The organism is Paenibacillus sp. FSL H8-0261 (assembly GCF_045040645.1).
Classification (GTDB): Bacteria; Bacillota; Bacilli; order Paenibacillales; family Paenibacillaceae; genus Paenibacillus_AQ.
The window spans coordinates 1,441,787-1,499,457 of record NZ_CP150297.1 but is presented as its reverse complement, the minus strand read 5'-3'; the positions used below and the strand labels follow the sequence as shown (position 1 = coordinate 1,499,457).

56 protein-coding genes, 1 pseudogene and 1 other annotated feature (2 of these 58 running past the window's edge) are annotated in these 57,671 nt (G+C 43.9%); of the genes and pseudogenes, 23 read left to right on the top strand and 34 right to left on the bottom strand.

Annotation, left to right across the window (positions count from 1 at the left end; all coding sequences use genetic code 11):
• From MHI27_RS06625 to ilvB, 5 genes are all read right to left on the bottom strand, one after another.
• On the bottom strand, window positions 1-2,909 hold the 5' portion of the coding sequence (locus MHI27_RS06625) for a collagen binding domain-containing protein (protein ID WP_405175870.1). Its footprint begins 901 nt before the window's first position; 2,909 of the gene's 3,810 nt are visible here — the first part of the coding sequence; it begins with the start codon at window positions 2,907-2,909; the stop codon falls past the left edge of the window.
• 250 nt (window positions 2,910-3,159) lie between these two features.
• Window positions 3,160-4,701, bottom strand: a complete 1,542-nt coding sequence (locus MHI27_RS06620; RefSeq protein ID WP_042125095.1) for a 2-isopropylmalate synthase — start codon at window positions 4,699-4,701, stop codon at window positions 3,160-3,162.
• A 102-nt stretch (window positions 4,702-4,803) separates the two neighbouring features.
• The gene (gene ilvC, locus MHI27_RS06615; RefSeq protein WP_036679485.1) at window positions 4,804-5,796 is read right to left on the bottom strand and encodes a ketol-acid reductoisomerase; all 993 of its coding nucleotides are present in this window, start codon (window positions 5,794-5,796) and stop codon (window positions 4,804-4,806) included.
• A 179-nt stretch (window positions 5,797-5,975) separates the two neighbouring features.
• Window positions 5,976-6,464: an acetolactate synthase small subunit gene (ilvN, locus tag MHI27_RS06610; RefSeq protein WP_170880323.1), complete on the bottom strand. Its 489-nt coding sequence runs from the start codon at window positions 6,462-6,464 to the stop codon at window positions 5,976-5,978.
• Entirely contained in the window at window positions 6,461-8,203 is a 1,743-nt protein-coding gene (gene ilvB / locus MHI27_RS06605; RefSeq protein WP_042125091.1) for a biosynthetic-type acetolactate synthase large subunit, read from the bottom strand. The genes ilvN and ilvB overlap by 4 nt, the downstream gene beginning before the upstream one ends.
• A gap of 590 nt (window positions 8,204-8,793) precedes the next feature.
• On the opposite strand from ilvB, the gene MHI27_RS06600 reads away from it, so the two are divergent.
• Window positions 8,794-9,240 (top strand): N-acetyltransferase, encoded by a 447-nt coding sequence (locus tag MHI27_RS06600; protein ID WP_042125089.1) that lies wholly within the window; start codon window positions 8,794-8,796, stop codon window positions 9,238-9,240.
• 22 nt (window positions 9,241-9,262) lie between these two features.
• Here the strand turns inward: MHI27_RS06600 and MHI27_RS06595 are convergent, their stop codons facing one another.
• From MHI27_RS06595 to MHI27_RS06575, 5 genes are all read right to left on the bottom strand, one after another.
• The gene (locus tag MHI27_RS06595; RefSeq protein ID WP_042125087.1) at window positions 9,263-9,616 is read right to left on the bottom strand and encodes a hypothetical protein; all 354 of its coding nucleotides are present in this window, start codon (window positions 9,614-9,616) and stop codon (window positions 9,263-9,265) included.
• Between the two features lie 201 nt (window positions 9,617-9,817).
• Complete coding sequence (locus MHI27_RS06590) at window positions 9,818-10,774, bottom strand: ABC transporter permease (RefSeq protein WP_042125085.1); 957 nt, start codon at window positions 10,772-10,774, stop codon at window positions 9,818-9,820.
• Window positions 10,775-11,848: an ABC transporter permease gene (locus MHI27_RS06585; RefSeq protein ID WP_042125082.1), complete on the bottom strand. Its 1,074-nt coding sequence runs from the start codon at window positions 11,846-11,848 to the stop codon at window positions 10,775-10,777.
• Entirely contained in the window at window positions 11,841-13,379 is a 1,539-nt protein-coding gene (locus MHI27_RS06580; RefSeq protein ID WP_042125080.1) for an ABC transporter ATP-binding protein, read from the bottom strand. Before MHI27_RS06580 ends, MHI27_RS06585 begins: the two co-directional genes overlap by 8 nt.
• Window positions 13,380-13,558: 179 nt before the next feature.
• A complete protein-coding gene (locus tag MHI27_RS06575; protein WP_405175869.1) occupies window positions 13,559-14,614 on the bottom strand; it encodes a BMP family protein in 1,056 nt (351 codons plus the stop codon).
• A 307-nt stretch (window positions 14,615-14,921) separates the two neighbouring features.
• Between MHI27_RS06575 and MHI27_RS06570 the strand changes: the two genes are divergently transcribed.
• A complete protein-coding gene (locus tag MHI27_RS06570) occupies window positions 14,922-15,464 on the top strand; it encodes an acyl-CoA thioesterase (protein ID WP_042185711.1) in 543 nt (180 codons plus the stop codon).
• A 139-nt stretch (window positions 15,465-15,603) separates the two neighbouring features.
• On the opposite strand, the gene rplT is transcribed toward MHI27_RS06570, so the two are convergent.
• The 4 genes from rplT to MHI27_RS06550 form a co-directional block, all read right to left on the bottom strand.
• Window positions 15,604-15,963, bottom strand: a complete 360-nt coding sequence (gene rplT, locus MHI27_RS06565) for a 50S ribosomal protein L20 (protein ID WP_042125073.1) — start codon at window positions 15,961-15,963, stop codon at window positions 15,604-15,606.
• Between the two features lie 31 nt (window positions 15,964-15,994).
• Window positions 15,995-16,195 carry a 50S ribosomal protein L35 gene (rpmI, locus tag MHI27_RS06560; RefSeq protein ID WP_036679507.1) on the bottom strand — a complete coding sequence of 67 codons (201 nt, stop codon included), beginning with the start codon at window positions 16,193-16,195 and terminating at the stop codon, window positions 15,995-15,997.
• A gap of 60 nt (window positions 16,196-16,255) precedes the next feature.
• The gene (infC, locus tag MHI27_RS06555; protein ID WP_036679510.1) at window positions 16,256-16,753 is read right to left on the bottom strand and encodes a translation initiation factor IF-3; all 498 of its coding nucleotides are present in this window, start codon (window positions 16,751-16,753) and stop codon (window positions 16,256-16,258) included.
• Between the two features lie 56 nt (window positions 16,754-16,809).
• Window positions 16,810-16,954 (bottom strand) — a sequence feature (ribosomal protein L20 leader region).
• Between the two features lie 78 nt (window positions 16,955-17,032).
• Window positions 17,033-18,271, bottom strand: coding sequence for a glycosyltransferase family 2 protein (locus MHI27_RS06550; protein WP_042185708.1), 1,239 nt, complete (start codon window positions 18,269-18,271; stop codon window positions 17,033-17,035).
• A 404-nt stretch (window positions 18,272-18,675) separates the two neighbouring features.
• Here MHI27_RS06550 and MHI27_RS06545 point away from each other — a divergent pair, with 404 nt between their 5' ends.
• On the top strand, window positions 18,676-19,203 hold the full coding sequence (locus tag MHI27_RS06545; RefSeq protein WP_042185706.1) for a phosphatase PAP2 family protein: 528 nt from the start codon (window positions 18,676-18,678) through the stop codon (window positions 19,201-19,203).
• 49 nt (window positions 19,204-19,252) lie between these two features.
• Window positions 19,253-20,368: an MGDG synthase family glycosyltransferase gene (locus MHI27_RS06540; RefSeq protein WP_405175868.1), complete on the top strand. Its 1,116-nt coding sequence runs from the start codon at window positions 19,253-19,255 to the stop codon at window positions 20,366-20,368.
• Between the two features lie 84 nt (window positions 20,369-20,452).
• Here the strand turns inward: MHI27_RS06540 and trmB are convergent, their stop codons facing one another.
• Together trmB and MHI27_RS06530 are read right to left on the bottom strand one after the other, a co-directional pair.
• The gene (gene trmB, locus MHI27_RS06535; RefSeq protein WP_036679523.1) at window positions 20,453-21,169 is read right to left on the bottom strand and encodes a tRNA (guanosine(46)-N7)-methyltransferase TrmB; all 717 of its coding nucleotides are present in this window, start codon (window positions 21,167-21,169) and stop codon (window positions 20,453-20,455) included.
• A gap of 196 nt (window positions 21,170-21,365) precedes the next feature.
• Complete coding sequence (locus tag MHI27_RS06530) at window positions 21,366-21,551, bottom strand: hypothetical protein (protein WP_042125061.1); 186 nt, start codon at window positions 21,549-21,551, stop codon at window positions 21,366-21,368.
• Between the two features lie 323 nt (window positions 21,552-21,874).
• Here MHI27_RS06530 and MHI27_RS06525 point away from each other — a divergent pair, with 323 nt between their 5' ends.
• From MHI27_RS06525 to MHI27_RS06510, 4 genes are read left to right on the top strand one after another with little or no spacing between them, the layout of a single operon-like run.
• The gene (locus MHI27_RS06525) at window positions 21,875-22,831 is read left to right on the top strand and encodes a TIGR01212 family radical SAM protein (RefSeq protein WP_076286344.1); all 957 of its coding nucleotides are present in this window, start codon (window positions 21,875-21,877) and stop codon (window positions 22,829-22,831) included.
• Window positions 22,831-23,439 (top strand): class I SAM-dependent methyltransferase, encoded by a 609-nt coding sequence (locus tag MHI27_RS06520; RefSeq protein ID WP_405175867.1) that lies wholly within the window; start codon window positions 22,831-22,833, stop codon window positions 23,437-23,439. Before MHI27_RS06525 ends, MHI27_RS06520 begins: the two co-directional genes overlap by 1 nt.
• 39 nt (window positions 23,440-23,478) lie before the next feature.
• On the top strand, window positions 23,479-24,447 hold the full coding sequence (locus MHI27_RS06515) for a type I phosphomannose isomerase catalytic subunit (RefSeq protein ID WP_042185697.1): 969 nt from the start codon (window positions 23,479-23,481) through the stop codon (window positions 24,445-24,447).
• 27 nt (window positions 24,448-24,474) lie between these two features.
• Window positions 24,475-25,425, top strand: a complete 951-nt coding sequence (locus tag MHI27_RS06510; RefSeq protein WP_341049681.1) for an alpha/beta hydrolase — start codon at window positions 24,475-24,477, stop codon at window positions 25,423-25,425.
• A 312-nt stretch (window positions 25,426-25,737) separates the two neighbouring features.
• Here the strand turns inward: MHI27_RS06510 and MHI27_RS06505 are convergent, their stop codons facing one another.
• Window positions 25,738-27,645 carry a B12-binding domain-containing radical SAM protein gene (locus tag MHI27_RS06505; protein ID WP_405176698.1) on the bottom strand — a complete coding sequence of 636 codons (1,908 nt, stop codon included), beginning with the start codon at window positions 27,643-27,645 and terminating at the stop codon, window positions 25,738-25,740.
• Between the two features lie 16 nt (window positions 27,646-27,661).
• On the bottom strand, window positions 27,662-29,497 hold the full coding sequence (gene recQ / locus MHI27_RS06500; RefSeq protein ID WP_405175866.1) for a DNA helicase RecQ: 1,836 nt from the start codon (window positions 29,495-29,497) through the stop codon (window positions 27,662-27,664).
• Window positions 29,498-29,667: 170 nt separating this feature from the next.
• On the opposite strand from recQ, the gene MHI27_RS06495 reads away from it, so the two are divergent.
• The 10 genes from MHI27_RS06495 to MHI27_RS06450 all read left to right on the top strand — a co-directional run bounded on the left by MHI27_RS06495 (window position 29,668) and on the right by MHI27_RS06450 (window position 38,804).
• Complete coding sequence (locus MHI27_RS06495) at window positions 29,668-31,281, top strand: spore germination protein (protein ID WP_405175865.1); 1,614 nt, start codon at window positions 29,668-29,670, stop codon at window positions 31,279-31,281.
• Complete coding sequence (locus MHI27_RS06490) at window positions 31,274-32,377, top strand: endospore germination permease (RefSeq protein WP_405175864.1); 1,104 nt, start codon at window positions 31,274-31,276, stop codon at window positions 32,375-32,377. The genes MHI27_RS06495 and MHI27_RS06490 overlap by 8 nt, the downstream gene beginning before the upstream one ends.
• A complete protein-coding gene (locus tag MHI27_RS06485; protein WP_405175863.1) occupies window positions 32,370-33,593 on the top strand; it encodes a Ger(x)C family spore germination protein in 1,224 nt (407 codons plus the stop codon). Before MHI27_RS06490 ends, MHI27_RS06485 begins: the two co-directional genes overlap by 8 nt.
• Before the next feature lie 24 nt (window positions 33,594-33,617).
• The gene (locus tag MHI27_RS06480) at window positions 33,618-33,806 is read left to right on the top strand and encodes a CLC_0170 family protein (RefSeq protein WP_076119977.1); all 189 of its coding nucleotides are present in this window, start codon (window positions 33,618-33,620) and stop codon (window positions 33,804-33,806) included.
• Between the two features lie 93 nt (window positions 33,807-33,899).
• On the top strand, window positions 33,900-34,892 hold the full coding sequence (locus tag MHI27_RS06475) for an RluA family pseudouridine synthase (RefSeq protein WP_042185686.1): 993 nt from the start codon (window positions 33,900-33,902) through the stop codon (window positions 34,890-34,892).
• Between the two features lie 103 nt (window positions 34,893-34,995).
• A complete protein-coding gene (locus tag MHI27_RS06470; protein ID WP_405175862.1) occupies window positions 34,996-35,415 on the top strand; it encodes a GNAT family N-acetyltransferase in 420 nt (139 codons plus the stop codon).
• A 97-nt stretch (window positions 35,416-35,512) separates the two neighbouring features.
• Complete coding sequence (locus MHI27_RS06465) at window positions 35,513-36,034, top strand: hypothetical protein (protein WP_076284127.1); 522 nt, start codon at window positions 35,513-35,515, stop codon at window positions 36,032-36,034.
• Between the two features lie 47 nt (window positions 36,035-36,081).
• A complete protein-coding gene (locus MHI27_RS06460; RefSeq protein ID WP_405175861.1) occupies window positions 36,082-36,477 on the top strand; it encodes a hypothetical protein in 396 nt (131 codons plus the stop codon).
• Window positions 36,478-36,497: 20 nt separating this feature from the next.
• Window positions 36,498-37,067, top strand: coding sequence for a TetR-like C-terminal domain-containing protein (locus MHI27_RS06455; RefSeq protein ID WP_042125036.1), 570 nt, complete (start codon window positions 36,498-36,500; stop codon window positions 37,065-37,067).
• Between the two features lie 156 nt (window positions 37,068-37,223).
• Window positions 37,224-38,804: an oleate hydratase gene (locus MHI27_RS06450; protein WP_405175860.1), complete on the top strand. Its 1,581-nt coding sequence runs from the start codon at window positions 37,224-37,226 to the stop codon at window positions 38,802-38,804.
• A 141-nt stretch (window positions 38,805-38,945) separates the two neighbouring features.
• Here MHI27_RS06450 and MHI27_RS06445 read toward each other — a convergent pair whose 3' ends face one another.
• Entirely contained in the window at window positions 38,946-39,668 is a 723-nt protein-coding gene (locus MHI27_RS06445) for a DsbA family oxidoreductase (RefSeq protein ID WP_076284124.1), read from the bottom strand.
• A gap of 273 nt (window positions 39,669-39,941) precedes the next feature.
• Here MHI27_RS06445 and MHI27_RS06440 point away from each other — a divergent pair, with 273 nt between their 5' ends.
• From MHI27_RS06440 to MHI27_RS06430, 3 genes are all read left to right on the top strand, one after another.
• A complete protein-coding gene (locus tag MHI27_RS06440; protein WP_405175859.1) occupies window positions 39,942-40,874 on the top strand; it encodes a glycosyltransferase family 2 protein in 933 nt (310 codons plus the stop codon).
• Window positions 40,875-41,054: 180 nt separating this feature from the next.
• A complete protein-coding gene (locus MHI27_RS06435) occupies window positions 41,055-42,161 on the top strand; it encodes an FAD:protein FMN transferase (RefSeq protein WP_076284122.1) in 1,107 nt (368 codons plus the stop codon).
• 77 nt (window positions 42,162-42,238) lie between these two features.
• Window positions 42,239-43,090, top strand: a complete 852-nt coding sequence (locus MHI27_RS06430) for an RCC1 domain-containing protein (RefSeq protein ID WP_405175858.1) — start codon at window positions 42,239-42,241, stop codon at window positions 43,088-43,090.
• Between the two features lie 72 nt (window positions 43,091-43,162).
• Here MHI27_RS06430 and MHI27_RS06425 read toward each other — a convergent pair whose 3' ends face one another.
• The 10 genes from MHI27_RS06425 to MHI27_RS06380 form a co-directional block, all read right to left on the bottom strand.
• The gene (locus tag MHI27_RS06425) at window positions 43,163-43,873 is read right to left on the bottom strand and encodes an HAD family hydrolase (RefSeq protein ID WP_405175857.1); all 711 of its coding nucleotides are present in this window, start codon (window positions 43,871-43,873) and stop codon (window positions 43,163-43,165) included.
• A 36-nt stretch (window positions 43,874-43,909) separates the two neighbouring features.
• The gene (locus MHI27_RS06420; protein WP_405175856.1) at window positions 43,910-44,374 is read right to left on the bottom strand and encodes a GNAT family N-acetyltransferase; all 465 of its coding nucleotides are present in this window, start codon (window positions 44,372-44,374) and stop codon (window positions 43,910-43,912) included.
• Window positions 44,375-44,474: 100 nt separating this feature from the next.
• Window positions 44,475-44,981 (bottom strand): metallophosphoesterase, encoded by a 507-nt coding sequence (locus MHI27_RS06415; RefSeq protein WP_042185664.1) that lies wholly within the window; start codon window positions 44,979-44,981, stop codon window positions 44,475-44,477.
• 126 nt (window positions 44,982-45,107) lie between these two features.
• Window positions 45,108-46,301: an anti-sigma factor gene (locus MHI27_RS06410; protein WP_405175855.1), complete on the bottom strand. Its 1,194-nt coding sequence runs from the start codon at window positions 46,299-46,301 to the stop codon at window positions 45,108-45,110.
• The gene (locus tag MHI27_RS06405; RefSeq protein ID WP_042185661.1) at window positions 46,294-46,797 is read right to left on the bottom strand and encodes a sigma-70 family RNA polymerase sigma factor; all 504 of its coding nucleotides are present in this window, start codon (window positions 46,795-46,797) and stop codon (window positions 46,294-46,296) included. Before MHI27_RS06405 ends, MHI27_RS06410 begins: the two co-directional genes overlap by 8 nt.
• A gap of 197 nt (window positions 46,798-46,994) precedes the next feature.
• Complete coding sequence (locus MHI27_RS06400; protein ID WP_269321807.1) at window positions 46,995-47,987, bottom strand: siderophore ABC transporter substrate-binding protein; 993 nt, start codon at window positions 47,985-47,987, stop codon at window positions 46,995-46,997.
• A 122-nt stretch (window positions 47,988-48,109) separates the two neighbouring features.
• On the bottom strand, window positions 48,110-48,865 hold the full coding sequence (locus MHI27_RS06395) for an ABC transporter ATP-binding protein (protein WP_042185659.1): 756 nt from the start codon (window positions 48,863-48,865) through the stop codon (window positions 48,110-48,112).
• Window positions 48,859-49,803, bottom strand: a complete 945-nt coding sequence (locus MHI27_RS06390; RefSeq protein ID WP_405175854.1) for an iron chelate uptake ABC transporter family permease subunit — start codon at window positions 49,801-49,803, stop codon at window positions 48,859-48,861. Before MHI27_RS06390 ends, MHI27_RS06395 begins: the two co-directional genes overlap by 7 nt.
• Before the next feature lie 2 nt (window positions 49,804-49,805).
• Window positions 49,806-50,753 carry an ABC transporter permease gene (locus MHI27_RS06385; RefSeq protein ID WP_042125010.1) on the bottom strand — a complete coding sequence of 316 codons (948 nt, stop codon included), beginning with the start codon at window positions 50,751-50,753 and terminating at the stop codon, window positions 49,806-49,808.
• A 232-nt stretch (window positions 50,754-50,985) separates the two neighbouring features.
• Entirely contained in the window at window positions 50,986-51,228 is a 243-nt protein-coding gene (locus tag MHI27_RS06380; RefSeq protein WP_143759304.1) for a YqkE family protein, read from the bottom strand.
• A gap of 109 nt (window positions 51,229-51,337) precedes the next feature.
• On the opposite strand from MHI27_RS06380, the gene MHI27_RS06375 reads away from it, so the two are divergent.
• The gene (locus MHI27_RS06375) at window positions 51,338-51,682 is read left to right on the top strand and encodes a helix-turn-helix domain-containing protein (RefSeq protein WP_042185654.1); all 345 of its coding nucleotides are present in this window, start codon (window positions 51,338-51,340) and stop codon (window positions 51,680-51,682) included.
• Window positions 51,683-51,700: 18 nt separating this feature from the next.
• On the opposite strand, the gene MHI27_RS06370 is transcribed toward MHI27_RS06375, so the two are convergent.
• Together MHI27_RS06370 and MHI27_RS06365 are read right to left on the bottom strand one after the other, a co-directional pair.
• Complete coding sequence (locus tag MHI27_RS06370) at window positions 51,701-52,204, bottom strand: GNAT family N-acetyltransferase (protein WP_076284114.1); 504 nt, start codon at window positions 52,202-52,204, stop codon at window positions 51,701-51,703.
• Window positions 52,188-53,072: an SDR family oxidoreductase gene (locus tag MHI27_RS06365; protein ID WP_283910637.1), complete on the bottom strand. Its 885-nt coding sequence runs from the start codon at window positions 53,070-53,072 to the stop codon at window positions 52,188-52,190. The genes MHI27_RS06370 and MHI27_RS06365 overlap by 17 nt, the downstream gene beginning before the upstream one ends.
• 292 nt (window positions 53,073-53,364) lie before the next feature.
• Between MHI27_RS06365 and MHI27_RS06360 the strand changes: the two genes are divergently transcribed.
• Window positions 53,365-54,459: a Xaa-Pro peptidase family protein gene (locus MHI27_RS06360; RefSeq protein ID WP_076284112.1), complete on the top strand. Its 1,095-nt coding sequence runs from the start codon at window positions 53,365-53,367 to the stop codon at window positions 54,457-54,459.
• Window positions 54,460-55,333: 874 nt separating this feature from the next.
• Here MHI27_RS06360 and MHI27_RS06355 read toward each other — a convergent pair.
• The 3 genes and pseudogenes from MHI27_RS06355 to MHI27_RS06345 form a co-directional block, all read right to left on the bottom strand.
• The gene (locus MHI27_RS06355; protein WP_405175853.1) at window positions 55,334-57,007 is read right to left on the bottom strand and encodes a DUF6138 family protein; all 1,674 of its coding nucleotides are present in this window, start codon (window positions 57,005-57,007) and stop codon (window positions 55,334-55,336) included.
• Between the two features lie 26 nt (window positions 57,008-57,033).
• A pseudogene (locus tag MHI27_RS06350) lies at window positions 57,034-57,327 on the bottom strand (DNA alkylation repair protein); the annotation flags it as partial.
• 41 nt (window positions 57,328-57,368) lie between these two features.
• Window positions 57,369-57,671: the final stretch of an ATP-binding protein gene (locus MHI27_RS06345; RefSeq protein ID WP_405176697.1), read on the bottom strand. The gene runs 2,823 nt beyond the window's last position; the window shows 303 of its 3,126 coding nt (coding positions 2,824-3,126); its start codon lies off the right edge, out of view; it ends in the stop codon at window positions 57,369-57,371.

The window sequence follows — 57,671 nt, the reverse complement described above, 5'->3', positions numbered from 1 at the left end:
CTAAATAAAACCTCTTCCGATCCAGACACGCGATATAAATTGAAGATAGCTCCTTCAAGAACTTTACTATTATCTGCTGCATCTACTTTCTTGACAGCTAATTCTTTTCTAGTCCCTTGTCCAATTCCACTGGAATCCGAAAATACTACAGTTACACTTGATTCTTTGGATTGGGTTTCCGTTTGGGATCCATTACCACTAAATTTAACAGAGTTACTAATTTTCCCACCATTTTTCGCCTCTAAAATTATAGAGTCATACTTCAAAATAAAAGGTTTCTCAATCGTTTTATTGAACTTCAATTTAAATTGCTCTGCACCTGTCTTGTCATCCTTTGTAAATTCAAGCGTATAATCCTTGTCCGCTCCTTGAATGAGTGCTGGACCAGATTCATTGACTGTGCCATCCTTTAAAATTGTTGTCGGCAGCAACCGGAATGACTCCGGCAAGAACATTTGATTAGCGTCCGGATTATCAATGATTTGTGCATCTTCTACAAGAGATTGGTTATAGTTGATCTTTAAAGTCCAATTTAGTTTTGTCTCATTTTTAGGGTCCTGTACTCCTGACTTGGTAACATATTGATCATTTTTACCACCGTTTGGAATGCTAACTTCACTTTTCAAATCTTTTGATACAGGCACACCATTGTCAGACAGCTTAGCTGTATTGTAAATCGTTCCATTCTCGACCACTTGATCCTTTAAGCTGGTGCTGAATTTAATCAAATAAGGCTTAGCAATTTTTTCATTAAAGCTTATTTTCAACAATTTAGTCGTTTTATTGTAATCTACAGAATATAGTTTGGGATTAGAGCTGGCAGTAACAGTGACTTCTTTTCCAACTTTAGGGTTACCACTGCTTTCTATCGAAAGTTCATAAACCTTTATAGATCCCTCTATCAACTGCTGTTTATCTTCTAAGGTATCAACAAGCACAGCTTTATCAAGCTCTTTGCTATTGTAGTTAATCCCTATTTCCCAAGAAATCTCTTTGGTTTGAGCGTCATAGGAACCGTTTTTGTAGCCATTATTCTTTGCTTTTGAATCAGGATAGAATGTATCCTCAACCGTGATGGTTTTCGTTTCTGTAGGATTGGACGGGTCATTCCATACAACAGAAGCTCTATTCAAAAATTTCACTTCGTTCTTAACCCAATCATATACAGTCCCGTTACTATTCTTCAACCAATCATTATTGAAATACGTTTTGTAAGTAATTGTATAAGTCTTATCTATTGATGAGTTGAATTTCACGGTAAAACCTTCTGTAGGTTTTGAATCATCAAGAGTATACATAGAAGAGTCCACTAGTTTACCGCTATCATCTTTGATAACAAACCCAACATCAGTAAATTTCAAACCTCTGTTAGGGAAGGTATCCGTAATCACTACATTATTCATTACTTTTTTATCACTATTAATTTTTATTGTCCAGCTTATAGTTTTATCAGCGTAATTAGCCTGTCCAACCTTCTTGGAGATAATATCTTGATTAAGTGTCCCGCTCGCAGGCTTGTCATTAGTAACACCATTAACTATAGTAGTAACAGTATTTGAAACCTTTGTTGCTTCTTCGATGCGATCTTTCGCCCGGGTCTGATACTCGATCTTGTAAGCATTCGAAATATTATTATTAAATGATAATTCGAAATTTTTCAGCCCTGCTTTCGGAGTTAAAGTATTCTCAGATACTGTGTAGTCAGTTACTAAAACTTTATCAGGATTATCTTTAGACTTAGTGAAATCTAATTTATATACCTTCAGAGAGCCAGGTACAAACTGTTGAGAGTCCGTATAATAATCGAACAATTTGGCATCTGCTTTAGAGATCGATTTTTCACCATAATTGTACTCAATCGCCCAATAAGTGTCCTGTGTCACGGAATTATAACTGAGAAAAGATTTCTTCAATAATGCTCCATGATTAAGAGATACACTTGCATTATCTGAAAAAGGTCCTGTATTATTCCCCTTGAAAGTTGCCGTGTTTACAAAAGTGGTTTTAGTATCATCAATAACATCCGTAACGTATTCAATACGGTATGCTTCCGTAATAGGTGTATTAATATCAGGGGTAATAAACTTTACCTCTAGGGTGTTCCCCACTAGAGTTGCAGAATATTGACTATTGTTTAAAGGAGCACCCGGAGATACAGTACCGTTTAACGCTACATTAAGCTTACTGACCTTGATATCACTTATATCAGTTAAAGCTAAACCCGTAGGGATTACATCAGTTACAGCAGCTCCATATACACTATCCATAACTTTGTTCACATCAACAGTCCATTTAATCTGTTTGGCATTATAATTTCCTTGATTAGTGCCTACCGCAACTCCATCTTTGTCAATAGTAGAACTAACCTCAGGTTTAAATTGGACTGTAAACTCCTGCTCTGCACCACCATTTATCGGAAACTTAATCGTATAGGGTATAGTATCCGTAAACTTTGTTGTGTCAAATCGAGTCTCCACTTCAATTGCACCTTTGACATCGAAATATTCTCCGACTTCACCGGTGAATGTTAAGGTAACTTTGTTAGGACTCCCTTTTATAATGTCGTAATGCCCCAGTTCTTGCCCTTCAATCATAATCTTTTTATTCAAAAAGTCTTTCTCGAGCACAAACCCTTCTGGTAGTTCAAATGTAAAAGTATCACCTGCAACGTAATCACTTCCATCTGGAACCGCCCAGTTATAGTTCAACTTCACTGTGGAGCTCAGCTTGTAAACAGAATCTGTGACCTGTACCCCATTCTCATATACAGACATCGTCACACTTGTAATGATATTAGCACTGTTCTCAATCGCCTTTGCTTTGACCTGAGAATCGAAGCCAAAAGCATTGAAAAACTGCGTACTAAGAAGTATTACTACCATCCATAAACCAATTTTCTTTTTCCACATAAAACGAAAGTCCTCCTTCTTCCTATAAAAGTACTTACTCGACTATTTCTAAGTTGTTTGTTCTCCAAATACTTCAATAATCTCCCTTCGATTGTAATTTGCCGACATGAACAATTTCTGAACAGATCTGAAATTTCGCCAGAATTGGCTCAATTAGCAAATTTTTTGAATAACAAAAAAGCCCTTACAGTGAGTTCACTGTCAGGGCTTCCTCTAAGTATTAGTAAATTTCTGCACAATATAATTTCACTTATATACTTGCGTGGTCACGTTTGGTGTAAGTTTTACGCTTCTCTAGAAGCTTGTTAAGCGCATCAATATAAGCACGGGCACTCGCTTCCAGAATATCGGTGCTAAGTCCACGGCCCTGTGCAGCAACTTCACCCTGCGACAGTACTACATGAACCTCGCCCTGTGCATCTTTACCACGGGAGACGGATTTAATGGAATAGTCCCCAAGGGTAACTTCCTCACCCGTGGCTTTATCAATAGCATTGTAGATGGCATCTACCGAACCATTGCCTTCTGCCTCTGCTACAATAGGCTCCGCTTCCGGACCATCGATAATCACCTTGGCGGTTGGAACAGCTTTATTGCCGTAAGTTACGTAAATCGTCTGAAGTCTGAATACTTCTGGCGTATCAATTAGTTTCTCTTCAATCAATGCCAAAATATCTTCATCCGACACTTCTTTTTTCTTATCCGCCAAGTCCTTAAACCTTGAAAAAGCTGTATTAAGCTCTTCTTCAGATAAATCATACCCTAGATCACTTAACTTATCGCGGAAAGCATGGCGTCCAGAGTGCTTACCAAGTACCAGTTTGCTCTCTTTAAGTCCAATGGTCTCCGGTGTCATGATCTCATAAGTGGTTTTCTCTTTCAGCATTCCGTCCTGGTGAATACCCGATTCATGAGCAAATGCATTAGCTCCTACAATCGCCTTATTCCCTGGGACTACCATACCTGTCAACTTGCTGACCAAGCGACTTGTGCGAGAAATCTCAGACAAAGTTAAGGAAGTTTTTGCGCCAAAGAATTCAGCGCGTGTCTCCAGCGCCAATGCCACTTCTTCAATCGCTGTGTTCCCGGCACGTTCACCGATACCGTTGATCGTTCCTTCGATCTGATCTGCACCATTCTGAATCGCGGCTAACGTATTGGCCGTAGCCATGCCAAGGTCGTTATGACAATGAGCACTAAGCTGTACGCGTTCAATATCAGGCACATTTTCTTTTAGATATTTAAAGATAGCTCCGTACTCAGAAGGATTCAAATAACCTACAGTATCCGGGATATTAACAACATTAGCCCCTTCCCGGATAGCCATGCCGACCATTTCAGCCATGAAATCATACTCCGTACGGCCCGCGTCTTCTAATGAAAACTCGAGCTTAGGAAAATATTTCTTAGCGTATCGGATAGCAGACTGTGCAGTTTCCAACACCTGAGCCTTATCCATCCGTAGCTTATGCTGGCGGTGAATAGGAGATGTAGCTAGAAAAATATGAATACAAGGGTCCTGCGCTCCCTGTAGTGCTTCTTTTACAGCATCAATATCTGTCTCTCTAGAACGAGAAAGGCCGATTACCGTGACGTTCTTCACAGCTCTTGCCACCGCATTAACAGAAGCTAGATCACCTGGAGAAGCTGCAGGAAAACCCGCTTCCATGCGATCAATTCCCAGCTTCTCTAACTGGTAAGCGATCTCCACTTTCTCACGCGTGTTGAGGTTCACACCTGGTGACTGCTCTCCATCTCGCAGTGTCGTATCGAACACATAAATTTTCCGCATGCTAAGCACCTCCCAAAAATTGTGCTGAAACTCTCAAATGCGGCTCGCAAAGTCACGGCCGCATTTGAAGGTAATACTATTTAATCATAAGTATGATTATGATTATTTCTTAATCCAGTGCATCATTTCACGCAATTGGCTCCCTACAACTTCTACTGGGTGAGCAGCTTCGTTGCGGCGAGTAGCGGTAAGGAAAGCACGTCCGGATTGGTTCTCAAGGATAAAGTCACGAGCGAATTTACCTTCTTGAATATCTGTCAGAACAGCTTTCATAGCTTTTTTAGTATCTTCAGTTACAATGCGTGGTCCAGTTACATAGTCACCGTACTCAGCAGTGTTACTGATGGAATCGCGCATGCTGGACAATCCGCCTTCGTATACCATGTCAACGATCAGTTTCAATTCGTGCAGACATTCGAAGTAAGCCATTTCAGGAGCATAGCCTGCTTCTGTCAAAGTTTCGAATCCAGCTTTGATCAGTGCGGATACACCACCACAAAGTACTGCTTGTTCGCCGAACAAGTCGGTTTCGGTTTCTTCGCGGAAAGAAGTTTCGATAACTCCTGCACGTGTACAACCAATACCTTTTGCATAAGCAAGACCGATTTCTTTCGCTTTACCTGTTGCATCTTGTTCGATAGCAATCAAGCCAGGAACGCCAAAGCCTTCAACATAAGTACGACGAACCATGTGACCTGGAGATTTTGGTGCTACGAGCAGCACGTCCGCATCTTTAGGAGCAACGATTTGTCCGAAGTGTACGTTAAAGCCGTGGGAGAACATCAAAGCTGCGCCTTTTTTGAGGTTTGGTTCCACTTCATTTTTATATACGGATGCTTGAGTTTCATCTGGCATTAAGATTTGCACAACATCTGCACGGGATACTGCTTCAGCTACTGGCAATACTTCAAAACCGTCATTTTTCGCAGTTTCAAAAGATTTACCTTCACGAAGACCGATGACAACTTGAAGACCACTGTCACGTAGGTTTTGTGCTTGGGCATGTCCTTGGCTACCGTACCCGATTACCGCAATTGTCTTTCCTTTTAATACACTAAGTTCTGCATCCTGTTCATAGTACGTTGTAACTGCCATTGTCAATATCCTCCTTTAATTTGAGACCCATCATAAAGAGCGGGTGCTTCAAGAGAACTGGATTCGTCGATTAGATCAAGCTGCTCCTCAAGCTCCCGCTCTTTAGCGGGAATGTCATTCATATCATATCAGATTAATGCAATCAAGCAGTAATCCGTTAAAGTCGCAAAATAAACTATTTAAGAGTTGCCACGTACCATAGCCGTAACACCTGTGCGAGACAGCTCTCTGATTCCATAAGGCTTCAATAGCTCGATCATCGCGTCAATCTTTTGTGTCTCCCCAACTACCTGCACCAGTATAGTGGTGCTGCCGATATCGACAACTGAAGCACGGAAAGTCTCAACTACACCCAAAATTTCCGGACGCTCACTTGGATCAGCATTCACTTTAATCAGAGCCAGCTCGCGTGCAACCATTGGCTTAGCTCCAAGATCAACAACTTTGATAACATCAATTAGCTTATAGAGCTGCTTCTCGATTTGTTCAAGGGTATGCTGGTCGCCAAGAGTAACGATAACCATCCGGGATAATCCAACCTCTTCGGACTGGCCGACTGTAATACTCTCAATATTAAATCCACGGCGACCGAACAAGCCTGACACCCGCTGAAGCACACCTGGCTGGTCATTTACAAGTACAGAAATCGTATGTCTTGTCACTGTTATTCATCCCCCATCAGCATATGATCGATGGTTGAACCTTGAGTTACCATCGGGTAGACATTCTCGTCTTTTGGAACAACGAATTCTACCAATACTGGACCCGGTGTTTCCAGAGCTTTCTGCCATGCATCACGTGCTTCTTCCTTATTCGTCGCCCGTAGACCTTTTACACCATAGGCCTCAGCCAGCTTAACGAAATCCGGACTACCTGCAAGGTCTGTATAGCTATAACGTTTGTCATAGATAAGATTCTGCCATTGGCGAACCATTCCAAGCACTTGATTATTAATAACAACGATTTTGACAGGTATGTTGTTAATCGCACAAATCGCCAGCTCTTGGGAACACATTTGCATACCGCCATCCCCGTTAATCGATACTACCAACCGTTCAGGATGTGCCATTTGCGCACCGATAGCTGATGGGAATCCGAAGCCCATCGTTCCAAGACCACCTGAAGTAATCCATGAACGCGGATGATTGAACTTGTAATATTGTGCTGCCCACATTTGATGCTGGCCAACGTCCGTAGTAACAATCGCTTCACCATTAGTGGTGTCGTTAATCATTTCAATAACCCATTGTGGTTTAAGCTCTGTCTCCGAATCTTTATACCGAAGTGGCTGATCAAGCTTCGACTGCGCGATATGCGTTCTCCAAGCATCAGCCTTAGATGCACGGCCAACCTCAGGAATCAGCATTTCCAGTACAGTTTTTACATCTCCAACGATCGGAATATCAGGCGATACATTTTTTCCGATTTCTGCAGGATCGATATCGATATGCACGATCTTGGCTTTTGGCGCGAAGCCGTCCAGCCTACCCGTAACACGGTCATCGAAGCGGGCACCGATATTAATGAGCAAATCGCATTGCTGAATCGCATTGTTTGCGGTATATGTGCCATGCATACCTGGCATTCCCATCCAAAGCTCTTCAGCACTTGGGAAGGCTCCAAGTCCCAGCAAGGTTGTAGTTATTGGAATCTCTGTCCGTTTCACGAATTCGAACATAGCCTCATGTGCTCCGGAGTAGATAACTCCACCACCTGCAATGATAATCGGACGTTCAGCAACCTCAATCGCACGAACCAGTTTATCAAGCTGCAGTTTGTTTGGAACTGTACAAGGGTTGTAGCCACGAAGATTTACGGTCTTCACTGGTGTGAACAACGTCTTTGCTGCCGACACATCTTTCGGTATATCGATCAATACTGGACCTTTACGACCGGTATTCGCCACATGGAAAGCTTCATGTATTACGCGAGGGAGATCCTCAACATCTCTTACAAAGTAGCTGTGTTTAGTGATTGGCATCGTGATTCCAGTAATGTCTGCTTCCTGGAAAGCATCTGTACCGATCAGGCTTGAGAAAACGTTACCTGTGATTACGACCAATGGAGTGGAGTCCATATATGCTGTAGCAATACCTGTTACAAGGTTTGTTGCGCCAGGACCCGAGGTTGCGATACACACCCCTGGTTTGCCACTTGCTCTAGCGTAACCGTCAGCTGCATGAATCGCTCCTTGCTCATGACGTGTTAACACGTGATTGAAATCCGTAAAACCGTACAATGCATCATAAATGTACAATACAGCTCCACCTGGATATCCGAATACTGTGTCTACACCCTCCAATACAAGGCTGCGGAGTAGTATTTCCGAACCGGTAATAACTTCCGGCTCCATCCATTTTTCTTTTAGCTGCTCTGTAGACCGTAATTCCGGTATTTGCGCGCTCATCAGTATTCCTCCTCCGATATTTAACATTCATTATGCAAATGACGGACCGTCCTCTATACATCAGCAAATAGTTATTTATAAAACAAAAAAACCTTCCGCCTCCCACGCACAGTATTAGCGCGTGAGGGACGAAAGGTTGATCTTCCGTGGTACCACCCATGTTTGCATTACATCTCGCGATGCAACGCCTTATCAGGTATACAAAAATCCATCGATGTAGGCAAGGGCCCTAATCTCTGTAACCTGAAGTCCGTAACGCGGACTAAACGATTCCCCCTAATAATTCCACCACTCTAACCAGTGGACCTTTCAGGGAAACAGCTCCGAGGTGAGCTCGTATATAAGGGATTTCGGTGGAGGTTGCAGCAAATCCTCACACTCTCTGAGCAAAAGAGCCCTTAAAACTTCGTCCTCATCATTGCCGATACATGTATGTTCGTTAAAATGTTTAGACACATTATATGATTCCTATCACGGATAGTCAATACCCTTATTTTTAAAATCGTCACAACTCCTGCTTCTACGCTCTCGGAACGCCTGCCCCTCTCTCAACATATGATGTACGACAATGCGTGGAAAGGGGACGCTCTATGATTCGTTATCGTCGACCGAAGCAGGATGACGTTGTTATTTTTGATTTAATCGAGCGACAGCTCGTTCCATTATCTCATCTGCCACAAACTGAAATCACTAAAATCAAAAAGGATTTACCCCGTCGCCTAGGACACGGAATCACCCTTGTCACCTGTCCCGACTATGAAAGCGATCCAAACGGGTTTGTCCATTTCTTGCTGCATGGTGATTTACTCTACATCGATATGCTAGCCATTGCACCAGATGCTCGGCGAAAACACTTGGGAAATATGCTTATGGATCGGGCAGAAAGATTTGCACTTTCTCGCGGTTGCCATCGTTCTAAGGTATCCGTCGATCTAGGGAATGCAGCAGCGCTAGCCTTTTATCGAAAATTGGGCTACAGCGTAGCCCGTTATCAATCGCTAAGTTTTTGTTACGAGCTTGAGAAACGATTCTCCTAGCCAAAGCAGCACTTATCGGAACTCAAAAGAATCCAAAAGGTGAATATGGTGTGCCTCCGTACCCATAACCTCCATAAGGAGTTCCATATCCGTAACCGCCACCATAAGGTGTAGCTCCACCATAGCCTCCTCCATAGCCACCGCCATAACCTCCACCATAAGCATAAGGGGCAGTACCAATGGCGAGCAAATCAAACAACACTAATGGAATGATTGCTTTAGTTTGTACTTTTTTACCACTTACACGTTGTAAAATAAGACGATTTCCTGATACACGAAGCAGCTTTCCTGTAACCTGTGTGCCATCTTTTTTCACAGCGATGATCTGTTTACCTATGAGCCTCATAACCTGCTTTTTCGTAACTGGCTTAGTCATAATATCCCCTCCAAAAAGTTTTGCATGCCTCTGATTCCCACCATCTTCAAAACAGTTTATTCGCACAAAAGTACCTTCGCCTGTACACTTGCCCTTTACCTCTTAATGTTTATCCATATCGATCCTAACAAAAAAAGCCGTATCTCCGGAAAAGTCCGGAAATACGGCTTGATAATGATATAAGCAAAAAATCGAAAAGATCTAGCGTTTACCAGGATCGTAAGGCTGACCTAATGCCTTAGGAGCAGCGGAACGACCTACAGCACCTACCAATACAATGATCGTTAATACGTAAGGAATCATAAAGATAAACTCTTGTGGAATGTCCTTTGACCATTCAAACAATTGTACGTAGTTACGGATCGCTTGAGAGAATCCGAAGAATACAGCAGCGCCAAAGGCACCAAGCGGATTCCACTTACCAAAGATCATCGCTGCAATAGCGATAAAACCTTGACCTGAAATCGTATTATGTCCAAAGGTTCCAGTTGTAGTTAGAGTGATTGTAGCACCACCGATACCAGCCAGCAATCCACTCAGCATTACGCCGATATATCTCATCCGCTTCACCTTGACCCCTAAGGTGTCTGCAGCACTAGGATGTTCACCTACTGCGCGTAAACGCAGTCCAAATGGCGTTTTAAACAAAACGAAATAAATAACAATAACCAGCACAATGGCCAGATAAGTGGTCGGATAGGAATTAAATATCCCTTCACCGATCACCGGGATTTTGGAGAGTCCAGGAATTGAAACCTTGTTAAACCCATCGATTAGTGGAGTTTCAGCAGATCCATCAAACAGCAGCTTTACCATGTAGAGCGTACTGCCTGCGGCTAAAAAGTTAATAACCGTACCACTGATCGTCTGATCCGATTTAAAGGTAATAGCTGCAACTGCATGAATTAGTGAACCAATTACCCCGACGGCCATAGCACATAGTACGCCAATCCAAGGAGCCCATTCACCCATCCCAGCATCTTGAGCATAATAACCGCCCACTGCTGCGGCAAAAGCACCAAACATCATCAAACCTTCAAGTCCAATATTTACGACACCGGAGCGTTCAGAGAAGATGCCGCCAAGTGAGGCAAAAATAAGCGCTGTGGAAAAAACAAGCGTTGTATTAAGCAGTTGACCTAACGTCTGCAGATCCATCTATAACACCTTCTCTTTCTTGCGCTTGAAGTAAAAGGGCTTAAGCACCCAGCGCACAATCCCTTGTGCCGCAATAAAGAATATGATTGAACCTATAACGATACGAATAAGCTCTGGAGGAACATCTGCAGCAAAACTCATTCCTGCAGAACCATAAGTCAACGTACCATAGAGAATCGCAGCAAGAACAACACCAAGTGGATGTGTTAAACCAAGTAGAGCCACTGCGATACCATCAAAACCATATCCTGGTGATGCCGCGAACACAGATTGATAATGGAATACACCCAGTACCTCCCCTGCTCCGGCCAACCCTGCAAATACTCCACTTATGAACATTGCTTTTACAACGTTACGGCCAACATTCATACCTGCGTACTCGGCAGCATGAGGATTGTAACCAACAGCACGCATTTCATATCCTTGCTTAGTCTTCCATAAGTAGACATAGAAGAATACTGCTGCAGCAAGGGCAATAGCTGTTCCCCAGTGCAGACGTGCATTGTCAAATAACGAATTCAAGAACGTCATAGAAAGTGAAGCTGGAATATCCTCGGAACGATTCTGTCCCGGGAGTAAAAGAAATGCTCTTACAATATAATTCGACAAGTACAGAGCAACCCAGTTTAACATGATCGTGGTAATAACTTCATTAATCCCACGTTTGGCCTTCAAGTAGCCGGCGATACCAGCCCACAGACCTCCACATAACCCTGCTATAATAACAGCAAGCGGAACCAATATGAATCCTGGCAAGGCTGCAAATTTAATGCCCACCACGGTCGCAGCTGTCATACCAATCATCACTTGTCCGTCTGCCCCGATATTAAACATCCCTGAACGGAATGCAAAGGCTACGGCTAAACCAGTGAGCATTAATGGCGTCATTTCGCGCACGGCTTCACCAAAGTTGTACAAGTTACCAAATACACGTGAGAACAGTGCGGAGTAAGCAGTTATCGGATCATAACCACCCATAAGCATAACTATTGCTCCCACAAGAAAACCAAGTACGATGGCGACAAGAGGAACGATATAGCTGTCAGTTGTGAAGATTTTTTTGAACTTATTCAACTGCCTTACCTCCCCGCTTCAAGCTGCCTGCCATCATAAGACCCAGTTCCTGGTCATTCGTATCCTGCGGGAACACTTCACCGACAATTTTGCCTTCATAGATAACAGCAATTCTGTCTGATACATTCATAATCTCGTCCAATTCAAACGAAATGAGCAATACAGCTTTTCCTTGGTCACGCTGTGCGATAAGCTGCTTTTGAACAAACTCGATAGCCCCAACATCTAGACCGCGTGTTGGTTGTGCTGCAATAAGTAATGTCGGATCTTTATCTATTTCCCGAGCAATAATCGCTTTCTGTTGATTTCCGCCGGATAGAGAACGTGCTTTGGTCTGAATTGAAGGTGTACGCACATCAAATTGCTCCACAAGACCTTCAGCATATTTATCAATGACATCATTTTGCATAAAGCCATTTTTGTTATATGGACTCTTATAGTAAGTTTCCAGAACCATGTTCTCACTTACTGAGAAATCAAGCACCAAACCATGCTTATGACGGTCCTCTGGAATATGAGACACATTCATCTCCGTAATCTTACGCGGGGATAAATTAGCTATTTCGTTCCCGGACACCTGAATAGAACCAGAATCAATTTTACGCAGACCTGTAATGGCCTGAATCAGTTCACTCTGTCCATTGCCATCTACACCAGCTATTCCGAGAATTTCTCCGGCTTTCACATCAAAGCTAAGACCGTCCAGCACCGAGACACCGTCTTTACTCTTGCTGTTCACATCCTTCAGCTCGAGTACAGTTTTGCCAACCTCAGGAGCCTTCTTATCTACCTTGAAGGTTACGCCACGTCCAACCATCTTCTCAGCTAGTTCATTCGGATTAGTCTCTGCGGTATTTACGGTATCGATTACTTTTCCGCGTCTAATAATGGTGACCCGATCAGATATTTGCATAATTTCTTTTAGCTTATGCGTAATCAGGATAATAGATTTTCCCTCTGCAACAAGCCGCTTCATAATCGCCATCAATTCCGTAATTTCTTGAGGCGTAAGTACTGCAGTCGGCTCATCAAATATGAGAATATCCGCTCCGCGGTACAGGGTCTTCATAATTTCTACCCTTTGCTGCATACCTACAGAAATGTCATGAATAACGGCATTTGGATTCACTTGCAGGCCATATTGCTCCGATAGCTTCCGAACCTGTTCCGCAGCGGATTTATAGTCAATTTTAAGACCTTTCTTCGGCTCCATCCCAAGAACAATATTCTCGGTAACCGTAAAAGGTTCCACGAGCTTGAAATGCTGATGCACCATACCAATACCAAGCTCAATCGCTTTATTGGGATTATCAATTATAACCGGTTTCCCGTCGATTTCAATACTACCTTCGTCCGGTTGATACAATCCAAACACGATATTCATTAGGGTTGATTTACCTGCACCATTCTCACCGAGCAATGCAAGAATCTCACCCTTTTTTAAGGTCAAGCTAATGGAATCGTTAGCAACAATACCAGGAAATCGTTTTGTGATTTGCTTCAACTCTACGACAGGAGCCGCAGCACTCATGGAATCACCCTCATCACAGAATATATAACTACCATGCAGACACGGATGTACCGCCCTTTTCAAGACGGTATAACTGTGTCCAACTTATCATAACCAGTGCTTTAACAAGGAATAAGGCCAGCACATAACCGGCCTTATTCTTTGTTGCTTATTGTAATCCGACAAATAAAAGGGAGATCTTACTCGGTAGGAACTGTAATTGTTCCATCAATGATTTGTTTTTTGTAATCTTCAACTTTAGCCAAGATCTCTTCAGAAACGTTAACTTTAGATGTATCAGAGATACCTACACCATTGTCTTTCAAACCAAGAACAGTTGTAGTACCACCTTTGAAAGTACCATCGATTACTTCTTTGGAAACCTTCTTCACAGCTTCGTCAACGCGTTTGATCATGGAAGTCAAAGTTACGTCCGTACCAAATTCAATGGATTGGTCTTTGTCTACACCGATAACCCAAACTTTTGCACCGCCAGCTTTGTTACGGGATTTAGCTTCGTTAAATACGCCATTTCCTGTTGCACCAGCAGCAGGGAAGATGATGTCATTACCATCGTTATATAATGTAGCGGCAAGAGATTTACCAGTATCTGGTTTGTCATATGCACCTGCATAAGTAATTGTAACTTTAGCGTCAGGCTTAACTGCTAATACACCAGCTTTAAAGCCTACTTCAAAACGTTTGATTACTGGGCTTTCCATACCGCCGATAAAAGCTACCTTGTTAGTTTTTGTAGTCAAACCAGCAACCACACCAACCAAGAAGGAACCTTCGTTCTCAGAGAAAGTAACGGATGCTACGTTAGGAGCATCTACAACGCTATCAATAATTGCCAAGTTAGCATTTGCGTTCTCACCAGCAACCTTTTTAATTGCGTCGCCAAGATCAAAACCAATACCCCAAGTCAAGTTGTAGCCATCTTTAACGAATTGGTTAAGGTTTGGCTCATAGTCAGCGTTTGATTTACTTTGCAAATATTTAACGGAAGAACCTGTTTCTTTTTCAAGAGCTTGTAATGCTTCCCATGCGGATTGGTTAAACGATTTATCGTTTACGCCTCCGATGTCAGTAACCATACCAAATTTGAAATCAGATTTTGCGGCATTTGTTCCGCCATTTGTTCCTGCATTAGTCTCGCCATTTGCAGCATTCTTAGCGTTGTTGTTTCCGCAACCGGCCAATACTACTGTGAATGCCAGCAACATTACAAGAGATAGCTTGAAAACGTTTTTCATTGAATGTGATCCCCCTTAAAATATTGGATGTCATCTGTGTTCTACTTGGACATTCCATAGATCAAATTATAACTGCAATAAAATCTAAAATCCAGTCCATAAATGACCTCAGGTCAATAAATATTTGTACTTTTTCGTAAGTAACCGCTTTCCATGACACGACATGTTATCATCATGTTTGAATGATGTTAGAAAACCTTATTTTACTTTGTATAGTATTCCAACACATTACAAATATTATTGCACACTTATGTGTTTTCTATTATTATGATTGCTTAGTATTTGCACTGAAAGGAAGTTATCAGATATGACCGATGAAAAAAATCCACAAACGATGCCGGCTTTTAAATATTGCCGTGAATCCCGTGTCTTCAAAACCGGACGCGTTTTCCCTAATGATGTTAATAATCACAAAACATTGTTTGGCGGTAAGCTTATGAGCGGCATTGATGAAGTAGCCTCCATCTCAGCTATGCGCCATTGCCGTGCTAATGTCGTTACAGCCTCTACAGACTCTGTTGACTTCTTGAGGCCCATCCGACCTACAGACTCCGTATGCTTCGAATCCTTCGTTTCTTGGACCGGACGTACAAGCATAGAGGTATTCGTAAAGATCATTTCAGAAAACTTATATACGGGTGAGCGCGCCGTCGCTGCCACTTCATTCCTTACCTTTGTTGCAGTTGGGGAGGATGGTACTCCCACTCCAGTTCCTGCCATAATCCCAGAGACCGATGAAGAGAAATTGATCAGCGAATCAGCTAATGAACGTTCTGAGCTACGTAAAGTAAGAAGAACCATCAGTAAAAAGCTCGCTGCCGAGCTCAATACTGTGAAGTACTGGGAATAACTCTGCATTAAGCAGAGTTTTTTTCTCATTTTTTTACGGCAGAGGAATCATTTCCTCATTTTATATACTTCATACCACACAAAAAAGCACCGCTGCACGGGCAACCCGCAGGCGGTGCTTTTCGATTATATTACAACACTTACGCGTTGATTTTCTCTTTGGCAATACCAGCCAAGGAGTTGAATGCGTTAAGATCATTTACAGCCAGATCAGCCAGCATCTTACGGTTAACTTCTACACCAGCCAATTTCAGGCCGTATACAAGCTTGCTGTAAGAAAGACCGTTCAAACGAGCTGCTGCATTAATACGAACGATCCACAGTCTGCGGAAGTTACGTTTAGTTTGACGACGGTCGCGGTAAGCGTAAACCATCGATTTCATTACTTGTTCTTTAGCTGTTTTAAAAATACGGTGTTTAGAACCGAAATAACCTTTTGCCAATTTCAATACTTTTTTATGTCTACGACGAACTACAAATCCGCCCTTAACTCTTGCCATATTAATAAACCTCCCAAAAATGTGTGATAAACTATTTCAAGTTAGCCAATCCTTGTTTCAAACGTCTTACATCCCCAGGGGCCATTACTGGATTACCGTTCAGAACGCGCTTAGCGCGTTTAGATTTGTGGGACAGCAAGTGGTTTTTGTGAGCTTTGTAACGTGTTACTTTACCAGTTCCGGTAATTTTGAAGCGGCCTTTCAGGCTGCTATGTGTTTTCATCTTAGGCATGGTGTTTCCTCCTTGAATATTATGCGGCGCCAAATTGCATGTAAGCAAGTGACTCCAGATTTATTGGGCTTTAGGAGCCAAGATCATAATCATGCTGCGACCTTCCAGCTTAGGCTGGCGCTCAACAACAGATATATCAGCCACTTCGTTCTTAACACGCTCGAGGATTTTCTGGCCGATATTCGCATGTGTAATCTCACGTCCGCGGAAACGAACGGAGCACTTTACTTTATCGCCTTCACCCAAGAACTTGATCACATTGCGGAACTTGGTTTGATAATCATGTTCCTCAATGTTAGCACGGAACCAGACTTCCTTGATATCAACGACCTTCTGGTTCTTACGGGCTTCCTTCTCTTTCTTCTGCGTTTCATAACGGAACTTGCCGTAATCCATGATGCGGCATACCGGCGGCTTAGCCTGTGGTGCTACATTGACTAAATCTAGATTAAGATCGATCGCCATTTGCAACGCTTCGCGGATCGGTTTAATTCCGATTTGTTCACCTTCCGCACCAACCAACCGTACCTCTTTGGCCCGAATTTCATCATTGATCATATGTTCCTTACTGATAACTCTCCACCTCCGGATCTTTTTAACAACTATACTGCCTTACTCCATAAAAAAGGGGTGCCGGTAACACCCGACACCCCGTGTTTGATCAACGTTCATGAACATTAACATTCATAAAGCATTGAGATCAAAACCAGCCGGCGAATATGCCAGTCAGGTGAGAAGCAGGTGCTTCTTCTTGCAATCCCTATGATTTGCGTACTTGAATACTATACACCACTCCAAACGGAGTGTCAATTCTTTTATTCAATATTCTTAAATATCTTATACCTGCTTGCTTTGCACTTCTTCAAGTCTTACGACACGCGTATGCTTGGTATGGCTCCATTGCTTGTTGTTCTGCGTAAAGAACGCATAGAACGTAATTGGATACCAAGAGATCAGGTAAATTGGGAAGAACACCAGATAAGCGTACACCTTCTTGAATTTAACCTTCTCCAAAGCCATCGCAATCCCAAAGGTCACCAGATTCAAACCGATCGCAAGGAAACCGAGCCAGACTGGCAAGCTGCCGTAAATATTAGCAATATTCGGTCCGTTAAAGAGGGCCATATCCACCCACATTACCGCCGTCATCAAGAAGGTGAGCAAAACAATGTACACATTTGCTCCGTAAAGCGCAAGGTCAAACTTCGTTAGGCTACGTTCTTTAATACTTTGCCAAAGTAATGGAAAAAAATAACGACGAGCTACAGTAAAGTGTCCTTGCATCCAGCGCAGACGCTGTCTTGAAGAGGCCTTGAAAGTTAGAGGCTTCTCATCAAATACTTTTGCGTCATAGTTGAACTTAGGATATACACCATGAGATGCACTGCGCATCGTAAACTCCAGATCCTCAACCAAGCTTGTAGCTCCCCAGCCCATCTCTTTAAGGAGATTGGTCTCGAAACACATTCCTGTTCCGCCAAGGAAGTTCGCCATATTTAAATTATGGCGTGAAAGTTGCCACAAACGGTTAATATACCAATACGACACACCATACGCTGCAGTAATCCAGGAATCTTCTGGATTCTTGGTGTCAATATAACCTTGAATAACACGTGCTCCTGAACAAAGATCATTATTCATCTCCATTAGGAATTCAGTATGTGCCAGATTATCGGCATCAAACATTACAACTGCGTCATATTGACGCTGCATGCCCCAAAGCTCCTTGAGCATCCATTCAATGGCATAACCTTTACCACGTAGATTCGGGTTAGTACGGACACAAGCGTTCATTCCGTGCTCTCTAACGATGCGAGCTGTGCCATCTGTACAATTGTCACAAATTACAAATACGTCAAACAGTTCTGAAGGATAGTTAAGCTGCTTCAGGTTCTCCATTAACGCGCCGACGACTTCTTCCTCGTTATGTGCAGCAACAAGTACTGCAAATGTTTTTTCTGGCTTATACTTTGTCTTTGTCTTTTTCTTGTGCAGACCAAATAACGAAAAGGTAAACTGATATACTGCGATTGCTGCCAAGATCACTTGGAGCGTAACAAACAGTGCGTCTGTCATGACCTTTTGATGCCCCCTTTTTTTCACTCTCGGTGTTCTTTTTTTTCTCTCTAGCTTGCTTGACGTTCCTTCTGACCCTTTTGTTGCATCCCTTAACAATAGACCAAGAGTATTCTTATTCTAGGCAGACTTCACAATTTTTATATGTGTTGTTTAAAAGAATTGTATGGATTCCATTTATTTGGATCCTTATTTATCTCTTACCCTTTTAAACATGTTTAGTCCGCTTGAATCATTGTACGGCGTTAGCGGCTCTAAGTCAAAACTAGCAAATTTCTAGCAAAACTGAGCTTTTCCTTGAAATGGACTACCTTTAAAAAGTATGATTAAGACAGATCTAATGCTAAAGAACGGACTGCTCATAAGCACCTGTTATCGGTAGCCGACTGGCGGAGGGACAAGATATGAGACATTTATTCATGAAGCTACATCTCTGGGAGCGGCACCTTTTTAAGTGGATCAACGGACGAATGCATAATCGTTTTCTGAACTTTTGGCTCTTCTATCTCACTCATTTGGGTGGAGCTACAAGCACAATTGTTATCAACATACTGATATGGGCATTTGCTCCTCAGCCATGGAGAACCGCTAGCCTGCAAGCAATGACGGCTCTAGCTGTTAGCCATTTGCCCGTTGCTGTCGCCAAAAAACTGTATCCACGCATGCGGCCTTATCTGGCGTTACCGGATACGAATACATTTCGTAATCCATTAAAGGATCATTCTTTTCCTTCTGGTCATACTACAGCTATCTTTGCTTCAACGGTCCCATATATGGTAGCATTTCCTGCCTTGACCGTTATTCTGCTGCCGCTGGCCTGTATTGTCGGGTTTTCACGCATTTATCTGGGATTACATTATCCATCTGATGTCTTTGCAGGCTTAGTGATCGGAACCAGTGTTGCAGCGGGCACTATAGCCTTATGGATCTGAAGTATATATGGTTAAACCGGGAAAACCTTTGAGAATAGGTGAATCAAAATTGCAAAAAAAAAGAATTTTAATACTCTCAGAAGGCTTTGGAGCAGGACATACTCAAGCAGCTTATGCGCTGTCGAGCAGTCTGCGCCAACTGTCACCTAATTTACAAACGAAGGTGCTAGAACTTGGGAATTTCCTTAATCCCAAAATGGCACCCATTATTCTGTCTGCTTACCGTAAGACGGTAACGACTCAGCCAAAGCTGATGGGGTATGTCTACCGTCACCAGAAATCATTTAATCGTCTTACCACGCTTGCCCTGCATCGTATATTTTATACGCATACCAAAAATGTTGTTATGCAGTTGAAACCTGACGTTATTGTCTGCACACACTTCATTCCGGGTGCTGTAGTATCTCGTCTTAAGAGAGTGGATCCTACCCTAAAGATGCCACTCGTAACTGTTATAACGGATTATGACGCACATGCCAGTTGGATCAGTCCAGAGGTAGACCGTTATCTGGTATCAACACCAGAGGTTAAATCCAAATTGCGTATGCGAAACATTCCTTCTGCGAAAATTCAGGTTACAGGGATACCCGTACACCCTAACTTTTGGCAGCATCCTGGAAAGCAGGAGATTCGACAGCAATTCAATCTCAAGGATATGCCAACGGTACTAGTCATGGGCGGCGGCTGGGGGATCATGAACGATCAGGTTGTAAATGCCTGTCTGGCGGAATGGCGAGAAAAGATTCAGATTGTTTTCTGTCTCGGCAAGAATGAAGAGCTGCTTCAGGAAATGAATGAAGACTCACGTTATAATCATCCTAATATATCCTTGATCGGCTTTACGCGTGAGATTGACAAGCTGATGGAGGTGTCCGATCTGCTCGTCACGAAGCCGGGTGGAATGACCTGCAGTGAAGGGCTTGCTAAAGGAATACCGATGCTTTTCTATAACCCTCTGCCCGGGCAGGAGGAGGAGAATTGCCGCTATTTTACCGCAGCAGGTTTCGGAGAGCCGATAGAGTCTTTAGACGTAGTCGTAATGTGGATGGAACGTCTATTAAACAACTACGAGGATGTGCAGAATAAGCGAAAACTTCATCTTGAGGAAATCGCCCGTTACCACCCATTGCAATGTGCTCAGAGCATTATCGAATTATTGGAATAGTTAATTTAAAAGCGGCAGCCTCCAAACCACTTGGAGGCTGCCGCTTTATTATTGAAGCACATCTTTTGGAGTAGTGCTTTGTAACTACAACCGATATTTGTCCAAACGGGTAGCTTGATACTGCTTGAGCGCTTCCGCACCTACAATGGCCTCACAACGATGGATATTCACGCCACGTCCGACAAATTTCGTCTCGTATTCCGTCATAATATGATCCTCATTTATGATGCCGTCCGCATGTAGGTCTAACGAGATATTTTTCATCTGTAGACCAAAGTCCGCAAATGCATTTAATGAGAATTCAAATAGGCTTCGAGAATCTGTTTTCAAATGAATTTCACCTAAGTCGCTTAGCAGCCCCCGATATTTGTCAAGAAAACGCGGGTGTGTCAAACGACGACGAGCATGCTTACTCTTTGGCCACGGATCACTGAAGTTAAGATAAATTCGTTCCAGCTCTCCTGGAGCAAATACTTCCTCTGCATAATCAATATTGGCGAGTGCCAATTTCAGGTTGGGCGGCGTCTCATGACCTGCCGGCTCCCATACTGCTCTAGCCTTATCTCCAGCACGGCGGATCAGCTCATCATACATATCAACGCCGATAAAATTAATATCGGGATATTTGAAGCTCATTTGGCTGATAAACTGTCCCTTGCCCATTCCGAACTCCACATGGATCGGATGATCATTCCCGAACAGCTTGGACCACTCACCTTTATAACTCCGAGGGTCAAGAATGACTAGATCGGTCTGTTCTTCCAAACTTTCACGTATTCCTTTTCTTCCGCGTAAACGCATAGGTATTCCTCCGATTATCTCTTATACGATAACTGTCACTTGCAATATTGTGCCGAAATTGTCCCGAAAAGTAAAGGGATTGAGGTAAAAAAGAAAAAGGAATTCTCTGGCTCAGCTCTTAAATGAGCTATCCAGGGGAATTCCTTCGTTGTGTATATTTGGAATTAAGGCTCATTCTTGTCCGGTAGATTAGGATCTACTTTGTGTTTGAGCTGGTGGCAAATGTCTTTTTTTCGAATGCGCTGCGAATTTTACGCTGTGCATCTGTCTTGATCTTAGGGTTGCCGTTAAATTCCACACCTGTTAGTGCAAGGGCTTCATCTGGCGTTAAGTGGACTTCAATCGAATCTTTACCCTCAGCATATACCGTTTGAGAATTCATTGCTATCACCTCACGGTTATTATTATGGATCGGACGACACGAAATTATGAACTCCTGGCTGAATTTCTTTAAGCCACAGCAGCTTTTCACACTCTGAATATAACATACTATGTAAGCATTTTCAAGTTGAAAGCGCCTTACTTTCGGCCTATTTTTCATGCCAGTACCGGGAGTGAATGTTACGCCGAGCTCTGTTTTTTGATACAATGTATTGGATTATAAGAAACGGCTGTGTGTTCTTTTATAAAGGATGCCATCCGTCTCAGAAAAATATAAGGATAAGGATACTTATCTATGTTTATATTTTCAGAAAGGAGCTCCTCGTGTCTAATCTTCAATACACTACTCCTCCGCAGCTTTGGGGAGATAAACGTTTTCATACCTGGAATTACGAAATGCGTGAACATTTGAACACCAAGGTATTCAAAGTTATGCTTGATGCAGGCTTTACCTGTCCCAACCGTGACGGCTCCATCGCTAAAGGTGGTTGTACTTTTTGCAGTGCCAGAGGTTCTGGTGATTTTGCGGGAAGTCGCCGAGATGATCTCGTCACCCAATTTAATAATATCCGTGACAAGCAGCATCTAAAATGGCCAAACGCTAAATACATTGGATATTTTCAGGCCTATACGAATACGTACGCTCCGGTCGAAGAGCTTAGAGAATATTTCGAAGTGATTTTACAGCAGCCAGGTGTCGTTGGACTATCTATTGCTACACGGCCTGACTGTTTGCCGGATGATGTTGTCGAATATTTGGCCGAGCTAAACGAGCGCACGTATCTGTGGGTAGAGATGGGTCTCCAGACTATACACGACTCCACCTCTGAGCTAATTAACCGGGCTCACGATAGCCAGTGTTATGTAGATGCTGTTGAGAAGTTGCGGCGTCATGGCATTCGTGTCTGCACCCATATCATTCACGGTCTCCCACAGGAGACGCATGAAATGATGCTTGAAACGGTATCTGCTGTGGCTCGCATGGATGTGCAAGGAATTAAGATTCACCTTCTGCATCTCATGCGTAAAACACCCATGGTGAAGCAATACGAAGCTGGATTGCTACGATTCATGGAACAGGACGAGTATGTGAAGCTCATTGCCGATTCACTCGAAATTTTGCCCCCTGAAATGATTGTACATCGCTTGACTGGAGACGCTCCTCGGGATATCTTAATCGGACCGATGTGGAGCCTCAAGAAATGGGAAGTGCTAAATGCCATTGACGATGAGCTAGTTGCTCGTGATACTTGGCAGGGTAAGTATTGGAGGAAGAGCTAATGGGCTTTATGTCCGTTTTAAGCTTTGCTCATAAATTAATCTCTGAGCGGTTAACTTTAGGTGATCGTGCGATTGATGCCACTGTAGGTACTGGTGCTGATACGCTTTTTCTAGCCAAAGCAATTGGAACTCGCGGTGAAGTCTACGGCTTTGACATTCAAGCTACAGCGCTGAGGCTGGCTGAAGAGCGCCTGCGGCTTGCAAGAGAGGAAGCTCCCTCGCTCGCCACCGTCACCTTGCTGGAACGTAGTCACGCCGAAATGGCTGAAGCTGTTCCAGCGAACTGGCATGGCACCGTTGGAGCTGTAATGTTCAATCTAGGCTACTTGCCTTCAGGAGATGCCGACAAGAACATCATTACTCAGCCGGACAGCTCCATTGCAGCCTTGGAAGCTTCTCTCCAGTTACTGCGTCCAGGTGGGATCATTACGGCAGTTCTTTATCCCGGCCATGCAGGCGGAGATAAAGAAGCCGCTGCCGTTGAATCTTGGGCAGCAGCTGTTTCCCAAAAGGTAGCACAAAGCATTGTTTATCGTCAGCTGCAGCGCACGGATTCACCTTATATGATTGCGCTCGAAAAGAAAAAGGAATCCCCTCTTAAACTGTAAGCATCAAACTATTTTATATTTGGGAAGGAAGATGTAGCAATGACTCAACCATATCCTTTGAAATTTCAACCGGAGTTTAAAGAACGTGTCTGGGGAGGCCGCGCGCTGGAGAAATTCGGCTTAGATCTACCTGAAGGACATATTGGCGAAGGCTGGATGATCGCCGATCACGCGAATGGAACGTCTTCGGTGGTAAACGGAGAGTTAGCCGGTCAAGGCTTAGATCAAATTCGTGAGCAGTTCGGCCATGAATGGTTCGGAAGCAAAGGGATTTCAGAAACGGGTGGAAGATTTCCTCTACTAATCAAATTGCTGGATTGCAACGACAATCTTTCCGTTCAAGTCCACCCTACAGATGATTATGAGGGATTGCCACAAGGTGAACTGGGCAAAACAGAGATGTGGTACGTGTTAGACGCTAAGCCAGGTGCCAAAATCATCTATGGTCTTAAAGAAGGCGTGGATCGTGAAACATTGCGTGAAGCACTGGAGAAAGGCACTGTTATGGATAGCCTTCAAGAAGTATCTGTCTCTGCAGGAGACTCCTTCTATATTCCCGCCGGAACCGTTCATGCGCTATGTGCTGGTGTCGTTGTAGCAGAGATCCAGCAAAATTCCGACACTACATACCGCATTTATGACTATGACCGTCCAGGCCTGGACGGAAAACCACGTGAGCTTCATATTGAAGATTCACTTAATGTTACAGCTTATGAAGGCGCCGGGGCTACTTCGATGAAGACAGATAACGCAGTCCCTGGAGAGTGGCTGCAACTTGCCGCTTCGCCATATTTTATCGTAGAAAAAGGAATCGTAAATGGTTCATGGGACCTCACCACTACAGAAGACAGCTTCACTATTCTAGTCATCTGTGAAGGCAGCGGACATCTTACTTGGGATGGCGGCTCCCAACCTTATGCTGCAGGAGAATGCTATCTGATTCCTTCCAGTCTCGGCCGTTACGCTATCGAAGGTCATTCTACTGTGCTTCGCTCTTATTTACCATAAGTCGAGAACCTTTAGGAGGAATGGACCATGAAGGAAAATAGTTTTACCCTAACGGATCCCATAGGTGTAAATATCCATGTCTATGAATGGTTACCTGAATCCGATGTGCCAGTTAGAGGAATCGTGCAAATTTCTCACGGTATGTGTGAAACAGCTGTCCGCTATGCTCGTTTTGCGGAAGCATTAACCGGAGTAGGTTATGCAGTATATGTCAATGACCACCGGGGACATGGTAAAACCGCTGGTCAAGTCGATCTGCTTGGCGATGTTGGGGAAGACGGATTCTATTGGATGCGGCGCAATCTGCTCCAGGTAGCAGCCAAAGCACTCTCCAAACATGAAGGTAAGCCCATCTTTCTATTCGCTCATAGTATGGGTTCCTTTCTGGCTCAAAAGCTGATGTGTGAAGAGGGTAACGAAATCTATGCAGGATTTATCCTAAGCGGTACAAATGGTCCTCGCGGTATGCTGCGCCTTGGAGAATCTCTGGCTAGTGCACAGCTCAAGTTAAAGGGTGAACATCACCGAAGTGTACTACTGAACAGCTTAGTATTCGGCAGTTACAACCGTGCTTTTTCTCCTGTAAGAACTGCATATGACTGGCTGAGCAGCGATGATGCGGAAGTTGATAAGTACATTGCCGATCCATTCTGCGGAGCCATTTGTACAACACGCTTTTTCCGTGGTTTTTTCCACCTCCTAAGGGAGATCCATTCCGAGGAATCACTTAGGACATTATGTACAAGTAAGCCCATTTATATATTTGGTGGGGATAAGGATCCTGTAGGGATGAGCGGCCAAGGCATTCCTCGTCTTGCGGAGCTGTACAAGAAACGAGGGATATCGGACGTAGAGTATCGGCTCTATCCAGGTGGCAGGCATGAAATGCTTAATGAGGTGAACCGGGATCAAGTTACGGCCGATGTGCTTAACTGGTTAGAACAGCATTTCCCTTCTGAGGTTACGACTACAAGTTAAGAGAAAAACGTGGTTTATCAGTTTTATTAGACAGAAGAGCAGCGATCCTCCCGTTATTAGGGGATCGCTGCTCTTCGTTTTGGGTTGTGAGCAGCTTACATTACTCCTAGCTCCTTTCTTCCCCTCCGCTCCCGGACTCATCTGACGCTTTTGGCCAGCCATTCCTATCCCCCTTCATTTTCGGACTTAGAAGACTTTTATGGCCAATCATCACTTCCCTTCACCACTTGCGAATTCAGAAGACGCTTGCGCATGTAACAAAAAAAGACCGCCCCCAAAGGAACGATCTTTCCTCCCAACACAATCGCCTTATTACAAAGGCAACGTATAATACTGAGCGCGTTGGCTCTCGTTCTGCTGATACATTACGATTAGCAGTGTACGACCTTCGCGAACGGAAGGTGATTCAGCTACGGCTACAGCAGAGCTTGTGGTTTGGACAGACTCTTCTAAACTACTCTCTGTAACTCCCTGTATTAATGACTCAGGAGAAGGTACAGCCCCGTCGTTAGCATCGCCTGCTTCCTCTTCCTCTGAACCCCCATCCGCCCGTAGACCGCTGATGGATTCCAGCACCGCTTCAAGCGAGAACGGTAGCACTTCAAGCACCGTATATTTTTGCAGCTCTCTTTCACTGAGTCCGGCTTCTGCCAACTGCGCAGAGATTTGACCCGGATTAGCAGCGATATCCCTCAAGTAACTCGACCAATCCGACTTATCCAGCACGAAATCCCACCAGATTTTGCGAGGCTTATACTTGTGTCCTAGGAAATAATCAAGCTTCATTAGCCCAGTAATAATATCCATAGACGGAGTCCCACGATCTAATAAGAAGGACTGCAAACGAGTAAAGAGATCTTCTAGCTGATGCCCAATCTTTTGCCAGCCTCTCTCCTCCCAGTAGTCACCGAACTCCTGAAAGAAATCAAATGGTGAATCAAACACGTGACGGATCAAGTATTTGGCCGTATGGTCCATCCGGTGGCTGTTCCAGTATTTCTCCAGCACATCCTCAAGCCGCTTCAAACGAATAATATCCGAGAAGGTCATCATATGACTGCTAAGAATTTCGTAAGGGGCATGTTCCATATACGTATACTCATATTTTGCCGCCTGTGCACGCAGACCCGTCCCGCGAAGCATTTTGAGGAATCCAAGTTGCAGCTCTTCTGGCTCCATAACGAATACATCGTTAAAGGTTTTACGGAAGGTGGTGTAATCCTCCATTGGAAGCCCTGCGATTAAATCCAGATGCTGATCGATATTACGACTTTCCTTAATCTTCATTACCGTACGAGAGAGCTTCTTGAAATTCTGGCGACGTTTAACAAGCTCGTTCGTCTCATCATTTGTAGACTGTACACCAATCTCAAATCTAAAGATGCCCGGAGGCGCATTATTCGACAGGAAATCCAGAACTTCTGGCCGCATGATATCTGCTGTGATTTCAAACTGGAACACACAGCCTTGATGATTATCGATCAGGAATTGAAACATTTCCATCGCATAGTTGCGGTTGATATTGAAGGTGCGGTCCAAGAATTTAATGATTTTGGCACCATTTTCAATTAAGTAGAGTAGATCAGACTTCACTCGTTCAATATCATAGTAACGTACGCCTACCTCAATACTGGATAAACAAAATTGACAGTTAAACGGGCACCCACGGCTTGTCTCAAAATAAACAATACGTTTGCTCAGATCTGGAATATCCTCTGGAAAACGATGCGGTGTAGGCAGCGTATTTAGATCGCTTTTGGGACGAGGTGGATTTACAATGATCTCCTCTCCCTTACGATAAGCAGTTCCGTACACAAAATGAAATTTCCGGTCGTCTCTCAGCTCCTGCAGCAGATGATGAAATGTCTCTTCTCCATCTCCGTTGACGATGAAATCAACGCCAGCTTCTCTCTTCATCCAATGCAGCGGCTCATAAGAGACTTCCGGTCCTCCGAGAACAATCGCAACCTCAGGCATCACTTGCTTAAGAATTCCGATCAGCTTGAGCGTCTCTTCAATATTCCAGATATAACAGGAGAAGCCAATCACATCTGGCCGTTTCTGAAACAAGTCGGACACGATATTCATCACGGGATCTTTAATGGTGTACTCCACCAAATGAATATCTTTAAATTCATGCTCACTGTAAGCTTTAAGCAAACGGATCGCCAGTGAGGTATGGATATATTTTGCGTTTAGCGTGGTCAGAACGATTTTCAATGCTACACGACCTTTTCTACATTTCATTTTGAAAAAACTCTAGGAATGCCTTACCATACTTCCGGTATTTCACTTCCCCGACACCCTTTACCCTCAGCATTTCCGCTTCGGTCTGCGGGCAAACCACACTCATCTCACGCAGCGTGGCATCATTAAAAATAATATATGAGGGCACATGCTCACGTCCCGCCAATTCTCGCCGGATCAGACGCAGCTGCTCAAAGACAGTCTCATTGACTGCCGAAGGTGACAGGTCATGCCCGCGACTACGAACTCGCGTACCAGATGCCGCACCTGTTCGTGATGGCCGCGCTACTCGCTGCATGACCTCACGCTGTCCGCGCAGTACCTCAGCAGCCAAAGGCTGAAGCCGCACTACGGGGTATTGTCCTTCAGACAAAGCAAGATATCCCTCAGAGATGAGTACATTGATGCTCTCCGAGATCTCCTTCTCTGTCCGGCTCGACATCGCCCCATGCGTTGGCAGCTTGTCAAAACCATATTGCATCACCTTCTGATTACGAGAGCCTTTCAGCACAGAAGCCACCAACGCAACTCCATAACGTTCCCGCATACGGTGAATGCAGGAGAATATCTTCTGCGCATCTACGGTCATATCTACACGCTCTCGTTCATCTGTACATGAGCTGCAAATGCCGCATAACTTGTCCTCATGCTCCTCACCGAAATAATCCAGTTGGGCACTGCGCAAGCAGCGGGTAGTATAACAATAATCAATCATTTGCTGAAGCTTGCGATATTCGTTAGCTTTACGGTCCGTATCCTGCGGATTCTGCTCGATCAGGAACTTTTGCGTCATAATATCCTGCGCACTAAACAGCAAAATACATTCACTCGGCTCCCCGTCACGTCCAGCACGGCCCGCTTCCTGAACATAAGCTTCCATATTTTTTGGCATATTATAATGAATTACGTACCGGACATTGGATTTGTCAATCCCCATCCCAAAAGCGTTGGTGGCCACCATGACCCGGATATCGTCATATAGGAAGCCTTCCTGGCTATCTGCCCGCTCCTGATCATTCATACCTGCGTGATAGCGGCCTGCCGCTATTCCTGAAGCCTGCAGCCTTTGATATAGATCATCCACTTCTTTGCGTGTAGCCGCATAAACAATACCCGGCTGATGAGAATGCGTTGCTGTGTAATCCATGACGAATTCCCGCTTATTCTCTCCACGTAGCACAGACATCGCTAGATTATCTCTTCCGAGTCCAGTCATGAAAATACCCGGCTCGCGCAGACGCAGCAGCCGAACCATATCCTCCATAACCTCTGGTGTTGCCGTCGCTGTAAATGCAGCCAAGATTGGCCGTTCTGGCAGCTCGTTCACAAAAGGCGATACCGACAAATAACTTGTACGGAAATCATGTCCCCACTGAGATACACAGTGCGCCTCATCCACAGCCACACAGGAAATCGCCAGCTCAGCCATCTCCAGTCGGAACCAGTCCAGCTCTAGCCTTTCAGGCGCGACATAAAGCAGCTTCAAATCGCCGCGACGGGCAGCCCGAATCCGCTCATTTACTTCTTTCCCGCTTAACGTGCTATTAATAAAGGCTGCCGGAATACCTGCCGTGGTTAACGCATCGACCTGATCCTTCATCAGAGAGATCAATGGTGAGATCACCAGTGTCAGCCCAGGAAGCAGCAGTGCGGGAACTTGATAGCAAATCGATTTCCCACCTCCCGTAGGAAGAATACCGAGTGTGTCGCGACCTTCCAGCAAGTTCTGAACAATCTTCTTCTGACCATCCCGAAAATCCGGATAACCGTAATATTTTTGCAGCTCAGCCTGCGCCTGTTCAATAGTAGGTGCTTGCATCATCATATCTCTCATAACCCCTTAAGCGTTTCTATCTTTAGTTTAGCGGTCAAAAGTGTATTGAGCAACACTCCTTAACTATGGTCACCATGTTCTTCCTTTGAAATATTTACATAAAAGGCCTTCTTTTAAGCCAAGCTTTAAGAAGAGAGATTTCATAGAAGGGTGGAGCGACCGTGCAAAATTGGAAACAAAAATATACCTCTTTTAAACATAAGCCTGCACGCAAAGAGTCCTCTGCCCAGGACAATCGTCCGGTAAAGCCACTGGATTCCAGCCTGGAGAGCAATATAAGCTTCATTCAACAAGTCTTTGGAGAAGACAGCGATCTTATAGTCCGTAACTTCAAGGTGTACGGTAGACATGATGCGGCTATTATCTTTTTTTCTTCTGTGGTGGACCAGAATCAAATTCAGAACTATGTTTTAAAGCCATTAATGAATGTTTCCTCTGATCTCTCAGAAATTCCAAAAGATCTAAAGGATTTACCTGATTACATCTGGAGTATGACAGTACAAGTAACACAAGGTAACCGTACTAAGGATCTAAATACTCTAGCCTCTATCTTGTTGGCGGGAAATGTAGTTCTAATCATAGATGGAATGGATCAGGCACTTTACTTCAATCTGCGTAAAATTGAGCATCGTAGCATTGAGCAACCTCAAACTGAACAAGTTATACGCGGTTCGCGTGATGGGTTTATAGAGAATTTAGAATCCAATATCTCTTTGCTTCGCTATCGACTGCAAACGCCGGATTTTCGTGTAGTAACTGCCCCTCTTGGCGTACGGACGCGCTCAAAAGTATCTGTTTGTTATATCGAAGGAATAGCCGATCCAGGGCTAGTTCAAAAGGTGATGAAGCGATTATCAGCAATAAATGTAGACGGCATCCTTGATGCGGGGTATATCGAGCAATTCATAGAGGATCATCCCCTTTCCCCGTTTCCACAGGTTCAGCCAACCGAACGTCCGGATAAATCTATAGCCTCTTTATTAGAAGGACGAGTCATCATCCTTGTAGATGGCTCACCATTCTGCCTCATCGTCCCGGCGCTTTTCAATCAGTTCTTTCAGACGATGGATGACTATACAGAACGTTTTGTTGTAGGAAGCCTCCTAAGAATGATCCGCCTGATCGCATTATTATTTTCCCTTTTCTTCCCAGCCTTATATGTATCCATTATCTCTTTCAATCCTGAGCTACTGCCGACAGAGTTCGCCGTAGCAATAACTGGTGCAAGAGCTGGCGTACCCTTTCCAGCAGTATTGGAAGTTCTGATTATGGAAGTCTTCATGGAGGTGCTGCGCGAAGCAACCATTCGCTTACCGCAAATGATTGGCGGGGCTCTTTCTATTGTAGGTGTGCTTGTCATTGGTCAGGCAGCCGTAGCAGCAGGTCTGGCGAGTCCCACTACCGTAGTTGTTGTTGCTATAACGACCATAGGGTCTTTTGCCACCCCCGCTTACAATGCCGCTATCTCTTCAAGAATGCTTAGATTTCCATTGATCATATTGGCAGGCTGCTTTGGCCTGTACGGAGTCATGCTTGGCACTATTGTTATTGTTAACCACTTATTATTCCTGGAATCCTTTGGCGTTCCCTACATGACACCCTTTGTGCCTACGATATGGAAGGACCTTAAGGATAGTATCGTTCGGGTACCTTTATGGTGGATGCGAAGTCGCCCAAGCTTTCTCAATACACCTGATCCTGATCTTCTTGCGAAGGATATCCCCAAAATGCATACCGATCTGATTTTTAAGGAGAAAAGTGAAGCTGATGAATAGTAACCGCCCCATAACAACGATCCAAGTCATGGCTGTAATCATCAGTACGATTATAGGAATAGGAATCTTAAGTATTCCTCGTTATATGGCTGAAGCCGGAGACAGTGGTGCACCGCTCGTAACTGCTTCTGGCGTACCTGTTGCTTTTTTAGGTTGCTGGTTTACAGCGGTTGTCTGCCGAAAATTCCCTAACGAAACGTTGTTCGTATTCAGCCGCCGCCTTCTCGGAACTTGGCTCGCGGATATTTTCTCCATGCTTATTTCTTTGTTTTTTGCTTTCTCTGCTGGGATCACCATGCGCCAATTTGGAGAAGTATGTGTTGCGGTTGTCTTTAAAAAGACACCCATAGAAGTAGTAATTCTCTTAATGCTCCTACTGGTTGCCTTATCAATCCGTAGAAATATTGTAAAATTCACTTATGTACATGTTTTTTATTTACCCTTTATTTTATTATCCGCTATCGCAATTATATTGGTAGCTATGAGAAATGTTGATGTTCTGAACTTGCTACCCCTCACCGGAAATCACACCACCTTTTCAAGCTTTTCCAAAGGAACGATTACGTCCGCTGGCCTTTATCAAGGCACATTTGTCATCATCCTGCTGGTTCCTCTAATGAAAAAACCTCAACAGATCCTTAAAGCAGGCACTGTTGCGCTTTGTATCATTGGATTCATTTATGTAATGATCGTTTGGGTCACTCTAGGTATGTTTGGAGCTCAGGAAACCAAATTACTGTCCTATCCAACCCTAGAAGCAGCTCGCTCCATATCCATCGGCGCAGGACTATTAGAACGGTTTGATGCTCTTTTTATAATAATTTGGGTGATTTCTATATTCACTACCATCTTTACGAACTACTACTTAGCCGCATACTCTCTGCAACAAGTGCTGCGGCACAAGGATCACCGCCTAATATCCAGTTTCTTACTTCCACTTATCTTCACTTTTTCACTTTTGCCGAGAAACATATTTCAGGTCTATTCATTTGCTAGCATTACAGCGATTATCGGTTTGATTTTTTTGACCTTCTATCCTCTTTTATTATGGTTAGTCTCTTTAATCCGAAATAAAGGAGCACTTTCTCATGAATAAAAAAATTTATAAGCGTGTAGTTCTTATTTTTATTCTCTCACTCCTGTCTGGCTTACTCTCAGGGTGCTGGGACCAGCTTGAAATAGAAGACCGTGCATTGGTACTAGGGTTATCCATTGATTCCGTCCCTTCAGACAGCAAAACAAATGATGACCAAACCACTCATCTTAAAAGCGCAAATATTAACCTACCCCAAATTCGTGTAACCGCCCAAATTGCAGTTCCGGGAAGAGTTCCACTCGGACCAGGCAGTGGGGGTGAAGGCGGAGGCGGGAATCAAAATCCAGTATGGGTCGTAGAAGTATACGGGTACACATTAGATGACGCCATGAACAATTTACAGCAGCAAATTTCTGATCCACGTTATCTAATTCATTTACGAGTGATTATTATTAGTGAGGATATTGCAAGAAAAAACATGGATGACTTAAATGATTATTTACGTCGCAATCCAGAAGTTCGTCGCCGGACCTGGCTGCTAGTATCCGAAGGGGAAGCTGCCAAATTCATGAATATTAATCCTCCGCTGCAGCGAGTGCCGACTCTTTACATCCTCTCCACCATGGAAAAAGCAGTGACATCGGGGAAATTTCCTGCTGATTATATAGGTGTATTCTGGTCAGCAAATTCCAAATGGGGCGAAAGTGGTTATCTGCCTTACGTCTCATTACATCAGGAAGACAATATCATGATTAAAGGCCTAGCTTACTTTAGTGGTGGAGTGATGGTCGGTTCGACGATTCCGATTGAGATTGGCGCATATATGTCCATGAAGGGCATTAATCCGGGGGGATACTCCGATCTTTTTTATGCTGATGAATTCGGTCCGGTGATGCTCAAGGTCAACGACCGGTTCACGAGGGTGAAAGTTCAATTCAAAGAGGGCAAACCTCATATCACCTATAATCTTTCTTTAGAAGCGGATCTGGACGAGCATTTACGCAATGATATCAGTATTGCTTCCAGTCGTTCTTTAGAAAAGATTGAAGATATCTTTCAAAAGAGAGTGATCGGTATTTTTAACCACCTTATCAAAGAAACTCAGGAAGCGCATTCCGATGTCTTTGGCATGGGTGAATATATTCGTGCATATGCTCCCTCCTACTGGAAAGCACATGTTCGTGACAAACATGACTGGGAGCAGCAGTATTCCAATCTCAGTATTGAAGTTAAGTTGAAAACTCACATCGACAGAGTAGGTCTTAAACAAAATTAAATGACGTTTATAGGAGGCTCTACTATGCTCTATCACCAGCTAACCTACGTAATTGTTGCGCTGCTGATCTCCAGTGTTCTGTTGCTTACTGTGGATACTAAAATATATGCAGTCAATGCTATGCACCGGGAAAAGAAATACGCTAATGTGATCGGTTGGATATATTTCAGCTTATTCCTGGTGATAGGACTAGCTCAGCTATTCTATCTATAAATCGAATTCGTTTCTTGCTGCCCTTCACATAGTATTTCTTAACCGCCCATGGTATATTGAGGAGTACAATATTAAAGGACGGAGAATGCAGTCATGAACACAAGAAGAAATCCTAAAGAAACAGCCAAAAGAGGTACTCGTTCCCACAGCAATTCCCACAGCAAGCCAAATGGCAAGCTTAATCATAAAGCTAAAGCACCCGCAGCGCCCAAGTCTTTTACAGTAAATGAACCTTCTGAGCTGTTACCCTTCTTACTCATCCATATCACAGGCCGTGGACGAAATGCTATTAAATCTATCCTCTCGCGTGGACAAGTAGCAGTGAATGGCAAAGTAGTCACACAGCATAATTTTCAATTGCATCCGGGTCAAACTGTGACGATTGATCAAGAGAAGCCTGTACAAGTAGCGGAAATGATCGGACTCACCATCGTCCATGAAGATGATGATCTAATCATTATTCAGAAGGATGCTGGACTGCTGTCGATTGCCACTGCGGAAGAAAATGAATTAACAGCTTACCGCCAGCTTATGGAGCATGTCCGCATCAGCAATCCTAAGAATCGAATTTTTGTCGTGCACCGCTTGGACCGCGATACGTCTGGGGTAATGATGTTTGCCAAAAGCGAACGGATCCAGCAAGCACTGCAAACTACGTGGAAGGATACCGTGAAAGAACGTTCTTACGTAGCTCTAGTTGAAGGCGCCGTTAAAAGACCTGAAGGTACAGTGAGCTCTTGGCTAAAAGAAACCTCTACCCTGAAAATGTACTCCAGTCCTCATGAAGGCGATGGTCTACATGCGATCACACATTATAAGCTCATTCAGGCGAACCGCCACTTCTCGTTGCTTGAGGTAAAGCTTGAAACTGGACGCAAAAATCAGATTCGTGTTCATATGGCAGATATCGGCCATCCGATCGCAGGAGACAAGAAGTATGGTGCAGAGACCAAAACGGTAGGCCGTCTCGGTCTGCATGCTCGTGTACTTTCTTTTATTCATCCTACTACAGGAGAGTTAATGACCTTCGAAAGCCCGATTCCGAAGACATTCCTGAAATATACCGCACCTGCACCTACGAACTAACAAGATCACAGTGAATACCCATTCATCCTAAGGGGGCTGATTACAGTGGAGCTTACTACACTACAATCGCTACAATAACTTAACAAAGAATGGGTGATTAGCTATGGCAACAGCACATCATTATGAATGTATTGAACGTTTACCCACGACTGAGGAGCATGCCTCCTTATGGGAAGCTGTCGGTTGGGGGAACGTGAATACGGAAATGACCGCAGCCTCTCTGGCTCATTCGGTGTATGGTATGGTCGTTGTACAGGAAGACAAGGTTATCGGTATGGGGCGGATCGTCGGCGATGGTCATATGTATTTCTATATTCAGGACGTAGCCGTGCTTCCCGAATTTCAGGGCCAAGGCATTGGTAATGTCATTATTGAGCAGCTAATACACTATATTCGATCTCATTGTTTTTCTGGCGCGTTCGTCGGACTTTTCGCATCACATGGGAATGATACCTTTTACGAACGATACGGCTTTCAGAATCATGCCCCGGGTATGACGGGCATGTTCAAGGTCATGGAGTAACAAGCGAAAGATGCCCGGTCCATATGGTCCCTGGGCATCTTTTTCACTTCTATTTAGATCATGTTACAATACTAATAAACAAAAGAAGGTGCCATTATTGTTCCATCCTACTGTCTTCGATAATATTAAAATTGCTTTTGAGAACCAAATCTACGATTACGATAATTTGGACGGAATTCTAGTAGTTACGGATCGTTCCGACCTTCTGAATATGGCATCGATGTCCAGAGAATTTAGCCTTTCCTTCCAATTGACGGCTGGCAGGAGCGTAACCGCCGAAGTCTTTCTTACTTCATCTGTGAAAGATCTTAGCGATGAAATATTGGAAGTGCCTAACACGGATCCCGGTTGCAATCTTTCGTTACGTTTTTATATGGAGATCGAAGATATCCCTGCTGAATGTCAGGCGATCGAGAGTATTCTCAAAGCGATCTGGGGGCCTGAATTCCAGCCCGTGCAATCTTTAAGCTTCATTTATGGTCAAGAAGGTGAAACCTACAACAACTGCATCGAGCTGCGATTCAAAAGGCAAATCACGGAGGAGCAGATGGAGGACATTCCGAACCTGCTGAATCATCTTCTGCAAAGTGTAGAAGAACTGGAATCTTTCTCCGTATAATCCCTACTGCACACCGTTCGTACTTTGGAAAAAGAGGTGAGCCAGAAATGAAATTCCTGCCTGCTACCAAAAGTAACCGTTGGTTTATCTGGATGGCTGTTTATGGTGTTTTTCTGTGGCTGCTTTTCATTCTGCACAGATTCGTTATGATGGCTCATACATTGGATGTCACACTCTTGCTGCGCTTCGCACTCTTTTCCATTGTCGTATCTGGTATCATTAACGCCTTAGCGTGGTTCGGAGCTCGTCTACTCTGGTTAATCACTACAACAGGAATAATCATCGGCTCAGTAATTATGCTAAGCTACACCTATAGAGAGATGTCCGGTTGGGAGGATCTCGCGGGATTCCTAGCTTTTTTCTTTTTTACATGTGGAGGATTTGCACTCGGTTTATTGGCGGAAGCAATTCGTCTGCTGGTTAAGCAGTGGCCGAAAGCTTGAACGGAGGAGATGATCGATCGTTGTCCAATTCTTTTCTAACCAAAAATGCATTGTCCCATTCTTTAAAAGAACTAATGGAACATACGTCGCTCAATAAAATTACAGTCAAACAGCTCGTGGACCATTGCGGACTAAATCGACAAACTTTCTATTATCATTTTCAAGATATATTTGATTTACTCGGTTGGATCTATAAGACTGAGGCTGTAGAGAGCATCGCCCAGTATCGTAGCTACAGTACGTGGACGGACGGTTTTTATAGAATCTTCTGCTATATCGAACGAAATAAAACCTTTTGCTGCAACACCTTGAACTCACTGGGCAGAAATCATCTGGATGCGTATCTATACGAAGTGACGAATGATCTCATTATGGGTGTCATAAACGAACTGTCCGCCGGGATGGAGGTTAGCCACGAAGATAAACATTTCATTGCTAACTTCTATACACTGGCCTTCACAGGCCTTGTCATTCAGTGGATGAGAGACGGGATGAAGGAGCATCCGGATCACATTATTGAGAAGCTAAGTGTACTCATTGAGGGGAATTTTCTAAAAGCTTTGCACAAATATGAGAACAAGCCGTTGTAACCTTTGGGTTCAGCGGTTTTTTTGTCTAAAAACTAGACACATAGACCGTAATGACTAAAATCCATACACTCTAAAAGGATTGATTATACCTTCAAAATTGGAGTTGGTTTACATTAAGAGTGTGATTATTTCAACAACAACTTGGAGGCGACCATTGTGAAAAAAGAGTACGGTAATAAACAGGTTTATTTTGTCGGTGGCGGAATTGCATCCTTAGCGGGCGCGGCTTACCTGGTCAGAGACTGTGACTTTCCGGGACAGAACATTCACATTATTGAAGAGATGAAGATTCTCGGTGGCAGCAACGACGGCGCAGGTGACGCTGAGCACGGTTATGTCATTCGCGGTGGCCGGATGCTCAACGATGAGACCTATGAGAATACATGGGATCTACTCATGTCGATTCCCTCCCTCGACCATCCTGAGAAATCCGTTAGAGAAGAGATTATAGAATTCGATACCGCCAATCCAACACATGCTAACGCTAGACTCGTTAACCGCAACGGTGAGGTGGAAGATGTATTATCCATGGGCTTCGATATGGCTGACCGGCTTGCGATGGGTAAATTGATTATTACACCGGAAGAAAAAATGGGAAAAGCTCGGATTAACGACTGGTTTGGTCCACACTTTTTCACCACGAACTTCTGGTATATGTGGGCTACTACTTTCGCCTTCCAACCTTGGCATAGCGCGGTAGAGCTTAAACGATATATGATTCGCTTCGTTCATGAGTTCCCAAGAATTCAAACCCTGGAAGGCGTAACCCGCACTCCATATAACCAGTATGATTCCATCATCTTACCTATGCACAAATATCTCGAAGGCTTTGGTGTAGACTTTACATTGAAATGTACAGTAACTGACCTGCAGTTCAAAGACGGAGATGGCATTACCGTAACCCAAATGAACGTCCTGCGCCAAGGTGTCCCAGACGTTATTAACATAAGCGAAGACGATATCGTAATCGTCACGAACGGCTCCATGACTGAAGGATCAAGCCTTGGATCCATGACCTCTGTCCCACGTCTCAATGGGAAAGGTAGCTCATGGAAGTTATGGGAGAACATCGCTGCCAAAAAACCAGGTCTCGGCAATCCATCCTCCTTCGATGATCATATCGATGGTTCGAAATGGGAGTCCTTTACCGTGACCTTCCAAGATTCCAAATTCTTCGATCTTATGGAGAAATTCACTCGCAATCGTGCGGGTACTGGCGCATTGGTTACCTTTAAAGATTCAAGCTGGATAATGTCCGTTGTCTTAGCCTTCCAACCGCATTTCCGCAATCAACCAGAACATGTAAAAGTATTCTGGGGTTACGGTTTGTACCCTGACAACGTAGGAGACTTCGTGAAGAAGAAAATGAGTGAATGTACCGGTGAAGAAATTATGGAAGAATTAATCGGTCATCTTCATTTCGAAGAACATAAGGACGAGATCATGGCAACTGCTAATTGTATTCCATGTATGATGCCTTATATCACTTCACAATTCATGCCTAGATTAAATAGTGACCGACCTAAAGTAGTTCCTGAAGGCTCCACTAACCTTGCCTTCGTTGGCCAATATTGCGAAATTCCAGATGATGTTGTATTCACGGAAGAATACTCTATCCGAGCAGCAAGAACTGCAGTATACACATTGCTCGGCATTAACCGGCCTATCGAGCCAATCAATCAACATCAGTACGATGTCCGCACCTTGTTCACAAGCTTTATCACTTCTTTTAGATAAACACATCATAAAAAGACAAGCGCTCCCGGATAGATTCGGGGGCGCTTGTCTCTTTAGTGTGTAAAACAGAGCAGAGTTTCGGAATTAAAAAAAGAAGAAATGGATACTTCTCCATCTCTTCTTCTCCACACTTTACGTACTTTATATATTGCAAGATCCGTCCGCGCAGCCATCATCCGTGGATACTTCGGATTTTCCATTGCCAACCACCTGCAGCGTTGGTCCTGCTTGCTCCTCCGCCCACACGGTATCCAACACCTCTGTAAATACAGGTCCTGGCTGTGCACCAGATAACGCATATTTATTATTGAACACGAAGAATGGTACACCGGTAATATTAAGACGGCTTCCTTCTTCGATATCGCCGTTCACTTCAGCTGTGTAAGCATCTGTCTCCAGCATTTCCGCAACTTCTGCCTGATCCAGCCCTACCTCGGCAGCAAGTGTAGCAAGTACACTACGGTCTCCAAGATTCAATGAATCCGTAAAGTAGGCACGTAGCAAACGTTCGGACATTTCTGCACCTTTTCCTTTTGAGCTTGCAAAGTGACTCAGGCGATGACTATCGAAAGTATTCGTATGCTTCATCGTATCGAATTGAAAATTCAACCCCACATCTTGTGCTTGCTCAGCTAGCTGTGCGTTCATTGCTTTTGCTTTCTCAATCGTCATACCGTATTTGGAAGCCAGCATCTCATGAATACTCTTAGTCTCATTCACTTTCGCATGTGGATCCAGTTGAAAGCTGCGGAATACCACCTCTACTTGATCTCTGTTCGGGAACTGACTCAGTGCATTCTCCAAACGTCTTTTACCAATATAACAAAATGGACACGCATAATCGGACCAAATATCTATTCTCATGAAAAAAACCTCCTAATATTATTGTTCATTTGTAACTGCTGAATAAGATTGATAACTAAATATTCGTCGCTTACTATTATATAGTTAAAAACCGAAAAATACAAACTTAACTTTTATTTTCAAAAAATCTCTTTAGACCTGAACCCCAACTAAAAGTATACGAAAGTGGTATATACGCTCTTCTTCAGGAACGATAGAATCAAGGTAACCATTTCGCCGGAAGACTACATTCAGATTAGCGGACGAAAGAAGTCCTGAAGGGAGATTCAAGAAATGTATGATCTATCTATAGTGATTCCTACCCGTAACCGAATTGACGACCTTACGGTGTGCATAGAGTCCATTGGCAAGCAGACACAGCTTGAGGATATCTCCATCGAGCTATGGATTGTGGACGACGGTGAGATCCCTGAGGACAGATTAGCCTATTATCGTGAAATACTAACTGGATTACCGCAGGCTAAACTGCATTATCATCGCAAAACTAAGCCTGGTCTCTGGCTTTCCCGTTACGAAGCGCTAGGACTGATCCATGCAGAAATTATGCTTAACTTAGATGACGATGCAGAGTTAGATGACTCCTTATATATTCGACGACTGTTAGATACTTATGCAGCCGATGATTCCATAGTTGGTGTAGGTGGTGTAGCCACAGGCATACATAGTAGCATGCCAAGCAGGCTATTCGGTATGCTAACCGGACAAATGTCCGGATCACCAGGCAGATTGTCGGCAAGTATGTTTGCAGGCTCGCAATTCCTTTGGGGAGAGAAGAAGCATGTATTTGAAACTGATTTTTTTCACGGCTGCAATATGTCCTTCCGGCGCTCGGCACTACGTGATATTAAACCCTATCCATGGATGACAAGCTATTCCATAGCCGAAGATATTTATTTGTCTCATTTGGCCAGCCGCTATGGCAAGCTTGTGATTAATCCCGCCATGAAAATCATCCATCATGAGTCACCAGGCTCTCGCGATAAGACAGGCGTTGTAGCACATGCTACCGCCATCAACCACTACTATCTGCTCAACTTGCGTAAAGCTCCTTTTATGAATTATGCTGCCTTGATCTGGACACTGACTTGTCTGACGGCTAAAGCAACTCTAAAACGGAATTTCAAAGCTGTTAGCGGATATGCCAAGGGTATCCTCTTCGTATTAAATCCTCGCAAGAATAAATATAGTGAATATATGCTCGATTAAGTAGCATCGTTTACTTCTAAATCTGTAGCACCGCTCCGAATCAGGATACGGGGCTTTTTTCTATGTCGCCCGATTATATCCCTAAATGTGTCATGAAATTAATTTCCATCAACTTGTTATCTGGGGTATGATATAAATAATGTGTTTTGTTTTAGAAACTAACTTTATGGATGGTGGAATATGTTCAAGAACAAAAAAACGACGCTGATCCTCGTTGTAATCGTCATCGCCCTCATAGCTGTCGGCGCTTGGCTAATTACTAAGGATAAGGACGATAAAACAGCGGGAACTACGGGTAGCGCAACAACATCCGGAAAAGGAGAGGAAAAGTCTCTCTCTCAAACCTTTTATATTTATGACACTGTTGTGAATATCAAAGTGTTCGGTGCTACAGTAGAACAGAAAAATATGGATGATATCCAGCAGATGCTGGAGCGAATGGATATGGAGCTTAGCCGCACCAAAGAAGGTGGAGAGACTTACGCAGTCAATCAGGCAGCAGGAAAAGAAGCGGTTGTTGTTTCTGACGAGACCCTGGATGTAATTAAACAATCCATACAATACGCAAAGGAAATGGACGGGCTATTTGATCCTACAATCGGTCCGTTAATCGATCTTTGGAATATCGGTAGCGGTGGAGATAAGGTCCCTCCCCAAGCTGAAATTGATAAAGCGAAGAGCCTAACCAATTACAAGGACGTTGAAATTGATGAAGCTGCGAAAACTGTAAAGCTGATGAAGGAAAATATGGTGCTAGATCTGGGCGGCATTGGTAAAGGTTATGCTGCTGACCGTATCGCTGATTATTTGAAAGAGCAAGGTCTAAATAGCGCTATGATTAACCTCGGAGGCAGCAGCATTATTGCACTCGGTAAGAAGCCAAACGGAACGGAATGGAATATCGGATTGCAGGATCCAGATCAAAGCCGTGGCACACAGCTAGGAACCATTAAAATCTCAGATGAGGTCATCGATGCTTCTGGTGTTTACGAACGGTATTTTATGCAGGACAATATTCGTTACCATCATATCCTTGATCCACGCACAGGATATCCCTCACAGAACGGTCTCAAAAGCCTTACCATTATGAGCCCGAATGCAACAGATGCGGATGCCTTATCCACTGGGGTATTCCTGATGGGAATCGAGGAGGGCATGAAATATCTTGAAGCTTTACCTGATGATGTTGAAGCTTTCTTTATTACCGACGACAACAAAATCTATGCCACCAAAGGCATAAAAGAAAGAATGAACCTGACAGACCCAACGTACAGCTTCGCAGAGTAAACGAAAAAAGCTTCTCCCATTGAGCCTAAGCTGGCTTTCAAGGGAGCAAGCTTTTTTTGATAGAAGGAGCGAGATTTATGAGCCTTGTGAAACCCCTACCTTCCATAGCGGCGGGCTATCGTCATACCGCCCTCCTTAAATCAGACGGCACGGTGACGGCTGTAGGTGATAATAAATATGGCCAATGTGATGTAAGTGACTGGTGCGATATGATAGCCGTTGCGGCGGGTAATGCTCATACCGGTAATGCTCATACCATCGGGCTTAAATCAGATGGTACGGTGGCGGCTGTGGGTTGGAATAAGTATGACCAATGCGATGTAAGCGGCTGGGCTGATATTGTGGCGGTAGCCGCGGGTTGGCGTCGTACCGTCGGACTTAAATCGGATGGCACGGTAGTTGCTGTGGGTCGAAATAATGAAGGCCAATGCAATGTAAACGACTGGCGTGATATAGTAGCAGTTGCAGCGGGTGATTGGCATACCGTTGGGCTTAAAACGGACAGCACGGTGACAATTGTGGGTAATAATCGGTATGGCCAACGCAATGTAAATGATTGGCATGACATAGTAGCTATAGCAGCGGGTTACCTTCATACCGTCGGTCTTAAATCGGACGGTACGGTAGTTGCTACGGGTCGAAATCATGAAGGCCAATGCAATGTAAGCGGCTGGCATAATATTGTGGCTATATCGGCAGGTAGTCATCATACCATCGGTCTTAAATCAGACGGTACAGTGGTTGCTGTGGGTTGGAATAAGCACGGCGAATGCAATATAAGTGGCTGGCGCGATATGGTGGCAGTTGCGGCAGGTTGCACTCATACCATCGGTCTTAAATCGGACGGTACGGTGGTTGCTGTGGGTAACAACGAACATGGACAATGCGATGTAAGCGGGTGGTGCGGCATCCAACTATCTGGAAATTAGTTATAAAAAAATGAAAGCCATGCGCAGATTTCTCTCGCATGGCTTACTAATATCTTTGGAGGACTTGTTCTCTCACACAAGAGGAAGCTCGCCAAATTCCTTATAATTAGTAAAAATATAACTAGGCTTATGATCCGTAGCCGGTTGTCTGCCTCTCGGATTGTACCAGCAAACCTTCCATCCAGCCGCAAGTGCTCCAACTACATCGTTAGCCCAAGTATCCCCTATATAAAGCGAATTGTCCGCCATAGTACCCGTCTTTTGGTTTACGTGTATGAATATTTCCGGGTCCGGTTTAGCAAGACCTACAGCATCAGAAATAAAGATCATGTCCTCGGGAATAATCTGATCTAAGCCTAGCCCACGAATCTTACTCATCTGATGATCCTTCGGTCCATTCGTAATTATGCCTACCTTATGACCGTCTGCAATAAATCGTTCAAGATGCTCACGCACGCCATCAATCATCTGAATCGTATATTGACGTCCAATATATGCCGCTTGAACCGCTGTGGCTTGATCACGATCAATCTGCAAACCATACTCGGCAAAAGCAAGCTCCAAACGGCGCACCCTCGTCTCTTCAAGCGGAATCTCACCGCGCAAATACATCGGCCACAACACATCGCTATGATGTCTCACTTTATAAAATAATTCAGCAAAGTCCAGACTACTCTCATCTGGGCTGAGCACTTCCCGTACCGCTTCTTTAAATGGTACCAGATGATCATACAACGTATCATCGAGGTCAAAAAAGATTGCCAACTTATGACTTGTTTCCACTTTAACGCCCCTTACTCGTCTTTCTCTCTAGCTGCTTTAGAAAAAAAGGTTATAGGTAAAAAATTCATCATCCCGAATGTAGCCATGCGCTTCATATAACCGCTGCGCCCCCACATTCTCCGTCATCGTTGTCAGGGATAAGCCCTTCGTATTCGTAGAGACCGCATAATCTCTAGCACTTTCCAGCAGCATAGCACCTAGCCCTTGCCCTCGGATTTCTGCAGTAACGAACAAATCATTCAGTATCCAGAGGCGCTCCATCGTAACCGATGAAAAAGAAGGATAGAGCTGTGTGAAGCCCCGCGCGCGTTTCTCATCGCCTTCCCCCTCAACCACCATAAGGATCACAGATTCATTCAGCTTTAGTCTGTCGGCTAAGAAGACGCGTGCACCTTCCCGATCTGAGGCTGCTCTATAAAATACTCGATACTCATCAAATAATGGGATGAGCCGTTCTAAATCATCCAGAACCACTCGTTCTATCCGATAATTATTCATCATCAGTGCTCACTTTCCGGCTTCGCCCGTTTTAACCTCATTGTAAATGGTTACCGAGCCGTTCACCATGGAGAGAACGCCGAATGATTTGGACAATTGAGCCTTATTCCTTTGAATCGTAGAACACATGCCGGGCACTAACTTTACCCGCTTCGATATCTAAAATTCCGAAAGAATACAATTTCTCACGCCGCTTATCTGTAGGAGAACCTGGATTAAATAGCAGGATACCATTCTCCTCTCTTAGCAAGGGCTGATGTGAATGACCAAAGAGAATACAATCCACCTCATCATTCGCAAAAGCAAGCAGTGCGTTCCCATCCGTTCCTTTACGGGAATGTGGCGTATGTCCATGTACCATGCCAATCCGGATTCCTTCAAGGGTAATGATCTTGCGCTCTCCGAAACGCGCAATGATCTCATCGCCATCATTATTTCCAGCAATCCCCTCTACCGGTGCTAGTTCTGACAGTAAATCATAGATTCCCATACTCACCCAATCACCGAGATGCAAGATTAAATCCACATTTTGAAACTCTGCTATCAACGCCTTTGGCAGAGACTTAGCCATTCTTGACATATGTGTATCAGATACGACTCCTACTTTCATAAATCTCAGCTCCTAATCTATCATCCTCAACTTTGGTTATCATACTTATTCATAAATCTAATATTCAAATAATTGTACGATTTGCTTAAGCGAGAAGCAAGTTCTGTGACTTCCTCCACTCCGCAGCTAGTTCTCCCGATCCTGCCAATTCCACAGCCTTACTTCCCCAACATGCATTCTGCTGACCCATCTTTCTTCCTTCAGTTTGAGCAGTTCTTTCACCGGACCGGTTACAACAGCTCCATAGAGCTTAACTCCATTCTTCTCTATATAACTAATGGAATCATCCAGATCAATGAATGGAATCACCCTTTTGGAGATGGATTTATACTCCTGCATCAAGTGCAGCGTCTTGAGGAAGTTCGCATTACGCAGTTCACCATCCCCATATGACTCAACAGATGGAGAAATACTCGAACGGCTAGTCACCCCTCCGAACCATCCTCGCTTCTCCCTCGATTCCTGCGTCACTTTCATATCATCCGCATGCCAAATTGGCATATATGGAAAACCTAATGGATCATTAACTACTGGCTGTCGTGTCCGTGGACCGGTATCTGCCGCAAACCACAAAGGCTGAAGATTCTTAGGCTCAAACTTCTTCAACAGCTCATCTGTCGTAAATAATTTGTCAAAAGACAAGTATGCTTCCGCTACCGTCCCCTCAGGGAGCTTCTCTAATCTCTCCCACTCACTGCTATCATCCATACTATTTGCCGCATCCTTCTTCCCCTGTGGATATACAAAGTAATAACCAACACTTCTACTCTCATTCGTCCAGGAATAGTTGTAGAGCCTAGCCCAGCCAAATAGAAGCTTTATTGAATAATCTCCGACAGTGATTTGTTCATCTCCCACTTGTTTCTCTATCTTACTTGTCAGATTCATACTAAAAAATGGACCGGTACCACTGCTCAAATGTACAATCGTATTCGGCTGTGAGACAGCAATAGCGGAAGAAACAACATCACGGTATTTCTCTACTCTCTCCCCAGTACCATAAAATATCGCACTGATAATACTGCAAATAATCATGAAAATTAAGAACGCAGAAATTACCGTGAAAGTATTCGATATACGGGCTCTCCATTTACCGCGGCGGATGATCTTTTTTTCCTTGCCAGATCTGTCTCTTTTACTCTTTCCGTATTTTATGCTCTTATCCTCACTTGAAGCGGGCTTTTCTTCCCCCATGAGTTCATCCAGATAAGCCTGATAAGCTTCCATCTTCTCCAGTTCGCGCTCTACTACATCCCTATCCTCGTCAGCAAGGGTACCTTCGCCGTACCTTCTTAACTTCTCCTTGAACTCCTCACTCATGTTCATTCCTCCTCCGCTCTGCTTCACGCAGCTTCTGTCTAGCCCGAAAAATCAATATCTTATATTGGGACAGACCCACATTCATAATGTCCGATGCCTCCAGATAACTAAGACCATGAAAATCATGTAGCAGCAGTGCATGCCTCTGATTGTCCGGTAGCTCACCTATCGCAATCCTCATTTCTTCCCAACGTTCCTGCCGAAGCAGCGTGCTTTCCGTGGTATCTGGATGGGCGAGCTGTTTAAAAAAATCCTCACTCTGAACAGTACTGCGTCCTTCCTTCCGCTTATAATCTACGAAGGCATTGTACGCGACACGGAACAACCACGGCTTAATCTTCTCGTCTTTACAATCCTCCAAATATAAATAAGCACGGTAAAAGGTCTCCTGCATTAAATCTTCGGCCGCGTGATGATCACCACAAAGGGAGCGCAAATAGCGGTAAATATCCATCACATACATCTGATATATTTCATCCAGTGAATTTCGCTTCATGCACTCCCCCCTTAACCTAACCACGTATACTCGCATAAAAAGTTACAGCTAAATTTAGCAACTAGTATGAATATACCAGTATTTTTATGGAAGAATGCGAAAAAAAGCCCGCTGACAAGGAGGTTAACTCCTGCCAACAGGCTTGTTAATAATTATCTGAATATTCATTGATCATTCAATTCCCCAGGTTACTCTGCTTACAGAACAACCTCAACTTCTTTGAGCATTTCACTAACAGAGATTAAACCGCCACCGGATAAGTACCAGTAGTTAGGATCAAGGTAAATGATTTTACCGTTTTTAAAAGCATTTGTGTTCTTCACGAGATCGTTCTCAACTGCATCCTTCGCTGAACCGGATTTGCTGCCATCACTCTTCACAGCCGCATCTCTATCTACTACGAACAGATAATCCGGATTCTTGTCGGCTACATATTCGTAAGATACGCTTTGACCATGAGTGGATACTTCGATTTTATCATCCGCTTGTGCAAATCCGAATACATCATGGATAATACCAAAACGTGAACCTGAACCATAAGCACTGATTTTTCCTTCATTGGCAAGAATGATAAGAGATTTTTTACCATCGGCTTTAGCTTTCTCATTCAGAGCTTTAACGGAGTCAGTAATAGTCGCAAGCTCAGCTTCTACTTCAGCTTCCTTGCCAAAAATTTGGCCCAGCGTCTTCACATTTTTCGTGAAGGATTCCATATAATTCGCATTATCTACAGCAACGTACAATGTAGGTGCAATTTTGCTGAATTCATCATAAGAATCTTGCTGTCTGCCGGAAATGATGATCAGATCAGGAGAAAGACTATTTATTTTTTCGAAGTCAGGCTCTTTCAAACCACCGACATTCTCATATTTGGCATCGCTATATTTAGAGAGATAAGAGGGTACATTGCTTTGAGGCACTCCAGTCACCTCTACGCCCAGTTTATCCAAAGTATCGAGTGTACCGAAGTCAAATACAACCACTTTCTGCGGATTAGTCTTAATCGTAATTTCTCCAAGTTCATGCTTAATAGTAAGCTCTTTGGATTCTGTATTCGGTGCAGTAGTAGCCTCTGTATTGCCTGCCGCTGCTGTATTATTATTTGAAGTTGCTGCATTATTGGAGCCACAGGCCGCCAAGATTACGGCAAGAAACACTGTCATGATTAGTAAAGATACGTTCTTCTTCAAAATATTCACCCCTATAATTTATAGTCAAGCTATTTGAATTATTCGCGTATACGTCAAGAAGCTGGCGCCTATCACTTCTAGCGTTACGTCATAATAATTTCCGAATATAAGCGGCGTCTTGTTTAAAAATAGACACCAATTTTACGACCACCTATTGTTTCTATAGGGATATCCATGTCATATACATCCCTAAGCACTGCTGTATCAATAATTTCATCCACCGTACCCGATGAAGCTACCCGCCCATTCTTGAGCGCTACAATGTAGTCAGAGTAACAAGAAGCGAAATTAATATCATGAATGACGAGCACAATCGTCTTGCCCTTCTCTTCTACCAATCGGCGTAACACCTTCATAATTTGTACAGAATGCTTCATATCCAGGTTGTTGAGTGGTTCATCGAGTAAAATATACTCGGTATCCTGAGCCATAACCATCGCAATATATGCTCTCTGACGTTGTCCACCGCTAAGCTGATCAATATATTTATCCTGCATCTCTTGAAGGTCCATGTAAGCAATCGCTTCGTCAACGAACGCTCGATCCTCAGGTGTGAGCTTTCCCTGTGAATAAGGGAACCTTCCGAAAGAAACAAGTTCCTTTACGGTAAGGCGTACGCTGATATGATTGGACTGCTTTAGTACCGATATTTTACGAGCAAGCTCATTACTCTTACAGCTGCCAATTTCCTTCCCTTCAATCAGTACTTCCCCTGCGTCTTTAGAGATAAGTCTACTGATCATGGAGAGCAACGTGCTTTTACCAGCTCCGTTAGGGCCGATAAACGAGGTGATTGCACCCTTTTTAATGGTTAAAGACACATCATCTACAACGGTTACTCCGCCATAACGCTTGCTTACATGCTTAACTTCTACCACGACTTATTCTCCTTTAACAGCAGATAGACAAAGTAGACGCCACCTGCAAAATTAATGATTACACTAACCGTAGTAGTGAATCCAAACACACGTTCAACTAGAAACTGTCCCCCGACAAGCGCAATAATACTTAGCAAAATCGTGCCGGGAATCAGATAGGAATGCTTATACGTACGGAACAACTGATGCCCCACATTGGCTACTAGTAAACCCAAGAAAGTAATCGGCCCCACTAAAGCCGTTGATATTGAAACGTAGATGGATACAATTACTAACAATCTTTTGACTACATAGTCATAATTGATCCCTAAGTTAATGGCTTCATCTTTTCCTAAAGAAATAACATCTAAATACTTCACAAATCGCATGAAATACAGCGTAGTTAGCGCTAGAACAACTGTAGACAATATCAGTAGATCACTGCTGACGTTGTTGAAGCTGGCGAACATTTTTCCTTGTAGAATCAGGAATTCATTCGGATCAATGAGCACTTCCATAAAAGAAGATGCACTCTGGAACATCGTCCCCATAATAAGTCCTACGAGCAGCAGGAAGTATATGTTTTGACCCTCTCTGCGGAACATTAGCTTATACAGCACACCTGAGAACAGAACCATGGTGCAAGCTGAGAACAAGAAATTCACATTTTTATTCATAAACGTCATATTGGATGAGCCTAGGGCGTATACACCGAACGTCTGGATCAACATGTACAAAGAGTCTAGCCCCAGAATACTAGGTGTCAAAATCCGATTGTTCGTAATGCTCTGAAAAACTACGGTAGAGACAGCTATCACCGCTCCGGTAATTAAAATGGCCGCCAGCTTTCTCCCCCGACTGGGTAGAACATAATCCCAATTTCCCATAACATGATAGGTCATAAACAAGACGATGAGAGCAACAGCGCTTAAGGATAATATAGTTAGTTTCGTCTTCATCACTAATTCGCCTTTCTTCTCATCAGCAAGTAGATAAATAGACCACTTCCGATGACGCCTACCGTGAGACTGATGGATATTTCGTATGGATATATAATGAGCCTGCCCAGAATATCACAGAACAGGAGGAACACCGCACCGAGAATGGCAGTATGCGCCAGATTTTTTTTCAAGTTGTCGCCTATGTATAGCGTTACTATGTTAGGTACAACAAGACCCAGGAATGGAATCGTACCTACGGTTAAAATAACAACAGAAGAGATTAACGCTACAATCACCAATCCTACGTTCACTACCGCTTTGTAGTTCATACCGAGATTGACGGAGAAATCCTCCCCCATACCGGCAACGGTGAACTTATTGGCGAAAACATACGCAAGAATGACAAGTGGGATACTGATATAGATTAATTCGTATTGACCCTTAATAATCGTTGAGAAATCGCCAAGCATCCAAGACGAGATATTCTGAACCAAATCATTTTTGTAAGCAAAAAATGTAGTAATCGAGCCTACAATGTTCCCGAACATGAGTCCGACCAGGGGGATAAAAATACTATCCTTGAACTTGATCCGATCTAAGATTCTCATAAATATAAATGTTCCCAGTAGGGCAAAAACAAAAGCAACGAGCAGCTTCTGCATCGGTGTCGCCCCTGTGAACAGCATCAGGGACACGAGAATACCGAATTTCGCGGAATCCATCGTGCCCGCCGTAGTGGGAGAAACGAATTTATTTCGTGATAATTGCTGCATAATTAATCCGGCAATACTCATGCTTACACCAGCTATAATCAGTGCAGCTAAGCGTGGAATCCGGCTGACTAGCAGAGTCTGCATCTGAGATTCTGTAAGCGAAAAAAGATCCAAAGGTGAAATGTCTTTTACGCCTATAAACAAAGATATAAATGAGAATACTATTAGAAGTAGGGACAAATATTTTAGTTTCATGAGTTGTTCCTTATCTGTTTAATAGTTAAATAGTTTGAGAAATAGATGATATGATCGGTATTGATAATGATTTTCATTTGCACTATGTTCGATTATACCTAAGCCCACTTTGAGGGTCAACCCTTTCGTATAGTAAAATTTAAAACAATTGATTTTTATAAATAACATTAAAAAAGAGACACCCTAATAGGCATCTCTTTATCACATGATCTATTTCCGCTAGCTATAGCAGTTATTTATACTTGTGCCAATCCTGATTACTGTTCTCCAACAGATGTGCAAAATCATTTTCAAGCCGCTTTTGCTCAGCTTTTCGCTGATCTTCAACCGCTTTACGAGCAGCTTCCTTGCGGTCATTCTCTTCCGCTTTCAACGCATCAGATTGCGCCTTCAGCTTTCCAAGAACATCACTGCTCAACAGGTCTTTTAGCGTAGCTGGTCCATCGGTCGCAGCAGGACGCGGAGTGGTAGGCATTTTCTTTTTTTTAGCCACTGTCAATCATCCCTTCTAGTTATGAATTAAATTGGAATTTGTTTAAATTATTGGTCTTTTCGTTTATAATGTTCACTAAGAGGTGAGCCATATGAAGTCCACTGATTTATGTCCCCAGCTACAAAAAAGTATGGATATTATCGGCAGGCGTTGGACAGGTTTAATTATCTACCAGCTCCTCCAAGGACCGCAACGTTTCAATGTGATTGAAGCAGCCTTGCCCATCAGCGGAAGATTGCTCTCCGAACGACTTAAAGAGCTGGAACTGGAAGGGATTGTCCTTCGAGAAGTATTCCCTGAGACACCTGTGCGAATCCAATATTCCTTAACGGATAAAGGACTTGCCCTGGAGACAGTTATCCGGGATTTGCAGCGTTGGTCAAAAATATGGATTGATTGTGACACAAATAGCGTAAGCTCAACACTCAAAATGTAAGCGTTTCAATTGTGGCAGTTAGATTTTAAGTCCAACAATCACTAAATCACGTTCTATACCATCCAATTCAGCTACACCGGGTAGTAATCCCCACTGCTTAAAACCGAATTTTTCTAGCAAACCAAGGCTTGGATCATTATGTCCGAACACAAAACCAACTAGATTCTTAATGCCGAGACTAGGTGCTTTCTCAATGGCCTCTTTCAAAAGAATTCTACCGGCTCCACCACCACGGAACTTTTCACTCACGTATACACTAATTTCTGCTGTTGCATTATACGCTGGACGACCATAGAAGGATTGAAAGCTGAACCATGCCGCAATCTCATCTCCCTGCCTGAGTACCCATAAAGGACGATGGTGGCTGTTATGCTCATTGAACCATTTTTCTCTGTCTGCAACAGTAATAGGTTCCAGATCCGCAGTTACCATCCGTCCAGCAATCGTTGAGTTATAAATCTCCACAATAGCTGTTAAGTCTGTAGGTTTTGCATCTTCAATCCTGCTATTCTCCCAATTCATCCCTTGATTCCTCCAAATGTGTTAATTCACTCAGGCCGACCTGCTCCTGGCTCCATTGCCACAGCCGCTGCGCCTCTTGTTTATTCTGTGCTCTGGGAGTCAGCTCCTGATTCTTTCGTCGATAATAATATTGACCGGTTACCTCTTGCAAATCCGATTCTGTAGCCAAATAGATCGCTGTATCGGCTCCTTGTTCAGGAGTTAAAAAGAAGTATGACAGCAGCTTAAGGATCGACTTGCCAAAGCCTGTCTCCCGGTTAACACCTATATTAGTGCCCACTGCTCCTGGATGCACGCAATTCACCGTTACTCTTGTCCCTTGCAGGCGTGCTGCCAACTCTTTCGTGAACAGTATATTGGCTAACTTGGATCGAGCATAGGCTTTTGCGGGATTGAAACGGCGTGCGAGAGTTGGATCTTCATAGTGAAGTGCACCTATTTTGTAAGCACCGGAAGCAACCACAACGATACGGCCTTGCTCTGCTGCTTTTAAAGGCTCCAGTAACAGATTTGTTAGCAAAAAATGACCCAAATGGTTCACGCCAAGATCCATCTCAAAGCCGTCCTTCGTAAGCTGACGCTTAATCGTGACTACCCCAGCGTTATTGATGAGTATATCTAGAATCGGATATTTCCGGGTGAATTCCTCCGCAAAACTGCGAATGCTCTCCAGCGAGGCCAGATCACACAACATCAGCTCGATATCCTCGGAGTGGCTCTTTTGCTTGGCGGCAGCCAGTGCTTCCTCTCCACGCTGGCGATTACGGCATACCATAATTACTTTGGCTCCCTTGCGAGCCAGTTCAACTGTCGTCGCTAGCCCCATACCAGAATTTGCTCCAGTTACAAGTGCAATTTTACCTCTCATCCCAAGAATCACTCCTCTCTCAACAACCGTACCCCAATAAGCTTCCGCCTAACCTTACGAGAAGTATATTTAAGATTATGTTACACCAACTAGTAGGCTCAAGAAAAGCTTCTTGTCAGGTTTTAAAAGTATAGGTGATCAAATATGCATCCTTCTTTACGGAAAGCTTGCGAATAGGCATGTTATGATTAGCCAACGATAGATGTAGTCCGTCTCGTGCGTCTAGTCTATTTTTGATCTATAATAGGAATATTGCAGTTCTAATCGTGAAGTTGAAAGGGGAACACCAACTATGAATAATGCTCTGACAAGCCTAGAGCAGCAAATGGCGGGCGAAGGCCTTGATGCCCTGCTCGTAACAGATCCCAAACATGTCTACTATTTAACCGGATTCGCCAGCGATCCGCATGAACGTTTTCTCGGTCTGCTGTTGATACGCGGAGAAGAGCCAATGCTCATTCTACCCGCACTGGATGCAGAAGCGGCTCAAGCAGCTTCTTCGGTCACCAAAATCATAACTCATAATGATACCGATAATCCCTATAACCTGCTTAAAGATTGTTTCGGCAGCAGTAAGCTAGGTACTCTTGGTATAGAGAAGGAACATTTCTCAGTAGCCCGTTTTGAGCATCTAACCGCAGCCGTTCCAGCAGAACGTTTTAGTGATATAGGTCCATTGCTGCGCAGCATGCGCTCCAAAAAGACCCCAGATGAAGTTAAACGCATGAAACATGCCGCTGAGCTAGTTGAGGAAGCTTTGCGCCGCGTGCTTACCCATGTGAAAACAGGCGTTACAGAAAACGATTTAGTAGCGGAACTGGAATATCTAATGAAAAAGGTTGGCGCTTCCGGCCCTTCCTTCGACACTATGGTGCTTTCTGGTCCGAAAACTGCTCTGCCTCACGGTGTTCCAGGCAACCGGGTCATTCAGCCAGGCGACTTCCTTATGTTTGATATTGGGGTGTATGCTGATGGTTATGCTTCTGATATTACACGTACCTTTGCTATTGAATCCGTGGACGACAAGCTAATCACGATCTATAACACCGTGCTGGCTGCCAACGAAGCTGGGATCGCTGCTTCCAATCCTGGAGCTCCTTTCGGTTCTGTCGACAAAGCTGCGCGTGATGTGATTGAGGAAGCCGGATTCGGAGAATATTTCTTGCACCGTGTCGGACACGGACTCGGTATGGATGTTCATGAATATCCATCACTCCATGGACAGAACGATGACATTATCGAGATCGGCAATGTGTTCACCGTTGAGCCAGGGATTTATGTACCTGGACTAGCGGGCGTGCGTATCGAAGATGATCTGATTATTACAGCTGAAGGTGCGGAAACCTTAACAAGCTTCCCTAAGGAACTGACTATTCTTCATTTGTAGAAAAGAAAATATCAAGAGTATCCGAAAAATATTAGAATCAAAGATAGCCCATCCCTAATAAGTTGGAAAAGAATCACTTTCAACTTACTGTGATGGGCTTTCTCTTTTTCCCGCACCATACTCGACTTGTTCAGACCTTTTCAAATCCATAATCCCTTTCAACCTTGCAAATTCTTGTTTTATAAGTGAGTTTCAACATTTCATCTGCCATTTCCGCATATTGGTTATCTCCATCAGTTCGTTCAGATGTAAAAATCACTGCATATAAGGTGGTTTTGATGTTTTAGCAATCTCACTCATGACTTCGCCTCCGTTTTTTGGTTATTAATAGGCACATTTTTTGATTCCTCCATTAATTTATACTATATTAGCGCTTGAATAGAAACGAGCTGTTCAGTGAAAATAAAGTATCAGACTGGAGCTGTTGATTTAGCGTGTTTTTTGAATTGAAGAATCGCCAGCTTTTGAAAAATAAGTAGACTGCTGCTATTGTCATTGAACTAACGTTTCCCGTTTGTTCAAAAACTTTGTGTTAAAATACATTCCTAACAACTGCAGTTGTATTTCCCAAAATTCTCTCTCAGTTATAAGTTTTCTAATCCCCAATCGCTGTAGGTGTATTTTTTATTATGATAAACGTGTTTGAAATCTCTACAAAAATTCAGAAGTTTTCGGCTTCTTGTTTCAAAAGATCTATCACATGTCACTTATGGTAAGGTTCACCGTAACGGGGCTAGCGGCGAAAAAACTAAAAGGAGCTGCCGCGGCATGCTCCTTCGCTTAACGCTCTTAATGCTTCGATCGTCTTCTCAAGGTTTTTTGACGTGGTATGCAAATTTGCAAATGATCTTCACACAGGATAGCCTCCCTATCGTCAAGCTTGTTCCGCTGCCTTTAGCAATCGAAGCAACAGCTCCTTACGCGGTTCCTGCGCCTTTCGAGCCAATGCAGCCAGCTTCTCCGCCTTGCCTAAAATCGGGTACAGCACTCGTTCGGCCTCGTAATTCGGTAAAGCCTCGACATGCTGCACCAATAGCGATAGCTTGTCTTCACTTTCCAGTTCAGGCTGAATCCTCAGCTTCAGCGAATCATGAGAGCAACGCAGGCAAGCGACCAAGGCGGGCATCGAGCGTTCGGTTATGCCATGGGTCTCGGCGAAAACAGCTGTGAACTTGTCCTGCACCAGCTGATGCTCCTCGTCTACAAGGGCCATGTAGGTCTCTACCAACGGAAAATAGCGCTCGTCCGCGAGTCCCAGCCCGAATACGGCATAACTGCCCGGCATGACGCTTTTCTCACCTTCCGTATCCTCGTACCACACAAACTCTTCCATCGCCTCACGAGCGTATTCCTCCAATAACGGATACAACTCGGAATAGGCCAGTGCATTTGCGAAAAAACGATGCGTATCCGATTTGGCAAGTCCTTTAATGGGTAATGCCTCTCTCACGCTGGATTTTAGCTTGATTTTGTAGCTTTTTGGGAAACCCTTCCGGAGTAGGGAGAGAATGAACGAAATCGCCCGTTCGTACGCACCAGCCTCTTCTTTACGAATAACGACCGTAATGATGGAAAACACATCGTTAGCCTTGCATTCAGTCAACTCGTCACGCAGATGAACGTCTTCTCGCGCGAAGGTGTCGCTACCTTCCTTCAACATACGTTCGGCTTTGCCGCTGCCCAGCTGCCTCGCAAGCTCCAGAAAAGTCATGCCCTTGGCTTTACTGTAACTTGGCTCGTAACGAAGAATCATCACAGCGCCGTACAACAGCAGATCGATAGGCTGGTTCGGCTCATCCATATGCTTGAGAGCCTTATCCGGCTTGATTCCATTTTCATTGGTTCTGTATTCGGAAAGCGTAACATCATAGTGACGTGGCAGGAATACTTCCTCGGTCCAGTGGGTTAAAGCTCGAATGATATCGCTTCGATGCTCCCTCAGCGCTTGCGCCCGTTCTTTATTCAACGCCTGAATCCGGTCAAATATAGCAATCGTCCGTCCGACGTCCGGTTCGTTGAACAAATACGGGTCCAACAGATGGCGTGTCAAAAAGAAAGTTTCTAACGGCTTTGTCGGATAAGCGCCCTTCTCCAGTTTTTGCTCGATATAGGACTCAACCCGCTCCAGAAGCTGCCGCTTTTTCTCTTCATATATGATGTCAAACACCGTTAATCTCACGGGCCCGTCTGCCGTTGCGAATCTTCCCTTCAAGGTAAATCGGTAATCGATAAGGGCCGACGTATGCAACTTGTCCAGTTTCTCCCTTACGATGCTCGTCAACCGGGGCTGCACCTCATGCAAGACCTCCTCCTGCGTAAAAGGAGACGCCTTCATCGACTTGCGCCCTGAAGCATTCCTTCTAAAATCCGAACTGCCAACGCTAGTCCTACCCGGTCGATAATCCAGCACAATGTCGTTAAAAATGCCCACTTGCAGCGTGGTACGCCTGACAGCGCCCTCCACGTCCTTTCGTTTCTCTTGTTCCTCAAACCACTCATAAATTGCCGCTTTCATCTCTTCCAGTGCTTCTTCCTGTAGTGCGTTCATCGTCTCCCGCCTTTTCCACATGTTTCTTCGCTCATCGCATCCAAAATATCGTTTTTTTTCCCTTCGGAAAATTCACTATCCTTGCGATTTCCGAGCAGCCAGCAGTAACAATTCCAACCCTCCGACATTTTCAGCTCTACACCACTTGCAATCCATTTATCGGCTAGTTCTTGCGCAATATCCGTTACTGCCAAAGTTACTGCTACCACAAAATCCGATAGCATAGCTGCCTCAATCCACCGTTCAAAATCCGCCTCAGACATTACTTTAGGATCCGGGATCACTCCTGCAAAGTACATAGAGTCGTATTTCCATGTAGCTTAGAGCGGCCAAGGTTGCTCCTCATTAAATCACTTATTTATCACCTAGCTTTATCCCCACTATTCAACCTGTTATGTACATGAAAAGTTACCTTTGTCCCTGTACCTAACGTACTTGTGATATGGAGTCCTGTTCCAAAGTGTCGTTTTAATCGCAGATCAGTATTAATCAATCCGACGCCTGAACGACTATCTGCTTTCCTTTCTAATATTCCTTGCAATTGGACCTCGTCTATTCCGTCCCCATCGTCTTCAACGGTTATCTCTGCATGCGTCTCATAGACAGAAATCCGAATAAGAATCGTTCCTCCACGATTGCGCTTCATTATGCCATGTCTTATCGC

Coding starts and splice junctions, on each gene's coding strand:
- MHI27_RS06460 (WP_405175861.1), top strand. CDS start 36,082: ATGAAATTCCTGCCTGCTACCAAAAGTAACCGTTGGTTTATCTGGATG.
- MHI27_RS06475 (WP_042185686.1), top strand. CDS start 33,900: ATGAACACAAGAAGAAATCCTAAAGAAACAGCCAAAAGAGGTACTCGT.
- MHI27_RS06415 (WP_042185664.1), bottom strand. CDS start 44,981: ATGAAAGTAGGAGTCGTATCTGATACACATATGTCAAGAATGGCTAAG.
- trmB (WP_036679523.1), bottom strand. CDS start 21,169: ATGCGTTTACGCGGAAGAAAAGGAATACGTGAAAGTTTGGAAGAACAG.
- infC (WP_036679510.1), bottom strand. CDS start 16,753: ATGATCAATGATGAAATTCGGGCCAAAGAGGTACGGTTGGTTGGTGCG.
- MHI27_RS06390 (WP_405175854.1), bottom strand. CDS start 49,803: ATGAAGACGAAACTAACTATATTATCCTTAAGCGCTGTTGCTCTCATC.
- MHI27_RS06485 (WP_405175863.1), top strand. CDS start 32,370: ATGAATAAAAAAATTTATAAGCGTGTAGTTCTTATTTTTATTCTCTCA.
- MHI27_RS06380 (WP_143759304.1), bottom strand. CDS start 51,228: ATGCCTACCACTCCGCGTCCTGCTGCGACCGATGGACCAGCTACGCTA.
- MHI27_RS06595 (WP_042125087.1), bottom strand. CDS start 9,616: ATGACTAAGCCAGTTACGAAAAAGCAGGTTATGAGGCTCATAGGTAAA.
- MHI27_RS06575 (WP_405175869.1), bottom strand. CDS start 14,614: ATGAAAAACGTTTTCAAGCTATCTCTTGTAATGTTGCTGGCATTCACA.
- MHI27_RS06490 (WP_405175864.1), top strand. CDS start 31,274: ATGAATAGTAACCGCCCCATAACAACGATCCAAGTCATGGCTGTAATC.
- MHI27_RS06410 (WP_405175855.1), bottom strand. CDS start 46,301: ATGAGTGAGGAGTTCAAGGAGAAGTTAAGAAGGTACGGCGAAGGTACC.
- MHI27_RS06430 (WP_405175858.1), top strand. CDS start 42,239: ATGAGCCTTGTGAAACCCCTACCTTCCATAGCGGCGGGCTATCGTCAT.
- MHI27_RS06445 (WP_076284124.1), bottom strand. CDS start 39,668: ATGAGAATAGATATTTGGTCCGATTATGCGTGTCCATTTTGTTATATT.
- MHI27_RS06600 (WP_042125089.1), top strand. CDS start 8,794: ATGATTCGTTATCGTCGACCGAAGCAGGATGACGTTGTTATTTTTGAT.
- MHI27_RS06520 (WP_405175867.1), top strand. CDS start 22,831: ATGGGCTTTATGTCCGTTTTAAGCTTTGCTCATAAATTAATCTCTGAG.
- MHI27_RS06440 (WP_405175859.1), top strand. CDS start 39,942: ATGTATGATCTATCTATAGTGATTCCTACCCGTAACCGAATTGACGAC.
- MHI27_RS06370 (WP_076284114.1), bottom strand. CDS start 52,204: ATGAATTGGGAGAATAGCAGGATTGAAGATGCAAAACCTACAGACTTA.
- MHI27_RS06375 (WP_042185654.1), top strand. CDS start 51,338: ATGAAGTCCACTGATTTATGTCCCCAGCTACAAAAAAGTATGGATATT.
- MHI27_RS06510 (WP_341049681.1), top strand. CDS start 24,475: ATGAAGGAAAATAGTTTTACCCTAACGGATCCCATAGGTGTAAATATC.
- MHI27_RS06545 (WP_042185706.1), top strand. CDS start 18,676: ATGAGACATTTATTCATGAAGCTACATCTCTGGGAGCGGCACCTTTTT.
- MHI27_RS06360 (WP_076284112.1), top strand. CDS start 53,365: ATGAATAATGCTCTGACAAGCCTAGAGCAGCAAATGGCGGGCGAAGGC.
- MHI27_RS06435 (WP_076284122.1), top strand. CDS start 41,055: ATGTTCAAGAACAAAAAAACGACGCTGATCCTCGTTGTAATCGTCATC.
- MHI27_RS06550 (WP_042185708.1), bottom strand. CDS start 18,271: ATGACAGACGCACTGTTTGTTACGCTCCAAGTGATCTTGGCAGCAATC.
- MHI27_RS06620 (WP_042125095.1), bottom strand. CDS start 4,701: ATGCGGAAAATTTATGTGTTCGATACGACACTGCGAGATGGAGAGCAG.
- MHI27_RS06355 (WP_405175853.1), bottom strand. CDS start 57,007: ATGAACGCACTACAGGAAGAAGCACTGGAAGAGATGAAAGCGGCAATT.
- MHI27_RS06385 (WP_042125010.1), bottom strand. CDS start 50,753: ATGAAACTAAAATATTTGTCCCTACTTCTAATAGTATTCTCATTTATA.
- ilvB (WP_042125091.1), bottom strand. CDS start 8,203: ATGAGCGCGCAAATACCGGAATTACGGTCTACAGAGCAGCTAAAAGAA.
- ilvC (WP_036679485.1), bottom strand. CDS start 5,796: ATGGCAGTTACAACGTACTATGAACAGGATGCAGAACTTAGTGTATTA.
- MHI27_RS06590 (WP_042125085.1), bottom strand. CDS start 10,774: ATGGATCTGCAGACGTTAGGTCAACTGCTTAATACAACGCTTGTTTTT.
- MHI27_RS06470 (WP_405175862.1), top strand. CDS start 34,996: ATGGCAACAGCACATCATTATGAATGTATTGAACGTTTACCCACGACT.
- MHI27_RS06420 (WP_405175856.1), bottom strand. CDS start 44,374: ATGATGAATAATTATCGGATAGAACGAGTGGTTCTGGATGATTTAGAA.
- rpmI (WP_036679507.1), bottom strand. CDS start 16,195: ATGCCTAAGATGAAAACACATAGCAGCCTGAAAGGCCGCTTCAAAATT.
- MHI27_RS06405 (WP_042185661.1), bottom strand. CDS start 46,797: ATGAAGCGAAATTCACTGGATGAAATATATCAGATGTATGTGATGGAT.
- MHI27_RS06570 (WP_042185711.1), top strand. CDS start 14,922: ATGACCGATGAAAAAAATCCACAAACGATGCCGGCTTTTAAATATTGC.
- rplT (WP_042125073.1), bottom strand. CDS start 15,963: ATGGCAAGAGTTAAGGGCGGATTTGTAGTTCGTCGTAGACATAAAAAA.
- recQ (WP_405175866.1), bottom strand. CDS start 29,497: ATGATGATGCAAGCACCTACTATTGAACAGGCGCAGGCTGAGCTGCAA.
- MHI27_RS06530 (WP_042125061.1), bottom strand. CDS start 21,551: ATGAATTCTCAAACGGTATATGCTGAGGGTAAAGATTCGATTGAAGTC.
- MHI27_RS06480 (WP_076119977.1), top strand. CDS start 33,618: ATGCTCTATCACCAGCTAACCTACGTAATTGTTGCGCTGCTGATCTCC.
- MHI27_RS06515 (WP_042185697.1), top strand. CDS start 23,479: ATGACTCAACCATATCCTTTGAAATTTCAACCGGAGTTTAAAGAACGT.
- MHI27_RS06580 (WP_042125080.1), bottom strand. CDS start 13,379: ATGAGTGCTGCGGCTCCTGTCGTAGAGTTGAAGCAAATCACAAAACGA.
- MHI27_RS06365 (WP_283910637.1), bottom strand. CDS start 53,072: ATGAGAGGTAAAATTGCACTTGTAACTGGAGCAAATTCTGGTATGGGG.